Here is a 57,671-nt window from a genome sequence, read left to right on the forward strand (position 1 = left end):
TCAGTGATCAAATGCTGATCCGCTAGTGTTATGTTTGGAGGCGCATCTCTGCGCCTCCATTGCAAATCCCGATGAGCTTACTCAGGTAAGTGATTCGGGTGCGCGAGTGCCGCTAACACCGCTGTCGTGCCAAGGACGAAGGGTAATTAGAAACGGTAACCCGCGCCAAACATAAACACCCATGGATCAAGACGAGTGCTAATACTCTGCTCTACCCCACCCGCTTTGAATTTCACGTCTGACTCGATATTCATCCACCAGACGGACATATTTAGCATCCAGTTTTCACTGACCATGTAGTCCATACCGGCTTGACCGGCAATACCCCATGAATCTTTCACGCTCAGGTCGGTTAGACCCGCAGCAGTACCGGTGCTGTTGAATTTTTCATCAAAGAAAGTGGTGTAGTTTAAGCCTATACCGAGATATGGGCGCAGTTTGTCTTGCTTGTCGCGGAAATAGTATTGCGCCATTAAGGTTGGCGGTAATTGCTTAACTTCGGCAATATCACCGGTTGGCCCGAGGCCTATTTTATGACGAAACGGCGTGGCGGCCAGCAATTCTACCCCGATATTATCCGTAATCAGATAACTGAAGGTCAGACCCAGTTGGGTATTATTATCCGCCTTGAAGGAACCATAACCTAATACGTCATCAGAGCCGGTATTTGGCCTGACAGTTGCTGTCCCTGCCCGGAAAATATAATCGCCTGCTTGATGCGCGCTTGCCGCAGTTGGTGCCAGAGCTGCTACAGCTAACAATGCCAAAGTGATTTTTTTCATTATCCATTCCATTTGTAGGTATATTCGCGAACAGAATATACCTACAAATGATTATTTATGATCCACTCGAGATCACATCTTTTGCAACAACTTAAATAAATCCTATTTTATGTAGGGTTATTTAATTCCTTAATTATATTGAAATTGATCTGGATCATAAAAGCCATTTTGGCGAAAATCGTGCTGCCCTTGATGGATGAAAAATGGAACTGCGGGGGATGCTGCTATGCTTGGATGTTGTCTGTGTGAAATCGTAATCGCCAGCAATTTGAGCGCTCAGGCGAAGGCGATAGCCATAATCCATCCTGCGATCGCGCCCGCGCGCACTATGGGTTGCCACCGTTACCTATTGATAACGTCAAGGTAATTAGATTAGAAGAAATCAGTCGTCGGCCAATCTCAGTGTCCCATCACGCGCCATAACAAGGTATAATCATTAGCTAAGCACTATTTTTTCGACCCCAAGGAGTTTTCATGCCTATCACGGCTAACACTTTATACCGTGACAGTTTTAACTTTTTACGTAATCAGCTGCCAGCGATCCTGTTACTGGCCCTACTGACTGCGTTCATTACCGTCATGTTAAATCAGGCTTTTATCCCTGATACTGAACAACTGAATCTGTTAAATACCACGGAAAGCGATATTACCTCATCGGCAACTGTCAGCATCAGTGAGATAGTCTCGCAAATGACACCTGAGCAGCAGATGGTACTGCTTAAGGTCTCTGCAGCGGCAACCTTCTCCGCATTAGTCGGTAACGTACTATTAGTGGGTGGAATGTTAACGCTAATCTCGATGGTCTCTCAGGGCCGACGGGTGAGTGCACTACAGGCGATTGGGATTTCTGTCCCTATTCTGCCTCGCTTACTGCTGCTGATGTTTATCGGCACCTTGTTGATTCAGCTAGGGTTGACGATGTTTATCGTGCCCGGTGTGGTTATTGCCGTCGCGCTGTCGTTGTCGCCGGTGATTGTAACCACTGAAAAGATGGGTGTTTTTGCCGCAATCAAAGCCAGCACTAAATTGGCCTTCGCCAATGTCCGGTTGATTGTCCCGGCCATGATGTTGTGGATAGCAGCCAAATTGATTTTGCTGTATCTGGTAAGCCACCTAACGGCTCTGCCAACCCCTATTGCGACAGTTGTTTTAAGTGCACTGAGCAATCTGGTCTCTGCACTGTTACTGGTCTATCTGTTCCGCTTATATATGTTGTTGCGGCCAACAGATGTTACCGCGTAAATATCGCTACAGATAAAGTGACAAAAGGAGGTTGTTGACAAACCTATTTTGTCACTCCGCAACAGGCGGGGCGACTGCACCGATGGGCGCTCCGACGGCTCACGCCGTTACGACCCATTCGGCACATTTCCCCGCTTATCAACTTTGTCAGCAGTCTGCAAAAGGGCCATTACGGCCCTTTTTTACGGTTTAACCCCTGTTAACACGCCCCTGGCTCAACCGGCTAACTGATTTCAGGCTCTGGATCAGCTGCTGATTCGTGCTTCTCGGCGACCCGCTGTTTACTCTGAATGAGCTTCAGTGCCAGATAGAGATCCGGCACCAAAATCAGGTCATCGTCATGACTTTTCAGCCGATTAATACGGAACCAGCGGGTCAGTTCGGTGCGTCGCCCCGCCAATATCAACTTAATATTGCGCTGTTTCAGATCACGTTTAAGCTCATCGATCGCCGCCAGAACACTGATGTCGGCATAGGTGAAACTGGCCACCGCATCAATGACCACCCAATCCGCCGGATGAGGGGTGCTATCGACCAAATTTAGAATACGCCGCTTAAAATAGGCCACGTTAAAATAGGTCAGTGGTGAGTTAAAACGATAAATCATCACCCCAGGCACAGGTTTAATGCCATTTCCGCTGCGCATTGAATGAATCATACCATCGGCATTCACCCCTAATAGCTGCTCTGTCGGGCGGAATACGGTGCGTAAGAATTGTAATAAACCCAATAATACCGCTAAACCGATGCCACTAATTACCCCGACCAATACCACACTGACAAAGGTAAAAATCGCCAGATAGAAAGCCTGGGTATTACGTTTCCGCAACTGCCATAAACTGCGAAATCCCAGTAGTGACCAGGCGGCATAAATCAGCACGACACCCAGTGCCGCGATGGGAATAAATTGCAGTGGGCGGGTTAAAAACAGCAGCACCATCGCAATGACCAGCGCGGCAATAATCGACACCAGTTGGCTCTTACCATTATTAGCATCATTCACCGCAGTGCGGGTACTGGCACCACTGATAGCAAAACCTTGGGATAACGCGGAGACAATATTGCTAATACCCAAGGCGCGCAGTTCTACATCCGCATCCACCTCATAGCCATTTTTGGCGGCAAAGCTGCGGGCAGTCAGCATCATGCTAACAAAACTGACCACCGCAAGGTTCAGGGCCGGAATAACCATGTCGCGCAACAAACCCGGTTGGAAATCAGGCCAATGTACCATCGGCAGTCCGCCGTCAAATCCACCGACCACCGCGACGCCAAATTGCGCCATATTGGCAGCCCAGGAGACGAAGGTCGCGATAACAATCGCCAGCAACGGCGCAGGCCAGTTGGGTCGTAACCATTTGACGCCATACAGCACCACAAAAGTCAGCAGCGAAATGGCGACCGTGGGCAGATGACTGTTATACAAATTATGGGGGAGCGCCAAAACCCGCTCAATCAGTTGTGGCGGGCGGGTCATAAAACCAAAGACCTTACCCAACTGATCGACAATAATGGTAATCGCCACACCATTTAGTAAGCCGGTCAGGATGGGGCGCGATAATAGATCAGCCAATGCCCCCAGCTTGAAGCGGCTGGCCACCAGACACCATGTCCCCATCATTAGTGTCATCATGATGGTTAACTGCCAGTGAACCTCGCTGCTCCCTGCCGCCAGAGGGGCCACTACGGCGGCTATCACCGCACAAGTCGCGGCATCTGGCCCAACAATCAATTGCCGTGATGAACCAAAAAATGCGTACGCAATCATCGGCAAAATACATGAATATAAGCCGACAGCGGCACTGACACCGGTCAATTCGGCATAGGCAATGGCAATAGGAAGTGCCACTGCCGCCACGGATAACCCCGCCCTGAGATCGGGTTTGAGCCAGTCACGTTCATAAGCCATTAATTGGGTCAAACCTGGCATCCATTGCCGAAGTGATTTTCTCTGCATATTGACTCCATCAACCCTTAACCCAATATTTATTACTTATCATGCTGGGTAAATGCATCACTAGCAATATGCGGACAATAACTGTTACTTGTTTATCGTAAGTTTCTGCAAATTCCGCTGGCAGAGCGCGCATTCCGGCAGATAATTAAGGATAATAGCGTTTTACCGCTAGTACCCTCACCTCACTGAATCCGGTATAGTCGGGCGGTGTACAAATGATGGATTGATTCATGAAGCAACTTTTAGATTTTCTCCCATTGGTCGTATTTTTCGTTTTCTACAAGATGTATGACATTTTTGTCGCCTCAGGGGCATTGATTGTCGCAACACTATTGGCGCTGGCCTTTACCTGGCTAAAATTCCGCAAGGTAGAGAAGATGACGCTAATCACCGCCGCAATGGTGTTGGTATTTGGCACCTTGACGCTGGCATTCCACAGCGACCTATTCATTAAATGGAAAGTGACGGTGCTGTATGCGCTGTTTGCCGTCGCCTTGTTGGTAAGCCAATGGTTTATGAACAAACCATTGATTCAGCGGATGCTCGGTAAAGAGCTGACACTGCCTGATGCGGTCTGGTCAACACTCAATATGGCATGGGCACTCTTCTTCCTGGCCTGTGGCCTGCTGAACATCTATGTGGCGTTCTGGTTACCACAAGATATCTGGGTGAACTTTAAAGTGTTTGGCTTAACCGCGCTGACTCTGGTATTCACCCTTATCAGTGGCGTTTATATCTATCGGCATATGCCGGAAGAGCAGAAAAAGTCATAATTTCAAATAACAAATAGCTAAAGTCATTGGCGTTGCCGGGGGTAAATAGTCTCGCCGCGCCAATGACTCAGGTTAACAAGCAGGCAGAGATGACTCAGGAACAACTATCACCTCGCGGTGAGCAATCATTACCTAACGGTGAATTAGTACTTCGCACCCTTGCTATGCCCGCAGATACCAATGCCAATGGCGATATCTTCGGTGGCTGGTTAATGTCGCAAATGGACATTGGTGGTGCCATTCAGGCCAAAGAGATAGCACATGGCCGCGTTGTCACAGTAAGAGTTGATGGCATGACTTTCCTCAAACCGGTCGCGGTGGGTGATGTGGTCTGTTGCTATGCGCGCTGTATTAAAACCGGCCGTAGCTCCATTACTATCAATATTGAAGTCTGGGTGAAAAAGGTCTCTTCCGAGCCAATTGGTCAGCGCTATCGCGCCACAGAAGCGGTGTTTACCTATGTGGCCGTGGATGATGCAGGTAAAGCCCGTGGGCTGCCTGATGGCCGAGGGAATTTTGAGGTTGGCGCCACCCAATAGCGGCAAAGCAAAGAGTAGTGATGTCAGAAGGGTCGCCCTAACAGCGACCCTTCTGCTTTTATAACCGAGTATACCTGATGACCGAATATGGCTGGTGACCGAGTATCTTGTGGTCGGTTAATCCATCTCCATATTGCCACCAATCTTAAAGACGATGGTGGTGACATAATCTTTGGCAGCAACCGCTTCAAAGCGCCATTTGCGCATCACTTGCTTCACTTCGCGCTCAAAGGTATTACGCGGAGTGGCTTCCAGAATACGCACATTGGTGACACGGCCATCTGAGTCAATGTCATACTGGACTTTCACCTGCCCTTCGACCCCTAACGCCAGCGCTCTTGCTGGATAGGTGGGCTTCGCCTTGCTCAATGCTTTTGGCCCGGCGGTGGTAGAGGCCCCCGGTGCTGCGGCTTTCGGGGCCGATTTTACCGGTGCATTATTAGCCACCAAAGCTGGCTCATCCGACTTAAATGGCTGGTCGTCCGGCGGTGCTTCTGTTCTCTTCACTTCCGGCTTTTTAACCTCTTTTTTCACCGGTTTTGGCTTAGGTTTCGGTTTTGGTTTTACCGGTTCAGGAATGGGCACCGGAACAGGTTCTGGCAGCACTTCAGGTTCAGGTGGTGCTTCTTCAACCGGTTCAGGTTCAGGCTCGGCCTGTGGCTCTGCCGCCGCAGGTTGGGGTGCAGCAAAGGCAGCAATATTGACCATAGTCACCGCAATGGGTGCATCCTCTATTTCCGGCTGTACACTCATTTGATCTACCGAAACATAGAGTAATGCCGCAACCACACTGCCATGTAACCCGACTGAAAATGCGATAGGCCACGTAAGCCGTCGACCCAGGAAAAATTTATTTAGCTGCATAATAATTGAGTATCCTCTAATGCAGCTAAGTTTAAATGCAAATAGCAATCATATTCAATACGCAACAGCAAACAATCTTACCCCTAAACCTTAAATGGTGCTTTAAACGACGATAGCAACGAAATAACACTTTCTGTTTACCGTCAGTTATCATTTTATTTCATCATTAACCCTCGCGGTACTCACCTGCCCGTCGGCAATATCACCCATTTAGCACTTGATTGAATTTATCGATTGAACATGCTGTTATGGAGCGCTAAATAGCTGGCTGGGATGCCCCTATCGCCAACCCCATTGAAAGCTGGCGTATAACGAGTATATAAATTTGAAAGGTGAAACATGCTGTATGTAATCTTTGCCACTGATCTCCCTGATTCACTTGAGAAGCGTTTATCCGTGCGCCCTGCTCATTTAGCGCGTTTACAGGCATTACAGGATCAAGGGCGTCTACTGACTGCCGGCCCTAATCCGGCCATCGACAGCGCCGACCCCGGTGCTGCTGGATTCACCGGTTCTACCGTGATAGCCGAGTTTGCCTCACAACACGAGGCCGAAACCTGGGCCGAGCAAGAACCTTATGTCGCCGCAGGGGTTTACCAATCGGTGATAGTCAAACCCTATAAGCGCGTATTCTGAGTCATCCTCGTCTCTAAGGGCCGCTAACTCCCCAGCGGCCCTATCCCGCCAGGCGATTACATCTCTTTAATCATCTTTACTTATCATTACTGAGAATCAGTGTCTAATCTGATATCACTTTTTGTAGCGTGACCTTGAGTCATTTTGTTAAATACGGAGATGAAGACTATGCAGTGTCCAGTATGCAAAGATACCCAACTGGTGATGTCTGAACGTAAAAGTATTGAGATTGATTATTGCCCAAACTGTCGGGGTGTCTGGCTAGATCGTGGGGAACTCGATAAAATCATCGAAAAATCAGTTGAGAGCACACCAGCTCCGGCGGCTGCCGCCCCTTACGCCGATAACAGTGACCGCGATCATCACGGCTATTCAAAATCCAAGCCCTACAAGAAGAGAAGTTTTCTGTCAGATCTGTTTGACTAACCTCTCACCGACATCATAGATGCTGCATTAATCAGTACGCCTGAACCCAGGCGTACTTTTATCATTGCGCCTTATTGATACCTGCGCCTGCCCCTATCAAAGCGCTAAACTTTGTAGTGCTTCAACCAGTGCTCTTCGCAGGCATCAACGGCTTTATCCAGCATGTGCGCCGGTGATTTTAATATCATATGATCTTTTCTTACCCAGACAGGATAAGTGTGCTTGCCAGCAGCAATGACTTGTTCAGCATAAATAGCGGCGTGGTAGATCAGCTCAGACTCTTCACAATAAATTTCGTACTTATAAAGCGCGGTGCTGACTTTCAAATCCCCGAAGAATACGGTTTTAGCTAATTTATATTGAGACATGAACGATAAGCCTTTGCTGTAATAGGGATGATATCATCCGCCGAACCGCGTTATATAACTGTGATATTCGCAGCAAAAGCCCCCTAAGCTCATGTCCTATGAGCAAAAATTCAGATTTACTCTAGTGGTAACCGATGAACATCACTCAGCGGCAATGAATTAAATAAGTAACCTTGCATTGCATCAACGCCGATATCGGCTAATTGGATAAACTGCTGGCGAGTCTCTACCCCCTCGACTATCACGCACTGGCAATGATCACGCAGTCGCGTGACAAGATTTTCGAACGTGACACTCCCCGCCCATTGCCAATAAAATTGCTTATCCACTTTAACGCACTCAAAGAAGCCACTGGAGACCGCCGCCAGGTGAGAATTACCACTGCCAAAATCGTCTAACCATAATGCGTATCGTTCAGCCAACTTACTTAATAGTGTATTCTTCGGCCCCTCACTGAGATTGGGAAAACTCTCCATTATCTCTAGCCGGATAAAGGGCATCGATCCTAACAACGAGATGATCTGCTTGTCGTCCAGCACAGCCTGTGCCATATCAAAATCTATATTTATCGAGAGTATTATTTGGTGATCAATAAACCATCGCTGGTGAATGGTGACCGCGAATAATTGGTCACATAACAATTTAGTCTTCATCTGAGCATTAAGTTGATGCAGAAAACGCTCAGTATAAATGGGCGATTTAAAAGAGGTTGTCGTAAACCGACTCAATAACTCAACAGCAAATAACTTACCATTTTGCCTGTAAACAGGCTCACAGATAAAAGAGCAATCGACTGCAATGTCTAGCCTGCTATCCACAGTAAAATCCTTTTATTTAATCAGGATAGCAGTATTGATCAATTGATAAAATTGATCAATTTTTTATTATTGATCACTAAAATCGATGAAAAGTGCTAACCAAAAAAACAGAAATTAAAATCAACCCATTGATAGATAGGAAATATTACTTAAACACGACGATTAACAAACTTATAATTGCATAATTATATATTTTACTGAGGGGAATGGCCGCTTCGAACAACCAAACAGTAACACCCCTGAAACTGAACGATCAGAACGAAGCGGCCTAATATAGAGAGTAGCGCGATGTCATTCTTATGTGAAATAAACTGATAATCTACTATGTTGCACCATTTATTATTAATAGCGACATAGGAATTGTCGTATTTTTCTAATTTAGGATAGGTGTGTTTTTTCTGCGAAAAAGTTCGCCATTTAAAGTGGAAAATATCATCACTGAATCCAAAGCTGGCAACGTTCTATTTACAAGAACAGCTAAAGTGACCTGACAATGAAAAAGACTATAGGGTCAACCGGGGGGCGAAAAGCGATTAAGCCTCTGGTGTTTATCCTGAATAAAACAAAAACAGCCTCATAAAGAGACTGTTTTTATTACCACCTCAGCGCATCACCACTCATAAGCAACCGTGAACAATAGCGACCTGCGATGCTGGTGTTCATTGCGCTGTCTAATGCTGTAGATATGACGATAACGCCGTGATTGCCCTTCAAGCCAGCGACTTCTTCGACGCTGATTTTGCCGCAGCATACGCCAGCGACCCACCTCATTTTTACTCCGTCTCATGAAACAACTCTTCCATAGCTGAGAACTGGGCTATTATAAACCTTTCATCTCCTCAGCCAAGTCGCTGTTGGGTGAAATCCTCTATTTAGCGTAAATGGCCTATTTCTCTTCACCTGGATAGCCCCATAGGTGGTCTAAAAATAGCCAAATGCACCGCTCAATTATTTTATTACCCATTGCAAGTCCTTTAGGTTAAAAGATTTTATCCAGCAATATCTCTGCTTAAAGGTTTCGCCTTTGCCATACTGTGCGTACACTCTTTATTGACCGTTTGTGAACAGGACTTCCGCCCTCATGACAACATTTTATACCGTGATCAGCTGGCTCTCAGTTTTTGGCTATTGGTTGCTCATTGCCGGGGTAACCTTGCGTATTCTCATGAAGCGCAGAACCGTTCCTTCGGCCATGGCATGGCTGCTTGTTATCTATATTCTGCCGTTGGTCGGAATAATCGCATACCTCTCGTTTGGGGAGCTTCATCTTGGTAAACGCCGTGCCGAACGAGCGAAAGCAATGTGGCCCTCTACCGCGCGTTGGCTGAGTGAACTGAAGGACTGCCAACACATTTTTGCCACTTCCAATAGCGAAGTCGCCACGCCACTATTTCAACTCTGCGAGCGCCGCCAGGGCATCAGTGGCGTTAAAGGCAATCAACTACAGCTATTGACCACCACTGATGACACCTTAAAAGCGCTGGTACGTGACATTGAATTAGCCCGCCACAACATAGAGATGGTGTTTTATATCTGGCAACCCGGCGGCCTGGTTGATCAGGTTGCCGAATCCTTAATGTCCGCAGCCCGCCGTGGGGTCCATTGCCGATTGATGCTCGACTCTGCCGGTAGCCAGCAATTCTTCCGCACCCCATATCCCGCCATGATGCGCAATGCCGGGATTGAGGTGGTCGAAGCGCTCAAAGTGAATGTATTTCGTGTCTTTCTGCGCCGCATGGATTTACGCCAGCATCGCAAAATCGTCCTGATTGATAACTATGTGGCCTATACCGGCAGCATGAATATGGTTGATCCACGCTTCTTCAAGCAAGATGCCGGGGTGGGCCAGTGGATTGACATGATGGCGCGGATGGAAGGCCCGGTGGCAACCACCATGGGCATCGTGTATGCCTGTGACTGGGAGATTGAGACCGGTAAACGTATTTTGCCGCCCCCACCGGATAACCCGATTATGCCGTTTGAAGAGGAGAGCGGCCATACCATTCAGGTTATCGCCTCCGGCCCCGGCTTCCCTGAAGAGATGATTCATCAGGCACTGTTAACGGCCGTGTATGCGGCTCGCGAACAGTTAATCATGACCACCCCCTATTTTGTGCCGAGCGATGACTTGCTGCATGCTATCTGTACCGCCGCACAGCGTGGTGTCGATGTCAGTATTATCGTGCCGCGAGAAAATGACTCGATGATGGTCCGCTGGGCAAGCAGAGCTTTCTTTTCGGAATTACTGGATGCTGGGGTCAAAATTTACCAGTTTGAAGGCGGACTGTTGCACAGCAAGAGTGTGCTGGTCGATGGTCAACTGAGCCTGGTGGGAACCGTCAATTTGGATATGCGCAGCTTATGGCTGAACTTTGAAGTCACACTGGTCATTGACGATGACGGCTTTGGTGCTGATTTAGCGCAAGTGCAAGACGACTATATTGCCCGCTCGGTGTTATTAGATGGCGAGCTGTGGAATAAGCGCCCTCTCTGGCACCGTGTCACTGAGCGACTATTCTACTTCTTCAGCCCACTATTATAAAACGTCAAGCCGTTCATGGCGGCTTAATGAAGATGCTCTGAGTTATCGCCGTCAAACCGCATAATAATTGTAAAAGCGGCCTTGGGAGTGTTTTAATGAGCGCAATCTGCCAATGATAAATGGGAAGCTGCACATGGACCAGAATGCACCAGAGCCAAGCTCAATGGATCTTAATAACCGCCTGACTGAAGATGAAACACTGGAACAGGCCTACGATATTTTTCTCGAGCTGGCGGGTGATAATCTCGACCCAGCTGATATTTTATTGTTTAACCTTCAGTTTGAAGAGCGCGGCGGCGCCGAGCTGTTTGACCCCGCAGAAGATTGGCAGGAACATGTCGATTTTGATTTGAACCCTGACTTTTTCGCCGAAGTGGTTATTGGGCTGGCGGACAGTGATGGCGAAGAGATTAACGATATCTTTGCCCGTGTTCTCTTATGCCGCGAAAAAGACCATAAGCTGTGCCATATTTTGTGGAAAGAGTAATCACACCAGCACAATGGTTGCTCTATTGAGTCATAGGTTTTTATAGCGTCAGCATGTTATAAAACCATAAGTTTATAAAGTCATAAAGAGTAAAAAACTCCCCGTCATCTATTTGGCGGGGAGTTTTTTTTTATTGGGTAATGACAGCCGGCATCACCCCTTTATAGCGGATCAACTTTCAGACAAGAGACTGCATGACGGAAACTACCTTCCAGCAATGGGCGGGTTTTCGCACATTCTGGCCCGGCAATGGGGCAGCGAGTCCGAAACACACAACCCGATGGCGGGTTAATCGGCGAAGGCAACTCCCCCTCCAGCAACTGAATAACTTTCGCCCTCTCCTTATCTGGATCAGGAATGGGCACTGCCGACATCAGCGCCTTGGTATAAGGGTGCTGCGGATTATGATACACCTCATCATAAGTGCCCAACTCAACAGCATGACCGAGATACATCACCAAAACGCGATCAGAGATATGTTTTACCACCGCCAAATCATGGGCAATAAAAATCAGTGATAATCCCATTTCGCGCTGCAATTGCTGCAACAAGTTCACCACTTGCGCCTGAATTGACACATCCAGCGCAGAGACCGGCTCATCACAAATCACCAGCTTCGGCTCAAGAATCAACGCGCGGGCAATACCAATACGTTGACACTGACCCCCAGAAAACTCATGGGGATAGCGGTTGATTAAGTTTGGCAACAAGCCAACCTTCAGCATCATCGTTTTGACTTTATCTTTGACCTCTTGGCGCGGCATTTTGGGATGGTAAGTCCGCAGTGGCTCAGCAATGATTTCGCCAATCGTCATGCGCGGATTCAGTGATGCCAATGGGTCTTGGAATATCATCTGAATATCACTGCGGATGTCGCGCCACTCGGTCGCATTCATGTTAAGTAAATCTTTACCTAACCATGCCACACTGCCGCCAGTTGCTTTCACCAAGCCAATAATGGCGCGCGCAAAAGTCGATTTACCACAACCTGACTCACCCACCACACCGAGAGTTTCACCTTCATACAGACGCAGTGTCACGCCATCAACGGCTTTCAATGTTTTTGCGGGTTGCCAGAACCACTGCTTACCGTCCTGAATATCAAAATGAACTTTCAGGTCGGCCACCTCCAACAAAACTCTCTTCTCTGTCATGGCACTCATACCAACTCCCCTACTGGCTTGTAGCAGGCGCGTAAACGGCCTTCACCAAAATGCTCCAATGCGGGTGCCGTAGCGCAGCGATCCATGGCATATTGGCAACGGGGCTGGAACGGACACCCTTTCGGCAAGCGCAGTAAATTCGGCGGATTACCCGGTATCGTCATCAAAGCATCGCCTTCGGCATCCAGACGAGGAACCGCATTCAGCAGACCAATAGAATAAGGGTGGCTTGGGTGATAAAACAGATCGCGGGCCTGACCATACTCCATCGTTCGCCCTGCATACATCACCAAAACTTTATTACAGATACCGGCAACCACCCCCAAATCATGGGTGATCATGATGATCGCGGTATTGAACTCACGCTTTAGTTCATTCAGCAAAGTCATGATTTGAGCCTGAACTGTAACGTCCAGTGCGGTGGTAGGTTCATCAGCAATCAATAACTTAGGCCGACACAGCAGCGCCATCGCAATCATCACCCGCTGGCGCATACCGCCAGAGAATTCATGTGGATACATGCGCATACGTTTACGTGCTTCCGGCATTTTTACCGCATCCAACATGCGGATTGACTCCTCGAACGCTTCACTTTTACTCATCTTTTTATGCAGTTGCAGCACTTCCATTAGCTGCTCCCCCACCCGCATATAAGGATTCAGTGAGGTCATTGGGTCCTGGAAAATCATCGAGATCTCTTCGGCCCGCAAACGGTTCAACTGTTTCTCTGGCAGATTTAAGATCTCCCGGCCATTAAACTTCGCCGAGCCGCCTATCCGGCCATTACTGGCGAGCAGCCCCATCAAGGCAAAAGCTGTTTGCGATTTGCCAGAACCGGATTCGCCCACAATGCCTAATGTTTCCCCGGCACGTAGATCAAAATTGAGTGCATTGACGGCAGTCACATCACCATCCGGGGTACCAAAGGTCACGGTGAGATCTTTTACATCCAACAGAACTTTTTGTTCCAACAACGCAGATTGCTGAACAGCAGAGTGATTATCAATAGTCGTCATGGTGCTACTCCTCAGCGATCTTTCGGGTCGAGGGCATCACGCAAGCCATCGCCGATAAAGTTAAAACAGAACAGAGTCACGACCAGAAATCCGGCAGGAAACATCAGTAACCATGGGGAGACCTCCATTGAGTTGGCACCATCACTCAACAATGCCCCCCAACTACTGAGTGGCTCTTGTGTGCCTAAACCGAGGAAACTCAGGAAAGATTCAAACAAAATCATGCTGGGAACCAGCAAAGAAGCATACACCACCACCACGCCCAAAACGTTCGGGACGATATGACGCAAGACGATATTACGCGTGGAAACACCCCCCACTAGTGCCGCTTCAATAAACTCCTTCCGCTTCAGGCTTAATGTCTGCCCACGAACAATACGCGCCATATCTAGCCAGGAGACCATACCGATCGCCACGAATATCAGTAGAATATTCTGACCGAAGAAGGTCACCAGCAGAATAACGAAAAACATAAACGGAAATGAGTTCAGGATCTCCAGCAAGCGCATCATCAGGGAGTCAACTTTCCCCCCCAAATAGCCCGATAACGATCCATATAGTGTGCCGACAACCACAGCAACCAGTGCCGCAGCCACCCCCACCATCAATGAGATTCGACCACCAATAGCGACACGAACCAGCAGATCACGGCCAGAGGAGTCGGTGCCGAAATAGTGCCCGGACTCAAGATCAGGAGCCGCTGACATCATGCCCCAGTCAGTATCCGAATAGCTAAACTGCGCTAACAGCGGGGCAAAAATCACAAACAGAGTAATCAACATCAGGATCACCAAACTGGTGATCGCCGCGCGGTTATGAATAAAGCGGCGGCGGGCATCCTGCCAAAGGCTGCGCCCTTCCACTTCCAGCTTTTCACTGAAAACTTCCAGAGCTTCGCTATTTTTCTTGCTCAACATAATTGGCGTGCTCCAGTGCTAGTAACGGATTTTCGGATCGATAACGGCATAGAGCACATCCACGATCGCATTGAATAAAATGGTTAAAGCGCCGACCAAAATGGTCAAACTCAAGACCAGAGAGTAATCGCGGTTTAACGCTCCGTTAACAAACAGCTGGCCTATCCCCGGCAAACCGAAAATAGTTTCAATCACCATTGAACCGGTAATAATGCCAACAAACGCAGGCCCCATATAGGATAAAACGGGCAGCAGTGCCGGTTTTAGCGCATGGCGTAAAACGATAGTGCGCAGCGGTAAACCTTTCGCGCGCGCGGTGCGAATAAAGTTGGAGTGAAGCACCTCAATCATTGAACCACGGGTAATACGCGCAATACTGGCAATATAGGCCAATGACAACGCCACCATTGGTAAAATAATATACTGCGGCGCTCCGCCGTTCCAACCACCGCCCGGTAGCCATTTCAATATAATGGCAAAAACCAGAACTAATAGCGGTGCCACCACAAAACTCGGGATCACCACTCCCGTCATGGCAAACCCCATGACGGTATAGTCCCACTTGGTATTTTGGTTTAACGCCGCAATCACGCCAGCACTAACACCCAATACGACGGCGAGCAAGAATGCAGCAAATCCGAGTTTAGCTGAAACAGGAAACGAGGCGGAAACCAACTCGTTCACCGTGTAGTCTTTATATTTAAATGAAGGCCCGAGATCACCTTGTGCCAGTTGACCCAAATAATTGAAATATTGCTTATAAACAGGGTCGTTGAGGTGATATTTCGCCTCAATATTAGCCATCACTTCGGGTGGAAGATTACGCTCACCGGTAAATGGACTACCAGGGGCGAGACGCATCATAAAGAATGAGATGGTTATCAAAATGAATAGTGTCGGAATCGCTTCCAGACAGCGGCGTAGAATAAATTTTAACATTGCCTGTACCTTTAGCCTCTTACTGCAAATACCATCAAGCAATCAGGGCAGCACGCCAGTTAAGCGGCTGCCCCAAAGATATTAATGCTTGATAATATAAAGATCTTTAACGTGCATATTATCCAGCGGATCTTTACCGGTATAACCACCGACATAAGGTTTCACTAAACGGGCATTCACGTAATAGAACAGTGGCACAATAGCAGAATCTTTATCCAGCAATACCTCTGCTTGTTGGTACAAACCAGCACGCTCTTTTTCAGATTTAACTTTCAGCGTATCTTGTATCAGCTTATCAAACGCCGGGCTTTTATAATGCACAGTATTATTACTGCTGTCAGAGAGCATCATGTTCAGGAATGAAGAGGGTTCATTGTAGTCAGCACACCAGCCGGCACGGGCAACATCGAAAGTCCCTTGATGGCGAGTATCGAGGAAGGTTTTCCACTCCTGATTTTCCAATTTAACCTCAACACCCAGATTTTTCTTCCAGATCGATGCCGCAGCAATCGCCAGCTTCTTATGCAGGTCAGAGGTGTTATATAACAGGTTGAATGTCAATGGCTTATCTTTAGTGTAACCCGCTTCTGCCAGCAACTTCTTCGCCACTTCATTACGTTTTTCTTGTGTCCAGCTAAACCACTCTGGTGGCGTCAGTTCAGCACCACTGGTGTACGGCGGGGTGAAGCCATAAGCCGGTAAATCACCCTGATTTTTCACTTTGTTCACGATGATATCGCGATCCATACCCAGCTTCAGCGCTTCACGAACACGAGCATCGGTGAATGGTGCTTTTTGGTTATTGATTTCGTAGTAATAGGTGCACAGGTAGGGGTCAACATGAACTTCTTGTGGGATCTCTTTTTTCAGTTTCTGGAATAACTCGATCGGCATATTATTATAAGTCATGTCGATTTCACCGCTGCGATAGCGGTTAACGTCAGTCACTTCAGAAGAGATCGGCAGGTAAGTCACTTGATTAATCACTGTTTTCGCGTTGTCCCAATAAGTGGGGCTGCGCTCTAACACGATACGTTCGTTAACGACCCAGTCTTTCAGCTTATAGGCACCATTACCAACAAAGTTCTGTGGCTGAGTCCACTTCTCACCAAACTTCTCTACCACCGTTTTATTAACCGGAGACATAGATGGGTGAGCTAACAGTTTATCCAAATAAGGCACTGGCTCGGTCAGCGTGACTTCCAGAGTATGGTCATCCAACGCTTTTACACCCAAAGTATCAGGTGATTTTTTGCCGGTAATAATATCGTCGATATTCGCGATATGCGCATATTGAACATAGCTTGCATAAGGAGAAACCGTTTTAGGGTCCGCCAGGCGCTGCCAGCTATAAACAAAATCCTGTGCCGTTACAGGGTCACCATTTGACCATTTTGCATCTTTACGAAGATGGAAAGTCCAGACTTTAAAGTCTTTATTATCCCAGCTCTCTGCCGCACCCGGCAGGATCTTGCCGTTAGGATCATTAATCACCAACCCTTCCAACAAATCGCGTGAGATATTTGATTCTGGTACACCTTCAATTTTATGTGGGTCCAGTGACTGAGGTTCAGAACCATTATTACGGACTAAAACTTGTTTCTCCGCCAGTTGTACGCCAGCTGGCACATTAGCTGCAAAGGTATTGCCTACAGCCATCATACCCAAGGCAGCAACAATGCCTGCGGCCAGGAGACTTTTCTTCGTGATGTTGGTCATGCTTATATCCACTCCAGTTTTTATTATTGCATCGCCCAGTGACCGGGCAAGCTTCACCTTTAAAAGGTATTTTTAATTTACATCGTCCGGGGAACGAATCCGGCAATGTAACACCCCATATGTATTAGCATCAGGTTGAAAAGCATACTGTGCTATACATCCCTATTACTTGGCCTATCGGCCTATAGCCTTCTACTTTTATAGCCGTCATTATCCCAGTGAGTGGCAACAGCCGGAATAATATGGCCATTGGCATCATTACTCACCAGCCCCTCTAATAGATTCAGAGTAATATTAGTTTCAGGGTTACCTTCAACCTTATGCGGATCTAAAGAAGCCACTTCAGTACCATTATTAATGGTAATGCTCTGATCTATCGCTAATGTCTCACTGCCAGGAACGACTGCCGCGATTGATAGCGCTGAAAATGACAAACCCAGAATAGTGCTCATTATAGCCAGTGGTCGCTGCTTAAGCTTTATTTGCATTTCTAACCGCCCTTTTATGAGATTTGTGATGTTTTTCTCAAGGTTTGCATTAATCTGCCGCCCACAACGACTAGCAATAACTATTCCAGAAATCAAAATTACGGTTCAGTTTCGTTGAAAAAATAAGAAATGTCTCATCAGTGAGTTGACCGAAAACTAACAGATGCCGAAATCTGACGCCAATAATTTTTACAGAAATGTTAAGCAATTCTCTTTTCTACTGAATGACTAACGATAGTAGCTATCTGTATTTGCATGCTTACAAAACACTAATGAACTGTTTTTATTAACTTTAATTGATTTCCACTTTAGCTTTATGGCGAAAAAGAAGTCATAAATCTGGCTAAAGACACATAAAGTTAACATTTTCACTGTAGCCAGAATAAACCCCTACTCATGAGGGTGTAATCACTAATAACATCTAGCTAAATTCAGCACAAGCCCTACAGAATGATGTGAGCATTTTAACAACAAATAGCGTGGTAATTTTAATCGGCAGGATGGTTTGGCATTGATTAAAGATGAATAAATAGGTCTTAAGCTAAATTATTTATGCAGAACAGCTATTACTGCAACATTAGGGTGCAATAGAGTAAGCTTCATACACTATTTGCACCAAAATAATGCTTAACCATTTGAATATCATGATGACATAACGACAAAAGACCACCGGTAATATAACCAGGTGGCCTCTCGACTATCAGAAATTGGGATGGGATGAATAGCGATGGAGAATTAAAGTAGCCCAGGGAAAAGCGCCTTGATTCCGGTGACAATAAATTCGATACCTAATGCCATCAGCAGTAACCCCATAATACGGGTTATAACGTTGATACCGGTCTGCCCTAACAATCGCACCAATAGTGGTGCGGCACGGAATAAGAGCCAGCAACAAAACGCAAATAGAGCAACAGCAACGGTTAATCCCAGTAAGTTCTGCCAACTGTGGTAGCGAGAACTCCAGACAATCGTTGAGCTGATCGCCCCCGGCCCGGCCATCAATGGCAATGCCAGTGGCACGACACCAATACTTTCGCGAACCGCCGTCTCTGTTTTTTCCTGCTTGTTCTGCTTATCCTCACCGAGTTTGCCGCTGATCATCGACATCGCAATGCTGACAACCAGAATGCCACCGGCAATACGGAATGAGTCAATAGAAATACCAAATATCTTCAGGATGGCATCACCCAAAAACAGGGAGATCCACAAGATAATGGCGACCGAAAGGTTAGCGGTCAGGTTGGTTTTATCCCGCCCGGCAGCCGCCTGATAACTGGTCATACTGATAAATACCGGCAAAATACCTACCGGGTTAACCAGGGCAAATAAGCCAACAAAAAACTTGATGTAACCTGAAAGGTCCAACAGTGATTGACTCACACATCACTCCGCGAAATTGCTGATAAATACATCACAGATTACAGGTCATTATAACTAATGCCCCAAGACAACACCGCTTACGGCTTAAGGATAGAAAATTTGCAACGTAAAAAATATCACCATTTACAGACGCCAGCCGGCATAACTCCACGACTTGATCGTAGTTCTTTCCACTAGAAATAACCCTTAGGACAACACCACAGCAGATATCCGCGCTAATGTAATAGAATTAGCCACAGGAATCCATGGAATAAACCAGCATTTATATATGAAGAGTTCCCGCTATTTAAAATGATGATTATTGTTAATTTTCTGTGGTATTAGTGATGTTTTAACGTCATTAAGTGTCAATTTATAAGCGCAAATGATAATTACTCTCAACAAATAATAGCTGAATGGTGTCAGCTTGACGATTTTGTGATTTAAATCACGAAAAACATACCTAAGAATAGTTAAGCTCTGGTCAGTGGTAGAGAAGAACATCACTAAGAAATAGGGTAAAAGGTTGAAAGTAGCATTTTATCCCTAGCTTTATTCCTAGTGAAGAAAAAGCTCTTTCAGTAAATTAGCGGTAAGAATGAGAAAGTAGGGTATAAAAACTATCTCTATTTGTTCATACAGCATGCTAGAGCCTGTCTATACTAGCTGCTTCAACAGCTCATTTACTAAAAGAGTTTAACATTATCAGGAGAGCATTATGGCTGTAACGAATGTCGCTGAACTTAACGAGCTAGTAGCACGCGTCAAGAAAGCCCAGCGCGAGTATGCCAACTTCACTCAAGAGCAGGTTGATAAAATCTTCCGCGCCGCAGCCCTGGCTGCAGCAGATGCCCGTATTCCCTTAGCCAAACTGGCGGTAGAAGAGTCAGGTATGGGTATTGTGGAAGATAAAGTGATCAAAAACCACTTTGCTTCTGAATACATTTACAATGCCTACAAAGATGAAAAGACCTGTGGCATTCTGGAAGAAGATAAAACCTTTGGTACTATCACTATCGCTGAGCCAATCGGCTTAATCTGCGGTATCGTACCAACGACTAACCCAACCTCTACCGCCATCTTCAAAGCATTGATTAGCCTGAAGACTCGTAACGGTATCGTGTTCTCTCCACATCCACGTGCTAAAGACGCAACCAATAAAGCCGCAGATATCGTGCTTCAAGCCGCAATCGCCGCAGGTGCGCCAGCAGATATTATTGGTTGGATTGATGCGCCGACGGTTGAGCTATCTAACCAACTGATGCACCACCCAGACATTAACTTGATTCTGGCAACCGGTGGCCCAGGCATGGTTAAAGCCGCTTACAGCTCTGGTAAGCCAGCTATCGGTGTAGGTGCCGGTAACACCCCGGTTGTTGTTGACGAAACAGCTGATATCAAACGTGTTGTTGCATCAATTCTGATGTCTAAAACCTTTGATAACGGTGTGATTTGTGCGTCAGAACAGTCGATCATTGTTGTTGATTCAGTTTATGACGCGGTTCGCGAACGTTTCGCCTCCCACGGCGGCTACCTGTTACAAGGTAAAGAGCTGAAAGCGGTTCAGGATATCATCCTGAAAAATGGCGGCCTGAACGCAGCCATCGTTGGTCAGCCAGCGACTAAAATTGCTGAAATGGCTGGCATTAAAGTGCCAAGCAACACCAAAATTCTTATCGGTGAAGTTAAAGTTGTTGATGAATCAGAGCCATTCGCTCACGAAAAACTGTCGCCTACTTTGGCAATGTATCGTGCGAAGAGCTTCGAAGACGCTGTTGAAAAAGCAGAAAAACTGGTGGAAATGGGCGGTATCGGCCATACATCATGCCTGTACACCGACCAGGATAACCAGCCTGCACGCGTTAAGTATTTTGGCGATAAAATGAAGACCGCCCGAATTCTGATCAACACCCCTGCCTCACATGGTGGTATCGGTGACCTGTATAACTTCAAAGTAGCGCCATCACTGACGCTGGGTTGCGGTTCTTGGGGTGGTAACTCCATCTCTGAAAACGTCGGTCCGAAACACTTGATCAACAAGAAAACTGTGGCTAAGCGAGCAGAAAACATGTTGTGGCATAAACTCCCGAAATCTATTTACTTCCGCCGTGGCTCCCTGCCTATCGCGTTGGAAGAAGTGGCAACTGACGGTGCAAAACGTGCCTTCATCGTGACTGACCGCTACCTGTTCAACAACGGTTACGCCGATCAAATCACCAGCGTACTGAAATCTCACGGAATCGAAACTGAAGTCTTCTTCGAAGTGGAAGCGGATCCTACCCTGAGTATCGTGCGTAAAGGTGCAGAGCAGATGAACTCCTTCAAACCAGACGTGATTATCGCGCTGGGTGGTGGTTCACCGATGGATGCCGCAAAAATCATGTGGGTGATGTACGAACACCCTGAAACCCACTTCGAAGAGCTGGCATTACGCTTTATGGACATCCGTAAACGTATTTACAAGTTCCCGAAAATGGGCGTGAAAGCGAAAATGATCGCGGTCACAACCACATCAGGTACCGGTTCAGAAGTGACACCATTTGCGGTAGTTACCGACGATGCAACTGGCCAGAAATATCCATTGGCTGACTATGCATTGACTCCAGATATGGCAATCGTTGATGCCAACCTGGTTATGAATATGCCTAAGTCTCTGTGTGCCTTCGGTGGTCTGGATGCTGTTACCCATGCGCTGGAAGCTTATGTCTCTGTATTGGCTAACGAATATTCTGACGGTCAGGCCCTGCAAGCGCTGAAACTGCTGAAAGAGTTCCTGCCAGCCAGCTACCATGAAGGGGCAAAAAATCCGGTTGCTCGTGAACGTGTTCACAACGCCGCGACCATTGCCGGTATCGCTTTTGCCAACGCCTTCTTGGGTGTCTGCCACTCAATGGCCCATAAACTGGGTTCTGAGTTCCACATCCCACACGGTTTGGCAAACGCCATGTTGATCTCTAACGTTATCCGCTACAACGCGAATGACAACCCAACTAAGCAGACTGCTTTCAGCCAGTATGACCGCCCACAAGCACGTCGTCGCTATGCTGAAATTGCAGATCATCTGGGTCTGAGTGCACCGGGCGACCGTACTGCACAGAAAATTCAGAAACTGCTGGCCTGGTTAGATGAGATCAAAGCTGATTTAGGTATCCCTGCTTCAATCCGTGAAGCTGGTGTCCAAGAGGCTGATTTCTTAGCGAAAGTAGACAAACTGTCTGAAGATGCATTTGATGATCAGTGTACCGGTGCTAACCCACGTTACCCACTGATCTCTGAGCTGAAACAGATTCTGATGGATACTTACTACGGTCGCGAATTTAGCGAAGAGCTTGATGGTGAAGAGGTTGCTGTTGCAGCAGCTCCAGCACCTAAAGCAGAGAAAAAAGCTAAGAAGTAATACTCTTAATGTGCAAACCCCATTTTCGGATGGGGTCAATCACTAAAGAAATAACCCCCACTAGCAATCGTCTATTGGGGGTTTCTTTTTATCATCACACTTCGCCCTATTCTCTATCCCCAAGGGGCCACCACGGCGACTTGCCCCTCCCCTTTAGTCTCAGCCATAAATGAATAATCAATCCCGCTACACTCTCTAGCCCCACGCCCATTAGGCATGACAATGTTACCCACATTCGCCAATAGAGGGTGCTCAAGAAGAACTGACGTGACCCAATAATTGGCGTACCTCTAGGTTGCAATATCAGGATGGCACATTGGGTAAAATAGAGAGATAAACATCACTGTAAATGTTCTAACTAAGGATAGGGTGTAAAGCCGATGCTTTTAACCCAACACAACGTATTTAACAGCGCTGTATTGGGCGGTGTGGCATGAACGCATTAGAAGGCAAGTTACCCCACGACATACAACAAAAATCCCGTGAGACACCCTTTAGCGCATAATTAGCGCTTAAGGATAATGTTAAAGGCAAGCAGCTTTAATCGCCTCTTTATAGTGACGTCGGCAGACCGAGACATAGCTCTCATTGCCGCCAATAACAACCTGTTCGCCATCATGTACCGCTCTTCCCTGCTCATCCAGGCGCAATACCATGTTTGCTTTGCGGCCACAGTGACAAATCGTTTTTAACTCAACTAATTTATCAGCCCACGACAACAAATATTTGCTACCGGGAAATAGCTCGCCGAGAAAATCGGTGCGCAAGCCGTAACAGAGAACAGGGATATGCAATTCATCTACCACCTGACACAACTCTTGAACTTGCTCTTTAGTCAAAAATTGGCACTCATCCAGTAAAATGCAGTGAACCGATTTTTCCTGATGCGCTGTAGTGATAATGGATAATAGCGATGTGTCGTTATTATAGAGCAGAGCCTGCGAAGATAGACCAATACGAGAACTGACGGTCCCAACACCAAAGCGGCTATCTATCTCCGCCGTAAACACTAAGGTACGCATACCCCGCTCTTGGTAGTTATAAGAAGACTGCAACAGCGCGGTGGATTTCCCTGCATTCATCGCAGAGTAATAGAAATAAAGTTGAGCCATGGGCCCGTAACTCCAGTAGTATAATAAATAGTCATAGTGACGGCGTACAGATAGTCTATCATAAATTCACTCTTTACGTGGCGCAGACCATCGCTCTATATTACTGTTTTCTCTATTAAGTAATGATTGGATTAATGAAATTGATAGCACCTTCATTTGAAACTTCTCGCTATTATTAGGTACATTACATGACCAACTTCACAATATTGATACAGCGAGAACATACTGTTTGAACATTAACCAGATTAGAGAGAGAAAAGCCGCCGGGTTGGATATCCACTCCGCACGATTGGTTCATTAATGATACAAGTAATGTGCTGTCATGATTAATTCGTAAAATAGCGATAACAAATATTCTCAGAATCTGACAAATCCAAGACGGCACCCTTTTTTTCCTTACTGAATCTTTCGTAGCGCCTATATCAATATCCTGATTCTCTGTGTGCTCCGTTATTGTGCATACCAACATGGATAGAAGGCTATTTTTGCTTTATTGATATAAAGCAAACTTATAACTTAGTGAGAAAATCATGTTCTCGTGTAGGGTCATTAGCGAGCAAAATGAACTTTTACGTTAAAAAAACACGGCGAATAACAAGACTCCATCGCTTATTAGTAGCAAGCAGCAACTTTTCGCTAATAAAATACGTAAATTCGAGGATGCTAATCAAATTGGCTATTGCAGAAATTAAAATAGCACTCTATTATTATCCAGACGCCCCCCCACCAATTATAATTTGAGACCAGGACAATGAGCGAAGCGTTAAAGATTCTTAACAACATCCGTACTCTACGTGCACAAGCACGCGAATGCACTCTTGAAACTTTAGAAGAAATGCTGGAGAAACTTGAAGTGGTCGTTAACGAACGCCGCGAAGAAGATTCTCAAGTACAAGCTGAAATTGAAGAACGCGAACGTAAATTGAGCCAATACCGTGAAATGCTTATTGCTGACGGTATTGACCCAAATGAACTGCTGCAAACTATGAGTGCAACTAAAGCTACTACTAAAGCAAAGCGTGCTGCACGCCCAGCTAAATATAAGTATGTAGACGAAAATGGCGAAACGAAAACCTGGACAGGCCAAGGCCGTACTCCAGCAGTGATTAAGAAAGCCATTGAAGAAGAAGGCAAATCATTGGATGATTTCCTGCTGTAATAGTATTCGTTAATTTACTATTGCGATAAAAATACCCTCCTATAATACGGGGGGTATTTTTTTATCCGTCTCAAGTATCTCACCAATCATAGTTGAAGCCCCTACCGCAATTTCGATGAATTAACGTACAACCGGCAAGTCACAGTTGAGCTAAACATATCCACTTCGATAAATAACCTTCTGTTATCACTCTGTTTGTAACACCATAAGAATACTCTGTTAATTTATTGCATTGCAATAATTCATATAGCTAAAGTAACTGAACCTTTTCATAATTTTACAATATGGAAGAGTATTTAACTCAAACTGCGAACTGAGTTCACCCGGATGAGGGTTGAGTACAAAAAGGAAACACATTTGATTTTGTACCCAACACATAATCATTTTTTACGCTTATTTCACGCGATTAATCGACAAACCACGACCGATGCCATAATAAGTAAACCCTCGGCTATTTAAGCGATCTGGATCGTACAAATTACGCCCATCGAAAATAACTGGTTGTTTTAATCGAGACTTGACCACGTCAAAATCAGGCGCTCTAAAATTCTGCCACTCCGTGCAAATAATCAAAGCATCAGCTCCCTGTAGTGCCGACTCTTTTGTACCCATTAATTTTAGGTCATCTCTTGCACCATAAATGCGCTGAGCTTCATCCATTGCTTCTGGGTCATAAGCTTGAATAATCGCCCCGGCCTGCCATAGTGCCTCCATTAAAACCCGACTTGGAGCCTCACGCATATCATCTGTATTGGGTTTGAATGCCAATCCCCAAAGAGCAAAGGTTTTACCGGCAAGTTGTGAATCAAAATGATGCTGAATAAAATCTGTCAGTTTATACTTTTGTTCGTTATTGATTTGCTCCACAGCCCGCAATAACTGGGGCTGATAATCGCAACTTTCTGCTGTCCGAATTAATGCCTGGATATCTTTTGGGAAGCAGGAACCACCATAGCCACAACCCGAATAAATGAAATGGTAGCCAATGCGTGAATCAGACCCAATACCTTGCCGTACTTTTTCGACATCAGCACCAACTCGCTCCGCTATATTAGCGATCTCATTCATAAAACTGATTTTTGTTGCCAGCATACCATTTGCTGCATATTTGGTCAGTTCCGCGCTGCGCACATCCATAATTAGCAATCGGTCATGATTGCGGTTGAATGGCTCGTATAACTCGCTAATTAAATCAATCACACCATTATCATTCGTATCAATACCAATAACGATACGCTCAGGTCGTTTGCAGTCTGCAACAGCAGCCCCTTCTTTTAAAAACTCAGGGTTTGAAACCACATTGAAGGCTATTTCCAGGCCCCGCTGCTGTAGAACAGCTTTTATCCTTTGTTGCACCTTATCCGCAGTACCCACAGGGACTGTAGATTTATCAATGATGACTTTAGGGCTATCCATATATTTAGCAATGGTGCTAGCAACTTCCAGTACATATTTAAGGTCAGCGGCCCCATCCTCATCAGGGGGAGTACCCACGGCAATAAATTGAATACAGCTATGTGCAACACCGGCTTCTGCATCTGTTGAGAATCGAAGTCTGCCCTCCTCATAATTTTCTTTTACCAAAGGTGCCAGACCGGGTTCAAAAATAGAGATACGGCCTTTTTGTAGGTCAGCAACCTTTTTTGCATCGACATCGATGCAGAGAACATCATGGCCAACTTCAGCAAGTACTGCGGCCTGGACGAGTCCTACATAGCCAATACCAAAAACCGTTACTTTCATTCGTTCAATCCTTCAGTTTCAACAAAATAAGGAACCTACAGCCAACCATTATCAGGAACTAACCTTAAGTTAGCCTGAGGCGGCACGACCTTATTGCAGCGAATAATAAAATCTGATTAAAAATTCTCAGACATAAGTAAGGAGAAAAGTATATCAATCGATATTTCGCGCATCTCGCACATACTCATTGATTGATACAAATTAGGCCTATTTCAAAAGTCCGTTATAGAACCATTTATATTCGCTGGGAAAATGAGGTAAATAAAAGAGAGGGATACATTAATTATATGAACTAATTATTGTGCTACTTATACAAGAGATGAATTACTCATCGGCTGAAAGCATCAACCTTAAACGACTCCCGCCGCCCCAAACTTGACATTGCCACGCGTCACAACGCTGACTAATTTGATTTAAGTGAGCCGTTTTTAACGTACCTAATGGCACCCCATTACTGAGTTGAACCTGGTTTTTCCCTGCGCTAACATTGGCATGTAAACCCGCCGAGACCAAAATTAAATTCTGATACTCCACATGATAATAGCCAACGAGCAAGGGAAATTGCCCATCCAGATGGGTACGCCTTAATAGTTGATTAACCTGTTTGAGTAGAGATGACATTTGCGGCAAACGCTGTTGTTGATGTGCCAAATGCTCTTGTAAGATCCCGTTAAATAGTACGCGCAGTAGTAGTGCCGCTAAAACACCGTTATCTCCCGCACGGGTAACATCCAGACAATAAAAAGCCAAATCTTTATCTGATAATGCGGCGATATCAAGTACAAGTCCCGGTTGTTCAACCATGGTTAATTGCCGATAATTTATTCGACAATGCGCAATAGTCTGCTGTGCTGGTGGTTGTAATTGTTTTAATAACTGAGCAGCATCATGAGGATTTTTGCGTAGTGCTTCCCAGTCTTGAATAAGTTCTGTCTCTTCAATGGCATGTGAGGTAAATAGCGCAGGATAAAGACAGGCTAACACCACCTCACGCAAGCGATTCAGATCAACTATCGGCTTCAATAAGACGTCTTTTACCCCGAGGCGTAAGACTTTTGCGATATCCGTCATTTTATCGGTAGCTGATATAACGAGAACCGGGATTTTAACCCCTTGAATGAGTAAGCGTTCAACAAACTCAATCCCCCCCATTTGGGGCATAGCGAGATCACAAAGTATCAAGTCTGGAGACTCGATTTTAAGCTGTTCTAACGCCTCCAGTCCGTTTGCCGCCTGATGAACCACAGCGCCAAGTGAGCTAAGGAATTCTGCGATGACAGTACGAAAGACTGTTTCATCCTCGACAACTAAAATATTTTTACCTACTAGTGGTTTTTCCATGCACTGCTTCTCTTGCTAACCTTATACGTAATAGTGGCTCAAAATGATTGATTGTGCTTGTCAGAAACTGTCATGCGCTACCAGACTTTATTGACGCTAGTTTGCCGTTTCGTTGCTACCTAATTAAATGACGCAGTTGCTCAAATCTCTTCTCAGTGGCCAGTTTGCCAGCAGTAATAGCTTCATCTGCACGATGGAAATCCAGCATAGATATCTGTGGGCAATAAGGCTGGATCAACACATCAGGAGGATCGCCTGCCATGCGATTACGCTTCAACCTATTCTCCAGTACCTGTATTGATGTAGACATTATTTCCAGGGCGCTGGGAACTCTATTAGTCACACTGAGTGAAATATTGGCTATTCGTGCCTTCAGGCGTCGATGCCAATTTTCAGACATATCAGACGGTCTGTTTTCAAGGGAGGTTTGCGAAGAGAACAGATCTTGCTGAACAAGATGTGCATCATGTTGCAAATCAACGGCAATAACGACATCAGCCCCCATTGCTCTGGCCAGGGAAACAGGAACAGGATTAACGACAGCACCATCGACCAACCAATAACCATCGAACCAAACAGGGGAAAATAACCCAGGCATACTGCATGACGCCCTGATAGCCTGCTTAATATCCCCTTCTGTAAACCATAATTCGCGGCCTGTGGTTAAATTGGTGACCACCGAACCAAAAGGCAACTGACACTCGGCTATCTCCTGCACTTCTATTATGCTATTTACCGCGTTAAAAACCCGCTCTCCGCGCAACAATCCGCCACGGCGCCAGGACAAATCCATTAAGCGGATCACATCCCAGTAGTTAAATGAACGAACCCAGCGCTCCATCTCATTCAAGTGATCGCTGGCATAAGCTGCGCCAACCAGCGAGCCAACCGAACAACCCGCGACAACATCAACTTTTACACCCATCTCTTTCAGCACGTTTATAACACCAATATGTGCCCACCCTTTTGCAGCGCCAGCTCCCAGTGCCAGTCCAACCTTGATTTCTCTCATTTTATTTCGTCCATTTAATCGGTTTGGCACTGTATTCATCATCTGAACAAACCAGGTAAAGGGGATATCACCGACACAATCACTTAGCTCTTAAATTAGTGGGCAACAGTTTACCTGTCACTCAGAAGGAAAACGTATATTCCTCAATCTGAGTGATAGCCTGACTTAAAAAACTATAGTGAATATTTATCGTTCTGGTAAATTGCTACAAATAGTTTACATTTCATGACTAAAATATAGCGTAAAGAGCGAAGGATATACGGTGAATGTTGAAATATGCCAAACCGATCTGTTTAATCCTGAGCTTATTGCACTCATTTCTCAATTAGATGCGTACCAAAAGGCACTCTACCCAGTTGACAGTAATCATACTGAACCGATTGAGAGTATGCGTCTGATAAAACAGTTGCTTATTATGGTGAAGTTTTTGGCGGTGAGTCACTAGCTGATAGGATTATGAACGACTATTCAGTCAAGATTAACTGATTTTGTGGGGGGCATGATTGTGCTAATTAGCGATACAGAATAGCAATTATAATGGCGACAATTCAGGATAGATGCCTGAGATTAATCTCAATAAAAAGCTATGCGTAGCTGTAATAATATGAAATTCGATAAATAGAGAGTCTCATATTTATCGAATTTCACTGTTAGTCCTTGATGACTATAGCCTCTTTAACGCTATATCGAACCACCCAGGACATTAGAACACGTTACAGAATATTAATAAAACTATTATCCGTTGATAGTACCAAATGAAACACTCATTTTTTCAAACATTGCGATAACTTTATTGATCAATTTCATGGGTTGCTCCTGTAAATATCATTATTTTTATGTGATATACATCACAGTTATTAAGTTACGCCATAATGAAACGCCGGTCAACTATTTTTGTGACTTGAATCACAAAACTTCACCTCACCAAACACCTCCACTAAATGATCAACTTTGAACCTCAACTCGTGATTAGGTAAGATGAGCTGATATCTACTCAGCTTTTGCCACCCCCTATCTGTCGCTGACTGATGTTCAGCAGATATCGTGGCATGATGAATTGTTTCGGAGAAATTTTGTCAGAACAGTGTCCGTGCGGTAGTACCATTGAATATCAAAAATGCTGTGAACCTTATATCTTGGGTACTCAGATTGTGGCTAAACCTGCAATATTGATGCGCTCCCGTTATAGTGCCTATGTCAAAAAGGATGTGGATTACCTGATTAAAACCTGGCATCCAGATTGCGGCGCACAGGATTGGCGGGCGGGGATAATTCAAAGCTTTACCCAAACTTCATGGTGCGGGTTAACCGTCATCGCCGAAATGGCGGGTAGCCATGATGATGAAGCTTTTGTCGAGTTTATTGCCCATTTTACTGATGAAAATAGGGTACAGGTAAGCGCGATGCATGAACGTTCTCGCTTCCTTCGAATAAAAGAACACTGGTACTATATCGACGGAGTACGACCTTCCGTGGGTAGAAATGATCAATGCCCTTGCGGTTCAGGGAAAAAATATAAGAAGTGCTGCGGACTTTCACAATAATATTGCTTTTAAGCTTCGCAACATCAAAAACTAAACTTACATCACATCAAGTATTGCTAAGACAGGATTTACCACCTTATGCCACACCAGAATGTACAGAAGAAAGTGTTACGCACAATTTGCCCTGACGCCAAAGGCTTAATCGCAAAAATCACCAATATTTGTTATAAACATCAGTTGAATATTGTACAGAATAACGAATTCGTTGATCATTTGACGGGGCGTTTCTTCATGCGTACAGAGCTAGAGGGTATTTTTAACGATACCACTCTGCTGGCAGATTTGGACGATGCCTTACCTGAAGGCACTAACCGTGAATTGCACGCCGCCGGGCGACGTCGGATTGTTATTATGGTAACCAAAGAGGCACATTGCCTCGGCGACTTATTAATGAAGAGCGCCTATGGTGGTCTGGATGTCGAAATTGCGGCGGTGATCGGCAACCATGATGCACTACAGGTTTTGGTAGAACGCTTTGATATTCCTTTCCATCTGATAAGCCATGAAGGTTTGACTCGAGATCAACATGATCAACGCTTAATTGAGCAAATTGAGCAGTACCAACCAGACTATGTTGTCTTAGCTAAATATATGCGTGTTCTGACGCCTGCCTTTGTTCAACGCTTCCCTTACCAGATTATTAATATTCACCACTCATTCTTGCCCGCATTTATCGGCGCTCGCCCATACCATCAAGCATATGAGCGCGGTGTGAAAATCATTGGTGCTACTGCCCACTATGTCAACGATAGCTTGGATGAAGGCCCAATCATCATGCAGGATGTCATTCATGTTGACCACTCATATACCGCTGAAGATATGATGCGTGCTGGGCGCGATGTTGAAAAGAATGTTCTTAGCCGCGCCCTATATCGTGTTCTAGCACAACGTGTTTTTGTTTACGGTAACCGCACCGTTATTCTGTAAGCACGCAAGAAATCGATCTTTTTTGCCCATATAATCATCGGCGAGGACAAAAAAGCATCGAACAAATTATTTTTTTCATTTCAAGTCTTTACAGGGGCGCTTCATTTGATATGATGCGCCCCGCTTACCAAGAGAGCTTTGTTAAGTTGTTAGGCCAGTGGTGGGGTTCCCGAGCGGCCAAAGGGAGCAGACTGTAAATCTGCCGTCATCGACTTCGAAGGTTCGAATCCTTCCCCCACCACCATTTTGACCTTAAGTATTCAGATGATTTAGAAACTGAAATCACACTGTACATTAAGGGGAAGGTAAGAACCTTCGACAAGGTTCGCGCCGAACGCAGTGAGACAACGACGCAAAGCGGCGACCTAACAGGTGAGGAACGAAGTGACGAATAATCCTTCCCCCACCACCATTATTTTTCGATTAATGCGTAAGTAATAGATTCAATCACGGCCAAGTATCTTAGCTATATAACCACGAAATCAGTGGTGGGGTTCCCGAGCGGCCAAAGGGAGCAGACTGTAAATCTGCCGTCATCGACTTCGAAGGTTCGAATCCTTCCCCCACCACCATCTCTCCAGATATCCCTGACCTCCAGCAAAAAAACAGATCAAAAATAGCACCCATCGGGGAAGGTAAGAACCTTCGACAAGGTTAGCGCCGAGCGCAGCGAGACAACAACGCATCGCGTTGGCCCGAAGGGCGAGGAACGAAGTGACGAGTAATCCTTCCCCCACCACCATCTCTCCAGATATCCCTGACCTCCAGCAAAAAAACAGATCAAAAATAGCACCCATCGGGGAAGGTAAGAACCTTCGACAAGGTTAGCGCCGAGCGCAGCGAGACAACAACGCATCGCGTTGGCCCGAAGGGCGAGGAACGAAGTGACGAGTAATCCTTCCCCCACCACCATCTCTCCAGATATCCCTGACCTCCAGCAAAAAAACAGATCAAAAATAGCACCCATCGGGGAAGGTAAGAACCTTCGACAAGGTTAGCGCCGAGCGCAGCGAGACAACAACGCATCGCGTTGGCCCGAAGGGCGAGGAACGAAGTGACGAGTAATCCTTCCCCCACCACCATCTCTCCAGATATCCCTGACCTCCAGCAAAAAAACAGATCAAAAATAGCACCCATCGGGGAAGGTAAGAACCTTCGACAAGGTTAGCGCCGAGCGCAGCGAGACAACAACGCATCGCGTTGGCCCGAAGGGCGAGGAACGAAGTGACGAGTAATCCTTCCCCCACCACCATCTCTCCTGATATCTCTGACCTCCAGCAAAAAAACAGATCAAAAATAGCACCCATCAGGGAAGGTAAGAACCTTCGACAAGGTTCGCGCCGAGCGCAGCTATACAGCGCCCACCACTATTTCTCATATAAATCCTTAGTTTTCAGACAGGCAATCAAGTAAAAAAGTGTACTGCCAGGAAAGATAAGAACCTTTAAAAAGGTTGTGCCGCAGACAACGAGATAACTATTATGAAAAGACATATCTAGACTAGGGTATGGATGTAATCTATTAGTCTATTTAATACACTTGAATGTGAGCGTGACTTATAGAAATATAATTTACTCTCATGATTAAAACTCGATAAACTTATAAAATCCAGTTTCGAGTTGCCATCAAAGTCATCCATAACTGAATCTGTAATGCATATATACTTACCTGAATAGATAAAGTTCAGGCAGCAGAGCAAATTATCCACTTGCCTAACACCCACCTTACCATGTTGTTTTTTAACACTTTCCTCAAGGTTTTTGACGAAATTGCTTCTGTATAATACTGGGTTACATAACCAAATATTATGATGAAGGACACTTAAAACATCCTGGCTTTCATTAATGACATCTTTGCGGCCATAAATACCAAAACCACTATTTGGTACTTCATTTAGCAGCATAAATTTATCGCTAGGAATGATTTCTGATGACAGGATAAGTGAGTTTCCATCATAATCTCCAATATCATCAATATTTTCATAATAGAATTTAATTACATTGGCTTGAATGTTATTTTTTTCAGCTACTTTGCATAACTTTGTTAGACTCTCATTTTTACCCCAGTCGTAGTAAATATTGATGACATTGGAGACATGTCCGGTCAGGTGCTTTTTAGTAATCTCTTTTTCTTGCTGATACAAATCTTTTAGATCGTTATATAAAACCTCACCATCTCTAGTTAGACTCATACCAAATTTTTCTCGTTTAAATAATTTTTTCCCTATTATATATTCAAAATCCTTTATTGATTTGGCCACCGGCGGTGTCGTTCTGTTCATCACCCTAGCAGCCTTACTTAGTGAGCCATTTTCAACTACTGCCATAAAGGCCTCTAGCTTTCTAGATAGAAACATAATTTACTAATCCTTTGAGTCAAAATTTACATAAAAAGCAGCAGGCATATTTTGATGCTTGCTATTATCTGTAGATATTATTAAGAATTTGATAACTTAAGAATATGAATTATATTTTAAATAATTGACATATAAATCATCATAGCATAGGAACCAATAACTTTAAGTCACCTTTAATCATTACCACTAAGGATATCCTGGCGCATTAACACCTTGACATTACCAATAGTTCTAACAGACGAGACATCGTAGATCCATGATTTCTAATAACTATCTTTTATTCCTCACGTTACAAAATCAATTAACGCCCATACACTGGATAATAAAAAAATCATAGGAACTGCTTAATCCTTATTGACAACGTCAAATATCAGTTGCGAGGGTAACCAACCAAATTAATTAGTTTTTGACTACCTCCGCCAAGAGAATACATTTAATCTATAAGTCGATACTCTCATGATAAATAAATCAATAAACAAGTTGCATGAGTTATTTACTAGGAACAATATTTATAATAACTCACTCAGTGTTGAATGTTTTTTGATATGACGTGATTATTCGAAAGTAGGAGAAAATAGAACAACAGTTTAGTTTTAAATCACCAAACAATAGCCACCCCATAAATTAGCTGATGGTTTCAACCTATTTTTTAAAACTTGGATTTCGTAATAGTGTTTCCATATCTAAAAATGACAATATAACATTATCCACTTTCTTCTATTCTCTATTCATGGATTACATTTTTATCCTGTATCTGCTAATATTCGAGGCCATTTCTTAGCAAATCAACGGTGCTGACCATGAAGTTTGTCTCTTTTAACATCAATGGGCTACGTGCTAGACCACATCAACTCGCCGCAATAATTGAGCAGCATCAGCCGGATGTTATCGGCCTGCAGGAAACAAAAGTTCACGATGATATGTTTCCTCTTGAAGATGTCAGCCAGCACGGTTATCACGTTTTTTATCATGGGCAAAAAGGTCATTATGGTGTCGCACTATTAACCAAGGAAAAACCCTTGGCTGTGCGTCGTGGCTTCCCTACAGATGAAGAAGATGCTCAGCGCCGTATTATTATGGCTGACATTGCTACACCACAAGGCCCTTTAACCGTCATTAATGGTTATTTCCCTCAAGGGGAAAGTCGCGATCATCCAATAAAGTTTCCAGCAAAAGAGCGTTTCTACGCGGATTTACAGCAATATCTGGAACAACAGCATTCAGCCGACTCTCAGCTGCTGATTATGGGTGATATCAATATTAGCCCGACGGATCTGGATATTGGTATTGGTGAAGAGAATCGTAAGCGCTGGCTACGTACCGGTAAATGTTCATTCCTGCCGGAAGAGCGTGCGTGGTTGGCGCAGTTACAAAACTGGGGGTTGGTTGATACATTTCGTGCCGCTAACCCAGAATGTAATGATCAGTTTTCGTGGTTTGATTACCGCTCGCGGGGCTTTGATGAAAATAGAGGTCTGCGTATTGATCTGTTACTGGCAAGTCATCCATTAGCTGCCCGCTGTATCGCCACAGGAATTGATTACGAGATCCGTGGAATGGAGAAGCCATCAGATCACGCCCCTGTCTGGTCTGAATTTGCACTCTAATATTGTGGTTCGCTTAATGACAGGGTTATTTGTTTATCCCTGAGTGCTACGGATGTGGGTAAATAAAAATGATCGATGTCGTCGCCGCAATTATTGAACGCAATGGTAAAGTTTTGCTAGCTCAGCGAAACTCATCCAGTGATCAAGCGGGCTTATGGGAGTTTCCCGGTGGAAAAGTTGAGGCTGGTGAAAACCAGCCTCAGGCTTTAATACGAGAGCTTGCCGAAGAGTTAAATATTGCGGCGACAGTGACAAGATATATCGCCACCAATCAGTGGGATTCAGGTAAAAATATTATCCGCTTACACGCCTGGCATATTGAAAACTTCAGTGGTGAACCCATACTGCATTGCCATTCAGCCCTTGTTTGGCTGTTGCCGCAACAGGCTTATCACTATCCTCTGGCACCCGCTGATATTCCGTTATTAGACGCTTTTATTGCTCAAAAACGCTAAATAACTACTCGGTTAACCCTATTATCGGGTTAATCTTTTCCATATCAGTGGATTGGTGCCAACCACACTGGCGTCACGTACACATTGCAAAACCTCACCTTCGATGCGCAATACCGCACCTTCTGAATAATTTTGGTTTTGGTAAACACAGCAGCGGGTGCAAGGATTATTGTTTGTATTGCGATTTGATGAGTTATTCCAAACCTCCGGTGGTAATGGAACAACAACATCAACATTGTTTCGATTAGCCATTGCCACACTGGAGATCAGCGAGGCAAAACCAATACAACCCAGCACTACCCATGTTCTCATGACTTATTCTCCTTGGCCTTGGTCGATGTTTTCTTACGTTTTTTTATCGCACCAGCGGGTGCGGCTGGCAACCCACGGAACACCTGAGATGATCGACTTTGATTCTGTTTTGCCTGACTGATTAAATCTTGCAATGTCGCCACCAGTGGTTGCATAAAATCCTGATAACGGCAGTTTTTTTCACTAATTTGTGTCAACGTTGATTCCCAATGCGCCGTCATATCTGGACGCGCGGCAATATCCGGCAGTGCGTGAATCAGCGCCCTTCCCGCTGGGCTGGCATGGATATAGCGGCCTTTCTTAAACAAAAAAGTCCGTTTGAAAAGTAGCTCAATAATCCCGGCGCGTGTCGCCTCCGTCCCCAAACCGTCAGTTGCCCGTAGCACTTTTTTCAGCTCTTTATCCTGCACAAAACGGGCGATACCCGTCATGGCAGAGAGTAAGCTAGCATCGGTAAATGGCCGCGGTGGCTGGGTTTGCCGCTCAACAACTTCACCACGCTCACACAGTAATTCTGCGCCTTTCGCCACTACAGGTAACGGTGCACCTTCGTTTTCCTCATCACGCTCTTTACTGCCGAGCAGAGTACGCCAGCCAGCCTCTGCCAAAAAACGGGCTTTAGCGACAAATTTCCCACCGGCAATATCCAGCTCAATGACACACTTTCTAAACTGTGCATCAGGGCAGAACTGCATCAGATATTGTTGTGCCACCAGTCGATAGACTCTACCCTCGTCGCTGGTCAGGTTCACTTTACTCGCCCGCGCAGTCGGGATAATGGCGTGGTGCGCATCAACTTTTTTATCATCCCAGCAACGATTACGACGATCACTCTCCATCACCTCCAACGGCAATAGATCTGCCTGATGAATGCTAATGGCATTAAGCACCGAATGACGCCCAGCGAAATGCTCCTCAGGTAGGTATCGGCAATCTGAGCGGGGATACGTAATCAATTTGTGCGTTTCATACAGTCGCTGACAAATATCCAGCACTTGTTGCGCGCTCAAGCCAAAGCGCTTGGCGGCTTCAATCTGCAAGGTCGAGAGTGAAAATGGCAACGGGGCGGTTTCTGATTCCCGTTTATCATTATAGGAGGTGACCAATGCGGGCTGGCCGGTGATGCGATTCACAACGTGCTCTGCCAGTGGGCGATGTAACAACCGCCCCTCGTCATCCTGATAGGATTCGCAGGAGTCACTCGGCTGCCACTGTGCAATAAAGCGCTCATCAGCAGGGGTGACGATATGAGCTTTGACCTCAAAAAAGTCTTTGGGGATGAAATCTTCAATCTCTTCATCACGACGCACCACCAGCCCCAATACTGGTGTTTGCACGCGGCCGACGGACAAAACACCGTCATAGCCCGCATTGCGCCCAAGAATAGTATAAGCTCGAGTCATATTGATGCCGTAGAGCCAGTCAGCTCTAGCCCGTGCCAGGGCGGAGACACACAGGGGAATAAATTCCCGGTTATAACGTAGGCGCTCCACCGCACGTTCAACCGCCTGCGGGTTTAAATCGTTAATCAGGCAACGGCGCACATTTTGCCGCTTCTCGGCAACCAAATCGAGGTAATCGAGGACTTCATCAACTAAAAGCTGCCCTTCGCGATCAGGGTCACCCGCGTGCACGACCTCATCAGCCTGCCGCAATAGCTCTTTGATAACATTCAACTGTTTACTGACTGACGGCCGTGGCTGTAGTCGCCATTTTTCAGGAATGATCGGTAAATCAGCCAGCGACCAACGGGCATAGCGGCTATCGTAAGCATCCGGTTGGGCCTGTTCCAGCAAGTGACCCACACACCAGGTCACCATTTGATCATTACCACAGGCAATGAATCCATCCCCCCGACGATGCGGCTTTGGCAAGATATCGGCAATCGCCCGCGCCAGGCTCGGTTTTTCGGCAATAAAAAGTCGCATCATTCACCGCGTAAATATGTTAAAGAGAAGGTCACGGTGTAATCTCAATCAGTGCCCGGCTACCATCCAGCGCGCTTAACTCGCCAATAGGGCTGAGTATCAAACCATGTTGGGCGGCAATGGCCTGCACCTCGGCTTCAGCTTCAGGCAACACCGCTAACAGCAAGCCGCCAGAGGTTTGCGGATCGCATAATAATTTTTTCTGTAAATCAGACATTTTGCTAATCAGATGACCATAGCTGTCGAAGTTACGTTCTGTCCCCCCCGGCACACACCCCTCGGCAATATACTCTTCCACGGCAGGCAGGCGTGGAATGGCGGAGAAATGCAGCGTGGCCTGAACCCCGGAACCTTGACAAATCTCACTCAAATGCCCCAGCAGACCGAAACCTGTCACATCTGTCATTGCCGTCACCCCGGGAATATGGGCGAAATCAGCGCCAGATTTATTCAGCTGACACATGGTTGCAGTTGCCAGCCCCTGATGTTCTGGCCGCAATTGACTTCTCTTTTCTGCCGTGGTCAGAATGCCGATACCTAACGGTTTGGTCAGAAATAGCTTACACCCCGCCCTGGCGGCACTGTTTTTCTTCACCTGTTCAGTGCTGACAATACCGGTGACCGCTAAACCGAAAATTGGCTCGGGTGCATCAATGGAGTGGCCGCCGGCCAGCGAAATACCCGCCTGCTGACAAACAGAACGCCCACCTTCGATCACCTGTTGTGCAACTTCTGGGGCTAATTTATCAATCGGCCAGCCCAAGATCGCAATGGCCATAATAGGTTTGCCGCCCATCGCATAGATATCACTGATGGCATTGGTGGCGGCTATTCGGCCAAAATCAAAGGGATCGTCAACGATCGGCATAAAAAAATCGGTAGTGCTGATAATACCCACGCCACTGCCAATATCATAAACCGCCGCATCGTCACGTGTTTCATTTCCCACCAGCAGACGGGGATCGAGAAATTTCTGTTGATCAGAATGCAAAATTTTATCCAACACTTTGGGCGAAATTTTGCAACCGCAACCCGCTCCGTGGCTGTATTGAGTAAGACGTATCGCTGGCGATGTCATAACACTCTCCCGTCTGGTGGTCAGTAATAAGCAGTTTAATCAATTAGTAAACTATTTAGTCCGGAATACTGCATATGGGGCAACTATCCAGGGTGCCTATGGTAGCGCCTATGGCGTGGCTTGGTAAGTAGAGAGCCGCTGTTGGGCAGATAGGTTGGTCACAAAGCAGGCGAAAACGCAGCTTGTCGTCGATAAAAACCACAAACTGCAAAAGATAACTGGGGAAAAACGTATAACAATCAGAAATGGCGGACAAAAGTGCTGTAATCAGGTGGTGTCACTTTCGTCGCAGATTTTAATAGTGGTGTGCCGAGATAGAGGAAACCAACAATTTCATCTTGTTCACGGCAGGCAAAACCCTGACGCACGACCGGATGGTGGGTCCAGGAGCCGGTACGCCAAATGCCATTGTAGCCTTGCGCTAAAGCCGCCATCTGCATAGCTTGTACCGCACAACCGGCAGAAACCACTTGCTCCCAGTTGGGCACTTTCGGGTTTTCAGTTACATGAGCAATCACCGTGATAATTAAAGGTGCGCGGAAAGGTGCCTGCTTCGCCTTTGCCAATACCGCCTCATCACCACCATCGTGTTCAACGGCTTTTTGTAACAATTGGCTAAAACGTTCCAAACCGTCATTTTCGATTAACACAAAGCGCCACGGTTGTAATGTTCCGTGATCCGGCGCACGCATAGCCGCATGGATAATATGGTCCAATGCCTCTCCTGCTGGGGCCGGGGTGGTTAAGCGAGACGCCGAGCGGCGGTTAAGTAAGAGTTCCAACGCATCCATCATTTTCTCCTGATAACGATTTTCATTTTCAGCACGGTAGCATAAGTTGTCGTTTTGTTACCAGTGTTGACCTATAGGCTAGGTTTCTCTGCGATTTAAAGCTGACTTTTGTACGTCAGGTCATTAGGATAGCCGTACTTGCACCGTTTTGTTGGAGATAACATGCACACTTTGTGGCGAATTTTTTCTGGCTTTTTCAAGTGGACCTGGCGTCTATTGAATTTTGTCAGAGAATTTATTCTTAATCTTTTTCTTATACTGTTAATTTTAATCGGTGTCGGTGTTTACCTACAGTTCCAAACTAAGCCGGTAGAGCCGGTAAAAGGTGCATTACTCGTTAATTTAAGTGGCGTGGTGGTTGATCAGCCGGCGGTGAATAATAAGTTGCGCCAGTGGGGCCGCGAGTTATTAGGGGCATCCAGTAATCGATTACAAGAAAACTCGCTGTTTGATGTGGTAGAAACCATTCGTCTCGCCAAAACCGACAATAATATTAATGGCATAGTGCTATCACTGAGCGACTTTACTGGCGCTGATCAGCCCTCGTTGCAATATATCGGTAAAGCGCTGCGAGAATTCCGTGACAGTGGCAAACCTATTTACGCAATTGGCGACAGCTATAATCAGAACCAATACTATTTAGCCAGCTTCGCCAATAAAATCTACCTGTCGCCACAAGGTGCCGTCGACCTGCATGGTTTTGCCAGCAATAATCTCTACTACAAATCGTTGCTAGAAAAACTCAAAGTCACCACTAATATCTTCCGGGTGGGTACCTTTAAATCTGCGGTTGAGCCGATGATTCGCGATGATATGTCACCGGCAGCCCGTGAAGCGGACAGCCGCTGGATTGGTGGATTATGGCAAAATTATCTCACCGCCGTTGCTGCGAATCGGCAATTAACCGCTGAGCAGCTCTTCCCCGGTGCTGCGGCTGTTATCAGTGGATTACAAGCTGCTGGTGGTTCAGCCGCTAAGTATGCACTGGACAACAAACTGGTTGATCAATTGGCTTCACGACCCGAGGTAGAAAGTGAGCTAATCAAAACCTTCGGTTGGGATAAAAAAAGCAACGACTTCAATTACATCAGTATTTATGACTATCAACCGGCACCGGCCCCACAGCAAGGCGAGCAGATAGCCGTTATCTTTGCTAATGGTGCCATCATGGATGGTCCACAGACGCCAGGAAACGTCGGTGGCGATGCATTGGCGGCACAAATTCGTCAGGCGCGTCTTGATCCGAAAATCAAAGCCGTTATCTTGCGTGTCAACAGCCCTGGAGGCAGCGTAAGCGCCTCTGAGCTGATTCGCTCTGAGTTATCAGCCTTACGTGCGGCTAATAAGCCATTGGTGGTGTCAATGGGTGGCATGGCCGCTTCCGGTGGCTACTGGATCTCAACCCCAGCTAACTATATCGTCGCCAGCCCAAGCACCCTCACGGGTTCGATTGGTATTTTCGGGGTGATTAATACCTTCCAGAATTCACTCGAAAGTATTGGTGTCCATACCGACGGTGTGGCGACTTCACCACTGGCTGATATCTCCATTACCAAAAACTTGCCGCCTGAGTTCTCGCAGATGATGCAAATCAATATCGAAAATGGCTATAAAACCTTTATTGATCTGGTCGCCACCTCTCGTCACAAAACAGTCGAGCAAGTGGATCAAATCGCCCAAGGCCATGTGTGGATTGGCTTTGATGCTAAAAGTAATGGCCTGGTGGATCAGTTAGGTGACTTTGATGATGCCGTGAAGAAAGTGGCCGAACTGGCGAAACTGAAAACGTGGCAGTTGAATTGGTTTATTGATGAACCTAGCCTAAGTGACTTAATTTTCGGCCAAATGAGTGCGTCAGTTCAGGCGATGCTGCCTACCGCTATTCAGGCATGGTTACCCGCGCCGCTATCTACCCTGGCACAAGCGGTGAAAGAGCAGCCGAGCTTGCTTAATACGCTAAATGACCCACAGAGCCGCTATGCGTTATGTCTCAGTTGCGGTGATGTTCGCTAGTAAAAGCATAAAATAACTTAGCCCGGCATCCGTCGGGCTTTTTTTCCTCGCCAGTCTCCCTATAATCCCTCCATCTCATTTAGTCTCTTTTCAGGTCCCATTGCTCATGCAGAAGAAATCTATTTATGTTGCCTATACGGGCGGTACTATTGGTATGCAACGCTCGGAAAACGGATACATTCCGGTGTCGGGTCATCTGCAACGCCAACTCGCCCTGATGCCTGAGTTCCATCGGCCTGAAATGCCCGATTTTACTATCCATGAATATGCGCCATTGATTGACTCCTCAGATATGACCCCTGAGGACTGGCAGCACATCGCCAATGATATTCAACAGAACTACGACTTATATGATGGTTTTGTTATTTTGCATGGCACCGATACCATGGCTTTTACCGCCTCGGCGCTCTCCTTCATGCTAGAAAATTTGTCCAAGCCGGTGATTGTCACCGGCTCCCAGATCCCCCTGGCGGAGCTGCGCTCTGATGGGCAAACCAACTTGCTCAATGCCCTCTATCTGGCGGCCAACCACCCGGTGAATGAGGTCAGTTTATTCTTTAATAACAAACTGTTTCGCGGCAATCGCACCACGAAAGCCCATGCTGATGGCTTTGATGCTTTCGCCTCGCCGAATCTCTCCGTTCTGCTCGAGGCAGGTATCCACATTCGGCGAATCGCATCAGTTGAATCACCACTCAATACCGGCCCATTAATCGTCCATAACATTACACCGCAACCCATTGGCGTGGTCACTATCTACCCCGGTATCTCTGGGGCTGTGGTGCGTAACTTCCTGTTGCAGCCAGTGAAAGCACTGATTTTGCGATCCTATGGCGTGGGAAATGCACCGCAAAAAGCGGAGTTACTGGATGAGTTAAAAAATGCCAGCGAGCGCGGCATTGTGGTGATCAATTTGACGCAATGCATCTCTGGTAGCGTCAATATGGAAGGTTATGCGACCGGCAATGCGTTGGCTCATGCCGGGGTGATCAGTGGCTTTGACATGACGGTTGAAGCGGCACTGACCAAGCTGCACTATTTGTTGAGCCAATCTCTATCCCCTGAAGACATTCGCCGGTTAATGCAACAAAACCTGCGTGGGGAATTAACCGACACTCAGTGATCCTGCGGAGCACCAATGAACACAGCCTTACTCTTAATTGATCTGCAAAATGACTTCTGCCCCGGCGGGGCACTGGCGGTGACCGAGGGCGATCGCGTGATTGCCGTTGCAAATCAGGCCATTAATGCTTGCCTGCAACAACAGATAGCCGTCATCGCCAGCCAGGATTGGCACCCTGCGGACCACCGTAGCTTTGCCATCAATTCGAATGCGGTGCCGGGTACTATCGGGGATCTGAATGGGCTGTCACAAGTCTGGTGGCCAGTACATTGTGTGCAGCATACGCCGGGAGCTGATTGGCATCCGCAATTGCAACAAAAGGCCATCACCGCCACCTTCCGCAAGGGGCAAGATCCTGACGTCGATAGCTATAGCGCTTTCTTTGACAATGGTCAGCGGAGTAAAACAGCGCTGGATGATTGGTTGCAGCAGCAAGGTATAGAGCGCTTGTATATTATGGGGCTAGCAACAGATTACTGCGTAAAATACAGCGTGCTAGATGCATTATCTTTAGGTTATCAAACCACAGTCATCAGTGACGGTTGCCGCGGCGTAAATTTACAACCGCAGGATAGCCAGCAAGCGTTTGATGTGATGAGCAAGGCGGGGGCTGACTTACAAACGCTGGCACAATTTGTGGCTGAAATTAATCCCACTCATGGATAACCGCTTGGCGGTATAAACATCAACGGAGCCAGATAGGCTCCATTGATTCGCACAGATATTACATTTGCCAATCAGCTTGCAGGCAGTGCCCTACTCTGGTTTCAGTTTAACCAATGTCGGCTGGCTGAATTGCTGCTTCAGCTCTTGCTTGGTTTTCATCACTATCTGGCCATCAGTGCCAATACTCATATGCTGCGCATCCTCGTTATGACGTGCTTGCCATAACATGACCATTTGCAGGCTGTTCTCTTTCTGCTTCGGTGTCAGCGCCACACCATCCGGCCATTTACCCAGCTCAACGGCCTGGGCTAAACGCTGGTAAATTTCCGGTGTCATCACTGAAATCAGGTCTTCAAGCTCCATCAGAGCATCCTTAGCTAAATGAATAATAAGCTGAATCGATTTTTCACACACCAAAATGCGGCATTAACGGCTATTTAGCCCGCGATTTGCTCGCCATTTTGATCGTCAACAAAATTAAGTGACGCCGAATTCACGCAATAGCGCTCACCGGTAGGCTGTGGCCCATCAGGGAAAACATGCCCTAAATGCGCGTCACAATTGCCACAACGAATCTCCACACGATGCATATTATGTGAATAATCATCAACATAGCGGATAGAGTCTGCATCAAGCGGCTGATAGAAACTCGGCCAGCCGCAACCAGAATCGAACTTTGATTCTGAGATAAAAAGTGGCTGGTGACAACAGAGACACTGGTAGACGCCATCGCGTTTGTTATGCAGCAATTTGCCGCTAAAAGGCGCTTCCGTCCCCCGTTGCTGGGTGACATGCCGCTGAATATCGGAGAGTTTCTCAATATTTTCTGTGGGGTTCAGTTCTTTAGCCATTTGTGCGATTCTCTGGCAGGGAATAAAGTCAACGAAAACAACGTCTAATAATAACAAAAAATTAACAACAAAGCATTTAAAATTGTCCTAAACTGTATGCCATCGAGGTGTTAACGGTGTAAATGTGATAAAAATCTCAAATATTATGGATTCTCACTTTAAACTGAATAATTCGCCCCAATATAAAAATGAGGCTAATCGTATCTGGAAACGCGCGATTAATGTTCAATCTACCTACCTTGGTTTGATTTGTAGCAATAATTGACACGATTCCGCTTGACGCTCGGTAAGGTTTTTGTAATTTTACAACCAACCTTTTATTCACTAACAAATAGCTGGTGGAATATATGACTATCAAAGTAGGTATCAACGGTTTTGGCCGTATCGGTCGCATTGTTTTCCGTGCTGCTCAAGAACGTTCTGACATCGAAATCGTTGCAATCAACGATCTGTTGGACGCTGACTACATGGCGTACATGCTGAAATACGACTCTACCCACGGTCGTTTCGACGGTACTGTAGAAGTAAAAGACGGCCATCTGGTTGTTAACGGTAAAACCATCCGTGTTACCGCAGAGAGAGATCCGGCTAACCTGAAGTGGAACGAAGTTAAGGTTGACGTTGTTGCTGAAGCAACTGGCCTGTTCCTGACCGACGAAACTGCACGTAAGCACATCGCTGCTGGTGCGAAGAAAGTTGTTCTGACCGGTCCTTCTAAAGACGACACCCCTATGTTTGTTATGGGCGTTAACCACAAGGCATACGCTGGCCAAGAGATCGTTTCTAACGCATCTTGCACCACAAACTGCCTGGCTCCACTGGCTAAAGTTATCAACGACAAGTTCGGTATCGTTGAAGCGCTGATGACCACGGTTCATGCAACTACCGCAACTCAGAAAACTGTTGATGGCCCGTCTCACAAAGACTGGCGCGGCGGCCGCGGCGCATCCCAGAACATCATCCCTTCATCTACCGGTGCTGCTAAAGCTGTGGGTAAAGTTATCCCAGAACTGAACGGCAAACTGACTGGTATGGCGTTCCGCGTTCCTACTCCTAACGTTTCTGTTGTTGACCTGACTGCACGTCTGGAAAAACCAGCTTCTTACAAAGAGATCTGTGCTGCAATCAAAGCAGCTTCAGAAGGCGAGCTGAAAGGCGTTCTGGGCTACACCGAAGACGACGTTGTTTCTACCGATTTCAACGGCGAAAAACTGACTTCAGTATTCGATGCTAAAGCAGGTATCGCGCTGAATGACAACTTTGTGAAACTGGTTTCTTGGTACGATAACGAAACTGGCTACTCAAACAAAGTTCTGGATCTGATCTCTCACATCTCCAAATAATTGGATTGATGTCGAGCTCTGCCAAAAGCCACCTTCGGGTGGCTTTTTTATTTTAGTTGCGCAATATCAATAATTTACCACAACGACGCCCTGCATTTGCTGCAAGATTTAAAGCCTGTGATATTATCGAGAGACTGAAGTTCAATGGATCTCAAGCTCCCTTTCCCATAAGGCCAAACGAATGAACGAGAAAGTATTCACCCTACCTGTTGTTGAACAAATTTCACCTTATATCAGCCAACGCCAGTTGGATGAATTGCCAATCGTGGTTGTTTCCCACCCGAAGGTGCGTGCGGCAGTGAGCTTGCAAGGCGCGCACTTATTGGCCTATCAACCTAGTGGTGAACAACCTGTTATTTGGTTGAGTAATAACACACCATTTAAGGATGGTATCGCTATTCGCGGTGGTGTGCCGATATGCTGGCCTTGGTTTGGCCCATCAGCACAACCGTCCCACGGCTTTGCACGTCTTCTGCCATGGACCCTCAGTGCCCATGATGAAAATGAGAATGGGGTAATTTTGACCTTCACCCTGGAAGACAGTGATGCTTCACGTCAATTCTGGCCCCATCCATTCACTTTGATTGCCCGCTTTAAGCTAGGTGAAGAGTGCGAAATGGAGTTGGAATCACACGGCGATTACCAGGCGGTTGCGGCGTTACATACTTACTTCCAGATTGGCGATATAAGCCAGATTAAGATCAGCGGCTTGGGTGATAGCTATCTCGATAAAGTGCTGAAAATTGCCGATGCGAAACAGCAAGGCGACTTAGTGTTTAATGGTCAAACTGACCGTATCTACACCCAGCCAGAGGCCTACAGCCTGATCAAAGATGCCGCGTTGAAACGCACCATTGAAGTACACCATCATCACCAAAGTGATGTGGTTGCCTGGAATCCAGGGGCTGAGTTGTCTAGCAGCATGGTGGATATGCCAAATGATGGCTATAAAACAATGGTTTGTGTGGAAACAGCGCGCGTGAATCAGCCTTTGGTCGCGACTACTGATGCCCCCGCACGTCTCGCCATGACCATTCGCAGCCGTAAAAATGGCTGATAGCACTATCCGCTATTAGAAACAGAAATGGGGCGCTATGCTGGCCCCATTTGAGGTTATTGACAAAGTACCGATTGCGGAGAGAACAGCTAGATCGTAAAGACGCCGTAAATCCCTCCCTGGAGGCTCGAGCCGCGCCATCCCTGGCGCGGACGCTTTACTCTTCTACCTGTCCTCTCCGTTCCTGATCGCACCATCGGGTTTGTCAGCAGTCTGATTTTTTATGACTCAAATATCATCTACGCTAAATTAGCGGAAGCTGTAGGTAACACCCGTCCACAACACGCCGCTGTATGAAGCATCAACCATTGGGCTATTTTTCACTTCATTAGCTAAACGCATATAACGGCCAGTAAAGAAAGCATTCCAATTTGGATTGATATTGTAGTTAGCTGATAGCTCCAGATACGGGGCCCAGCTGTCGCTTGGGTTGTATTGCGCTAAACCACTGCGGGCAGACTCCCTGCTGCTGACACCGTAATAGTAGCTGTTTTGATCGCCACTGCTCCAGCTCACACCCACGCCTGGCGTCAGTGTCCAGCTATCGACGCTATAACGGTAAAGATAGGCCAAATCACCGATAAAGCCACCACTGTTATCCAGTACATCACCCGAGAAGGCGGCACGCAAAGTACCCCAATCCTCAATATGGGAATATGACATACCGGCCATCATGGTGCTGCGACGTCTGTCCAACTGCTGCATCTGGTAATCATCACTGTCACCCGGTTTAAAGTGCAGCGGCAGGAAATAAGCATCGATTGATAGGCGGTTGCTACTATCATTCCACAGGTAATAGCCGGCAGCCAAGGTGCGGAAGTAAAAGTTATCACTCTCATAAGAGATGATCGGGACCGGATAGACGCGGTCATTCTTACCACGATAAGGGTCTGGACTCACTAAGGCAGAAGCCCCCAGAGACCATGTTCCCGCCATTGCCGTCGGCATACAAACAGCCGTAGCCGCTGCCAATACAGCCAATGTTTTTATTTGCTTCGCTTTTAGATAACTCTGTTTCACAGATTAAATCCCTTTGGTAAAAAATAATTAGTTAACTTAGTGTAAATCAATTGGTTGCCAGTGGCGAAATCTTTACACATCTGACTTAGACACTCATCTTATCTGTATAAGTTATCATCAATTATTGGACGGGTGATAACCAAAAATTTACGTCGCCTTAATCACAATAAAATAACGAGATATTCAAATAGATAAGTTCAATTAATCATATATAAAACACTGACAATGAAATAAAAAATAGCTTTAATTACCGAATAATGGTTATTTATTGTTCTATGGGTGGCAAATCGTCGGTTAAGGCTAACTTGACCTTTAGTGAAGACGCGACCATAACAATAAGGTAGTAGTTTCAAAATTTTAACCCAATAAAGCACTACTACTATTTTATGTTCCCAACCATTCAAACAGGACGGGCATCGCTATGAACATATTTGATCACTATCGCCAACGCTATGAGGCGGCCAAGGACGAAGAGTTCACACTGCAGGAGTTCCTCACCATCTGCCAGCAAGATCGCAGTGCTTATGCCAATGCGGCTGAGCGGCTGCTGATGGCTATTGGTGAGCCAGTCATGGTCGATACCGCACTAGAGTCCCGCATGTCTCGGCTATTTTCTAACCGGGTTATTGCCCGTTACCCTGCTTTTGAAGAGTTTTATGGCATGGAAGAGGCCATAGAACAGATAGTCTCCTATCTCAAACACGCCGCTCAAGGGCTGGAAGAGAAGAAACAGATCCTCTATTTACTCGGCCCTGTGGGTGGGGGTAAGTCATCACTGGCTGAACGCCTAAAAGCACTGATGCAGCGGGTGCCTATCTATATTTTAAGTGCCAATGGCGAGCGCAGCCCGGTCAATGACCACCCTTTGTGTTTGTTCAACCCGCAAGAAGATGCCGCGATTCTGGCCAAAGAGTACAGCATCCCGACCCGTTATCTCGGTACGATTATGTCGCCGTGGGCAGCCAAACGCCTGCACGATTTTGGCGGGGACATCACTAAATTTAAAGTGATCAAAGTCTGGCCTTCGATTCTTGAACAGATTGCGATAGCGAAGACTGAACCTGGCGATGAAAACAACCAGGATATCTCTGCGCTGGTGGGTAAAGTTGATATCCGTAAGTTGGAAAACCATGCGCAAAACGACCCCGATGCTTATGGTTATTCCGGTGCTTTATGCCGGGCTAACCAAGGGATTATGGAGTTCGTCGAGATGTTCAAAGCGCCAATTAAGGTGCTGCATCCCCTGCTGACAGCCACTCAGGAAGGGAACTATAACGGTACAGAGGGCATATCCGCCCTGCCATTCAGCGGCATTATTCTTGCCCACTCGAATGAGTCAGAGTGGGTCACCTTCCGCAATAACAAAAATAATGAGGCATTCCTTGACCGTGTCTATATCGTCAAGGTTCCTTATTGCCTGCGGGTATCAGAAGAGATCAAGATCTACGACAAACTGTTGAATCACAGTGAGTTAACCCATGCACCTTGCGCCCCTGGCACCCTGGAAACACTAGCACGTTTCTCGATTCTCTCCAGAATGAAGGAGCCGGAAAACTCCAGCATTTACTCCAAGATGCGGGTGTATGACGGTGAGAGTCTGAAAGATACCGACCCGAAAGCCAAGTCTTATCAGGAGTATCGGGACTACGCCGGGGTGGACGAAGGGATGAACGGTCTCTCTACCCGCTTCGCCTTTAAAATCCTCTCCCGAGTGTTTAACTTTGATCATGCTGAAGTCGCAGCCAACCCGGTACACCTCTTCTATGTACTGGAGCAACAGATCGAGCGTGAGCAGTTCCAGCAGGATGTGGCGGAGAAATACCTTGAGCACCTGAAAGGCTATTTGATCCCGAAATACGCCGAATTTATCGGCAAAGAGATCCAGACTGCTTATCTGGAGTCCTACTCTGAGTATGGTCAGAACATTTTTGACCGCTATGTTATCTATGCCGACTTCTGGATTCAGGATCAGGAGTATCGAGATCCAGACACCGGGCAACTGTTTGACCGTGAGGCGCTGAATGCTGAACTGGAGAAGATTGAAAAACCTGCGGGTATCAGCAACCCGAAAGATTTCCGCAATGAAATCGTCAACTTTGTGCTGCGCGCCAGAGCCAATAACAGTGGTCGCAATCCAAACTGGACCAGTTACGAGAAGCTGCGCACGGTGATTGAGAAGAAGATGTTCTCTAACACTGAAGAGTTATTGCCGGTTATCTCGTTTAATGCCAAAACTTCAACAGATGAGCAGAAAAAACATGATGACTTTGTCGATCGGATGATGGAGAAAGGTTATACCCGCAAGCAGGTTCGCTTGCTGTGTGAATGGTATCTGCGGGTTAGAAAATCGTCATAACCCGGTAGCAAGGCGGCAACTGAATGAGGCCCCAGGAGCTTAGCCAACTAAGTGACTGGGGTGAGTGCAGGCAGCCAACACAGCAACAGTGTGGAAAATGCAGGCGGAGTCGTTTGGGGGGTATATGGGCTACTTTATTGACAGACGACTTAACGGCAAAAACAAAAGCATGGTTAATCGCCAGCGCTTTTTGCGCCGCTATAAGTCGCAAATTAAACAGTCGATTTCCGATGCCATCAACAAAAGGTCGGTTACTGATATTGATAGTGGCGAGTCAGTCTCGATACCTATTGATGATATCAATGAGCCAATGTTCCATCAGGGGCGTGGCGGGTTGCGCCACCGGGTACATCCCGGCAATGACCATTTTGTCACTAATGATCGTATTGAGCGCCCGCAAGGTGGCGGCGGTGGCAGCGGAAGTGGTCAAGGGAGTGCGGGTCAGGACGGTGAAGGCGAGGATGAATTTGTCTTTCAGATCTCCAAAGATGAGTACCTTGACTTGCTGTTTGAAGATCTCGCCCTGCCTAACCTGAAGAAAAATCAGTATAAGCAGCTGACAGAATTTAAAACCCATCGCGCTGGCTACACCTCTAATGGGGTACCGGCCAATATCAGTGTGGTTCGCTCACTGCAAAACTCACTGGCCCGGCGCACCGCTATGACGGCCAGTAAGCGCCGCGAGCTACGGGAGTTGGAAGAGACACTCCATCTGTTGGAGAACTCTGAACCGGCGCAATTGCTGGAAGAGGAGCGCGTACGTAAAGCCATTGCTGAGTTAAAGCAGAAGATCGCTCGTGTGCCTTTTATTGATACTTTCGATTTACGCTATAAAAACTATGAAAAACGGCCTGAGCCGTCCAGTCAGGCGGTGATGTTCTGCCTGATGGATGTCTCCGGTTCGATGGATCAGGCGACCAAGGATATGGCAAAGCGGTTTTACATCCTGCTTTATCTGTTCCTGAGCCGAACCTATAAAAACGTCGATGTGGTCTATATCCGCCACCATACGCAAGCCAAAGAGGTGGATGAGCAAGAGTTTTTCTATTCGCAAGAGACCGGTGGGACTATCGTCTCCAGCGCACTGAAGCTGATGGATGAGGTGGTTCAGGAGCGTTACGATCCCGCACAGTGGAATATCTATGCCGCCCAGGCCTCTGATGGCGATAACTGGGCTGATGACTCACCGCTGTGTCATCAATTGCTGGCAAAACAGCTGCTGCCGATGGTGCGTTACTACAGCTACATTGAGATAACCCGCCGCGCTCACCAAACCCTGTGGCGTGAATATGAAGATTTACAGGCAAATTTTGAGAATTTCGCCATGCAGCATATCCGGGAGCCTGAAGATATCTACCCGGTATTCCGTGAGTTGTTCCATAAACAGACAGTTGATAACTAAGCTAACATGGCCGGAGACTCTTTTCTGATTCAGAATTTCTGATGCAGAAATGGTTTTCCGGCTTTTTGTTGCGCTAAAATTATCACTCCTCGTGATTCTTAGAGTTAACCCCATGAAATGGCATGATGGAGTACGGCAGCCGGGTGTTCTGGCAGCATTAACCGCTGCGGTGCTATTTGGTGCCGGCACCCCACTGGCAAAACAACTGCTCAATACCGTCAGCCCGTGGCTGCTGGCGGGCTTACTCTATCTTGGCTCGGGAGCAGGTTTAGCGCTCTATCGGCTGCTCACGCGCGCAGCTGCCGTTAACCTGCCGCGTAACGAATTGCTGTGGTTTATCGGCGCGATTACGGCGGGGGGTATTGTGGCGCCGGTGCTACTGATGCTTGGCCTCACCGCCATGCCAGCGTCGGGCGCATCCTTGCTGCTCAATGCCGAAGGGGTGTTCACCGCCCTGCTAGCCTGGTTCGCCTTCAAAGAGAATTTTGACCGCCGTATTGCGCTGGGCATGATGGTGATTGTGGCTGGCGCGGCCATTTTAAGCTGGCCGGGCGAGGCGCGTTTTACCGGCCTGTGGCCCACGCTGGCGATTCTGGGTGCCTGCTTTGCCTGGGGCATCGATAATAATCTGACCCGCAAAGTTTCACTGACGGATGCCACCTGGATTGCCGCCATCAAAGGTCTGGTGGCTGGTGCGGTGAATCTCAGCTTAGCTTTTGCGCTCGGCGCAACTTTACCACCACTGGCAAATCTGGCGGCTGCCCTGCTGGTCGGGTTCTTCGCCTATGGGGTGAGTCTGGCGCTGTTTGTGATTGGCTTGCGCCATCTCGGCACCGCACGCACGGGTGCCTATTTTTCTATTGCCCCCTTTTTAGGCGCAGTATTAGCCGTCATCATGGGTGACACTGTCACGCTACCATTGATCCTCGCGGGTCTACTGATGGCGATAGGTATTTGGCTGCATCTGACGGAACAGCATGAGCATCAACATATTCATGATGAGTTGGAACACGATCACGTGCATATCCATGACGAGCATCATCACCACTCACATGATTTCCCCATTGTCACTGGCGTGCCCCATCAACACCGCCATCAACACCGCCCAATCACCCACAGCCATCCCCATTTTCCCGATGCACACCACCGCCATAAACATTGATCGGCCCTAAAAATGGAGCCGTTATCAGCAGCATGTGGCGGCCGGCGGCACACCTTTATCGATCATCCAGTTGGCTAAAACGCAGCGCCAGATAGTCCAGCACACTGCGCACCGAGGGCAGCAGCCCGCGCCGTGATGGAAATACCGCATGAATAATCTCATGGCGTAGCGACCAGTCCGGTAATAGCCGAACTAGCGACCCCGCGGCCAATTGCTCGGCCACCATCATCACCGGCAGTTGTACCACCCCAACACCACGTTGTGCCGCACTGCGCAGAGTGGTCATATCAGCAGTGACCAGCCGTGGTTGGTGATAAATAGCAGCATGTGCCCCCTCTGGCCCATCTAAGCGCCAGATAAACTCCTGCTGGGGTTGCCCTAATCCGAGACTCGGCCAGCCACTCAGATCCGCAGGAGCCGTGACGGCGCCCTGTCGGGTGATCAATTCAGGGCTGGCCACCAGGCACTGACAGCGATTGCCCAACACCTTCAGCACCAGGTCACTATTTTGCAACGGCGGTGGCCGCACACGAATAGCAATATCGATAGCTTCCGCCACCAGATCCACCTGTCGATTGGTCGCTTCAAGATGGAGAGTCACCAAGGGGCAACTGGCCATAAAATCCGCCAACATGCTACTGACCGTGGTCTGCAACAGCGCCACAGGGCAGGTGATGCGCACCACCCCTCGCGGCTCGGCACGGGTTAAATCAATTGACTCCTGAGCTGCCCGCGCCTCTTCCAACATCGCCTTGCAGTGTTCGTAATAGGTGCGCCCGACCTCTGTCACGGCAAAGCGCCGCGTTGAGCGCTGGATGAGCCGCACCCCCAATCTATCCTCCAGCAGGGCTAATCGCCGACTGAGCTTTGATTTTGGTAAGCCCAGCACCCGCGCTGCGGCACTGAAACCACCGTGCTCGACGACCTCGGCGTAATAGTAGAGATCATTGAGATCTTGCATGCCTGCCTCGTGGTTATCTTGCTGTCATCACTATTATTGTTCCAATAATAGAACAGTGATGACTAATTTTGCTAGCTAGTGCATAGATTATCCCAAATATATACTTTCTCCAACTTGCAGCTGGTGCGTTGTACCGCAAGGCTGCTATACCCTATTCATGCTGTTGTAAGGAGATTAAGATGAAAAAAGTCCAAGGCATATATCGTGCTCCACGCCAACATTGGGTGGGTGATGGTTTCCCGGTGCGCTCACTGTTTTCCTATCAGAGCCATGGCAAACAGCTCAGCCCTTTCCTGCTGCTAGACTACGCCGGGCCGGCGGATTTCACGCCGACCACCCATCGCCGGGGTGTTGGTCAACATCCGCATCGCGGTTTTGAAACCGTCACTATTGTCTATCACGGGGAAGTTGAACATCGTGATTCAACCGGTAAAGGCGGCGTTATTGGCCCCGGTGATGTGCAATGGATGACGGCGGGTAGCGGAATTCTGCATGAAGAGTTTCATGCCAACACTTTCGCTCAACGTGGCGGGGCTTTCGAAATGGTGCAACTGTGGGTCAACTTGCCAGCCAAAGACAAAATGGCCGCGCCGGGCTATCAGGCCATTCGCAGTGAGAGCATTCCTCAGGTCGCGTTACCTGATGATGCCGGTAGTCTGCGCGTTATCGCCGGTGATTACGCCGGTGAACATGGCCCTGCACACACCTTCTCACCACTGAATGTTTGGGATATCCGGCTAAATCAGGGGAAAAGTGCTGAGTTCTCCCTGCCTGTAGGCTGGAACAGCGCCTTGATCGTGCTACGGGGCAGTGTGCTGGTTAATGGTGATGCCATTGCCCGTGATGCCGAAATGGTGCTGCTGGACGCGGCAGGCAGCGCCGTGACAATCGAGGCCAATAATGACGCCCTACTCCTGTTACTCAGTGGCGAACCTATTGATGAGCCTATTGTCGGTTACGGGCCATTTGTGATGAATACCCAGCAACAGATAAACCAAGCTATTGCTGACTTTAACAGTGGTCGCTTCGGTTCGATGGATAGCCCGTCATAATCTCGGCCTTTATTGCCATTACCTGATAACCATTTTGTCGGGTAATGGCACCTCCCTGCCAGTTAAAATAGAACTTACTCCATCCATTGGCTTAGTAATAAATAACTCACTTGCTGTCAGCTGCCAGTTGTAAATACTCCATTCACCGCTCCAATTGTCGACTAAACTTAATAACTAATCTTGCCCACCATCTGTTCTTTGCGTGCGGGAGCGAATAAATAAGAGTGCTGTATCTTTAATATTTTCATCACTATTTTTCGCTGAAAATTTGTCATTTATCCTATGTTCTTTATTAAAGAATAGTGGTATTCCATGACTACCAAGGTGATTTTATTGAAGTAATAGACTGCCAAGCGCTTATTTTGCATAGGAATTCCCCATGATGGCTAAGAAAAAAGCAGCATTGCAAGAGGCCACGCAGTCTGAATACAATGAAAATAGTGCGTTATTAACCGCACTGGATAGCTCATTAGCCATTATTGAATTTGACCTTTCCGACCGTATTATCGCGGTCAATCAAAACTATCTTGATTATTTTGGCTATCAACGTGAGGAGGTCATTGGTCAACATCATTTGATGTTTTGCCACTCAGACTACGCCACCAGCGAAGAGTATCAGAAGATTAAAAAGTGCTTACTGGCGGGGGAATCACTGGAAGGCAGCTTTAAGCGCTTGCACAAAGATGGTTCAACTATCTGGTTAGCGGCTATTTATCAGCCGGTCCCTGGCCCTGACGGCCCGGTGACTCACATGGTGAAAATCGCCAAAGACATCACTTTTTTAATTGAGCAGCAAGAGGCCACACAGGAGTGGGTGCAACTGTTAACCCAGTTAACGGATCGCAGTGACAGCGCCATGTTTATCACGGCAAATAGTGATCATGGGCAAGAGGCCATCTATATTAATCAAGGGTTTACCAAGCTTTTCGGTTACACGCCAGAGCAGGCGATGGGGCAAAATATGGTTGATTTGCTGCAGAGCGAACATCATGTGCAGCTGGCACTGATGGATGCCACCTCAGCCAATGCCCGCCAACAACTGCTGCCGCAAGAGCTTTTCTATGGCAAAGATCGTCAACCCCACTGGTGCTCCGCCGTCATCAACTCACTGGTGGATGAACAGGGGAAACCGAGCTTTAGCATCGGTGTACTCACTGATATCACCCTGACCAAAATGTATGAAGTGCTGCAATATCGGGTGCTGGAAGCCCTGGTCCGGGAGCGCCCCCTCGAAGAGGTGATGTCCTTACTGTGCCATGAAGTTGAGCGCATTGCCCCCGAAGTGACCGCCAGCATTTTACAAGCTAGCGGACAAAATTACCTTAGCCACCTCGCCGCCCCTAGCCTGCCCCTGATTTACACCGCCGCGCTCGCCTGCGTGCCCATTGGCCCGATAGCGGGTTCATGCGGGACGGCGGCATTTCGTAAGCAGGCGGTGGAAGTACAAGATATTGCAACTGATCCGCTATGGGAGAACTATCGCCATCTCATCCTGCCCCATGGGTTGCGGGCCTGTTGGTCAACCCCGATCCTATCCAGTCAGGGCGAGATTCTGGGCACCTTTGCTTTTTACTACAAAGAGGTACGCGGCCCCAGTGAGTTCCACTGTCAGTTGGTGAAGCTGATTGCCAACTTGTGCTCTCTGGCCATGGAGCGCGAGCAATCACGCAAGCAAATTCAGCATTTAGCCTTTTATGACTCACTGACCGGGTTGCCAAATCGCAGCCAGTTTCAGGTGTATGCTAAACAAGCCATCGCCATGGCCACTGAAATAGGTCACACACTGGCGGTATTAGTGATCAATCTGGATCGTTTCAAACAAGTGAATGACTCACTCGGTCAAGGGGCTGGCGATGAACTGCTCGCCTTAATCGCCCAGCGGCTGCGCAACGACCTGACCAAAAGTGACATTATTGGCCGCCTATCCGGTGATGAATATATTATTATTTTGGCCCCCTGCACCATGCAGCAAGCCACCCTAAAAGTTGAGAAAATTCTCAGCCAGCTGTCTCAACCTTGCCAAATAGCCAGCGTCAATATTATTCCCTCCGCCAGTATCGGGATCAGCCTATATCCCGAAAATGGTCTGGATATGGATACGCTGATGAACCATGCCAACATCGCCATGCATAAAGCCAAAAATATGGGGCGCGGGTATTTTAATTTCTTTAGCGCCGAGATGAATGATCTCAATCAGCAACGGCAAGATATGGAAGATGCCCTGCGCCATGCCTTTCATATCGGCTCCCTTGAGCTATTTTATCAGCCACAAGTGATGTTGAAAGATGGGCATCTGTATGGGGTGGAGGCCCTTAGCCGCTGGAACCACCCGATACTGGGCAGTATCCCCCCGCAGCGCTTTATTCCTATCGCCGAAGAGAGTGGTCTGATTAACGAACTGGCCCTATGGGCGATTGAGACCGCCTGCCAGCAGTTAGCCGACTGGCGCTTGCGAGGGATTGATATCCCCTCAGTTTCGGTGAATTTATCCCCCACCAACTTCCATAATCCGGGCCTACCGGAGATGATCCTCCACATCTTGCAGCATTACCACTTGCCGCCACAGGATCTGACCCTAGAGATCACCGAAGATATCTTGATCGAGAATAATCCGGCCATTTTCGCCACCATAGAGAAAATTCATCGCCTGGGCGTGCGGCTATCAATGGATGATTTCGGCACCGGCTACTCCAGCCTAAGTTACCTGCGCCGTTTGGATCTGGATGAAATAAAGCTGGATAAGAGTTTTGTCCATGATCTTGAATATGACGAGACCAGCCGCACCCTCAGTGAGGCGGTGATACGTATTGGCGAGAGCCTACAGCTGTCAGTGATTGTCGAAGGGGTGGAGAATGAGGCCCAGCGCAC

At 47.0% G+C, this 57,671-nt stretch carries 49 protein-coding genes, 2 tRNA genes, 5 other RNA genes and 1 pseudogene (2 of these 57 cut by a window edge); 31 read left to right on the top strand and 26 right to left on the bottom strand.

Features of this window, described 5'->3' with window-relative positions:
- Nucleotides 1-26, top strand: the end of a protein-coding gene (locus FFE93_RS10725; protein WP_032899181.1) for a BON domain-containing protein. The gene continues 289 nt to the left of window position 1, outside the view; only the last 26 of its 315 coding nucleotides appear in the window; the start codon falls outside the window, past its left edge; the stop codon is at nucleotides 24-26.
- 120 nt (nucleotides 27-146) lie between these two features.
- On the opposite strand, the gene ompW is transcribed toward FFE93_RS10725, so the two are convergent.
- Nucleotides 147-782, bottom strand: a complete 636-nt coding sequence (gene ompW, locus FFE93_RS10730) for an outer membrane protein OmpW (RefSeq protein WP_072083752.1) — start codon at nucleotides 780-782, stop codon at nucleotides 147-149.
- A 474-nt stretch (nucleotides 783-1,256) separates the two neighbouring features.
- Here ompW and FFE93_RS10740 point away from each other — a divergent pair, with 474 nt between their 5' ends.
- Nucleotides 1,257-2,024, top strand: a complete 768-nt coding sequence (locus tag FFE93_RS10740; RefSeq protein WP_005279985.1) for a YciC family protein — start codon at nucleotides 1,257-1,259, stop codon at nucleotides 2,022-2,024.
- A 223-nt stretch (nucleotides 2,025-2,247) separates the two neighbouring features.
- Here the strand turns inward: FFE93_RS10740 and FFE93_RS10745 are convergent, their stop codons facing one another.
- Complete coding sequence (locus tag FFE93_RS10745) at nucleotides 2,248-3,981, bottom strand: SulP family inorganic anion transporter (protein ID WP_032898555.1); 1,734 nt, start codon at nucleotides 3,979-3,981, stop codon at nucleotides 2,248-2,250.
- A 230-nt stretch (nucleotides 3,982-4,211) separates the two neighbouring features.
- On the opposite strand from FFE93_RS10745, the gene FFE93_RS10750 reads away from it, so the two are divergent.
- Nucleotides 4,212-4,754, top strand: a complete 543-nt coding sequence (locus tag FFE93_RS10750; RefSeq protein WP_032898558.1) for a septation protein A — start codon at nucleotides 4,212-4,214, stop codon at nucleotides 4,752-4,754.
- An 89-nt stretch (nucleotides 4,755-4,843) separates the two neighbouring features.
- Nucleotides 4,844-5,293 (top strand): acyl-CoA thioester hydrolase YciA, encoded by a 450-nt coding sequence (gene yciA, locus FFE93_RS10755; protein ID WP_049600565.1) that lies wholly within the window; start codon nucleotides 4,844-4,846, stop codon nucleotides 5,291-5,293.
- A 117-nt stretch (nucleotides 5,294-5,410) separates the two neighbouring features.
- On the opposite strand, the gene tonB is transcribed toward yciA, so the two are convergent.
- Entirely contained in the window at nucleotides 5,411-6,157 is a 747-nt protein-coding gene (gene tonB, locus FFE93_RS10760; protein ID WP_138775120.1) for a TonB system transport protein TonB, read from the bottom strand.
- Nucleotides 6,158-6,496: 339 nt separating this feature from the next.
- Here tonB and FFE93_RS10765 point away from each other — a divergent pair, with 339 nt between their 5' ends.
- Together FFE93_RS10765 and FFE93_RS10770 are read left to right on the top strand one after the other, a co-directional pair.
- Nucleotides 6,497-6,793 (top strand): YciI family protein, encoded by a 297-nt coding sequence (locus tag FFE93_RS10765; protein ID WP_138775121.1) that lies wholly within the window; start codon nucleotides 6,497-6,499, stop codon nucleotides 6,791-6,793.
- A 168-nt stretch (nucleotides 6,794-6,961) separates the two neighbouring features.
- On the top strand, nucleotides 6,962-7,219 hold the full coding sequence (locus tag FFE93_RS10770; RefSeq protein WP_138775122.1) for a zf-TFIIB domain-containing protein: 258 nt from the start codon (nucleotides 6,962-6,964) through the stop codon (nucleotides 7,217-7,219).
- 104 nt (nucleotides 7,220-7,323) lie between these two features.
- On the opposite strand, the gene FFE93_RS10775 is transcribed toward FFE93_RS10770, so the two are convergent.
- The 3 genes from FFE93_RS10775 to FFE93_RS10785 form a co-directional block, all read right to left on the bottom strand.
- Nucleotides 7,324-7,587 (bottom strand): hypothetical protein, encoded by a 264-nt coding sequence (locus tag FFE93_RS10775; RefSeq protein WP_004875183.1) that lies wholly within the window; start codon nucleotides 7,585-7,587, stop codon nucleotides 7,324-7,326.
- Nucleotides 7,588-7,703: 116 nt separating this feature from the next.
- Nucleotides 7,704-8,405, bottom strand: coding sequence for an EAL domain-containing protein (locus FFE93_RS10780; RefSeq protein ID WP_005277505.1), 702 nt, complete (start codon nucleotides 8,403-8,405; stop codon nucleotides 7,704-7,706).
- 610 nt (nucleotides 8,406-9,015) lie between these two features.
- Nucleotides 9,016-9,192 carry a YciY family protein gene (locus FFE93_RS10785; RefSeq protein WP_071984843.1) on the bottom strand — a complete coding sequence of 59 codons (177 nt, stop codon included), beginning with the start codon at nucleotides 9,190-9,192 and terminating at the stop codon, nucleotides 9,016-9,018.
- Between the two features lie 294 nt (nucleotides 9,193-9,486).
- Between FFE93_RS10785 and cls the strand changes: the two genes are divergently transcribed.
- Together cls and FFE93_RS10795 are read left to right on the top strand one after the other, a co-directional pair.
- Nucleotides 9,487-10,947 carry a cardiolipin synthase gene (gene cls, locus FFE93_RS10790; protein WP_005277507.1) on the top strand — a complete coding sequence of 487 codons (1,461 nt, stop codon included), beginning with the start codon at nucleotides 9,487-9,489 and terminating at the stop codon, nucleotides 10,945-10,947.
- Between the two features lie 163 nt (nucleotides 10,948-11,110).
- The gene (locus FFE93_RS10795) at nucleotides 11,111-11,434 is read left to right on the top strand and encodes an HI1450 family dsDNA-mimic protein (protein WP_032898566.1); all 324 of its coding nucleotides are present in this window, start codon (nucleotides 11,111-11,113) and stop codon (nucleotides 11,432-11,434) included.
- 161 nt (nucleotides 11,435-11,595) lie between these two features.
- Here FFE93_RS10795 and oppF read toward each other — a convergent pair whose 3' ends face one another.
- The 7 genes and pseudogenes from oppF to FFE93_RS10830 form a co-directional block, all read right to left on the bottom strand.
- Nucleotides 11,596-12,597: a murein tripeptide/oligopeptide ABC transporter ATP binding protein OppF gene (oppF, locus tag FFE93_RS10800; RefSeq protein ID WP_032898559.1), complete on the bottom strand. Its 1,002-nt coding sequence runs from the start codon at nucleotides 12,595-12,597 to the stop codon at nucleotides 11,596-11,598.
- Nucleotides 12,594-13,613: an ABC transporter ATP-binding protein gene (locus FFE93_RS10805; protein ID WP_049600515.1), complete on the bottom strand. Its 1,020-nt coding sequence runs from the start codon at nucleotides 13,611-13,613 to the stop codon at nucleotides 12,594-12,596. Before FFE93_RS10805 ends, oppF begins: the two co-directional genes overlap by 4 nt.
- An 11-nt stretch (nucleotides 13,614-13,624) precedes the next feature.
- Nucleotides 13,625-14,533 (bottom strand): oligopeptide ABC transporter permease OppC, encoded by a 909-nt coding sequence (gene oppC, locus FFE93_RS10810; RefSeq protein ID WP_049600517.1) that lies wholly within the window; start codon nucleotides 14,531-14,533, stop codon nucleotides 13,625-13,627.
- Nucleotides 14,534-14,548: 15 nt separating this feature from the next.
- Nucleotides 14,549-15,469 (bottom strand): oligopeptide ABC transporter permease OppB, encoded by a 921-nt coding sequence (gene oppB, locus FFE93_RS10815; protein WP_005277516.1) that lies wholly within the window; start codon nucleotides 15,467-15,469, stop codon nucleotides 14,549-14,551.
- Nucleotides 15,470-15,550: 81 nt separating this feature from the next.
- On the bottom strand, nucleotides 15,551-17,188 hold the full coding sequence (oppA, locus tag FFE93_RS10820) for an oligopeptide ABC transporter substrate-binding protein OppA (RefSeq protein WP_057647586.1): 1,638 nt from the start codon (nucleotides 17,186-17,188) through the stop codon (nucleotides 15,551-15,553).
- Between the two features lie 197 nt (nucleotides 17,189-17,385).
- A pseudogene (locus tag FFE93_RS10825) lies at nucleotides 17,386-17,676 on the bottom strand (oligopeptide ABC transporter substrate-binding protein OppA); the annotation flags it as partial.
- 735 nt (nucleotides 17,677-18,411) lie between these two features.
- Complete coding sequence (locus FFE93_RS10830) at nucleotides 18,412-19,056, bottom strand: YchE family NAAT transporter (protein ID WP_005277523.1); 645 nt, start codon at nucleotides 19,054-19,056, stop codon at nucleotides 18,412-18,414.
- 697 nt (nucleotides 19,057-19,753) lie between these two features.
- On the opposite strand from FFE93_RS10830, the gene adhE reads away from it, so the two are divergent.
- A complete protein-coding gene (adhE, locus tag FFE93_RS10840) occupies nucleotides 19,754-22,432 on the top strand; it encodes a bifunctional acetaldehyde-CoA/alcohol dehydrogenase (RefSeq protein WP_049600523.1) in 2,679 nt (892 codons plus the stop codon).
- A 524-nt stretch (nucleotides 22,433-22,956) separates the two neighbouring features.
- Here the strand turns inward: adhE and FFE93_RS10845 are convergent.
- Nucleotides 22,957-23,544 carry a thymidine kinase gene (locus FFE93_RS10845; protein ID WP_049600526.1) on the bottom strand — a complete coding sequence of 196 codons (588 nt, stop codon included), beginning with the start codon at nucleotides 23,542-23,544 and terminating at the stop codon, nucleotides 22,957-22,959.
- A 751-nt stretch (nucleotides 23,545-24,295) separates the two neighbouring features.
- Here FFE93_RS10845 and hns point away from each other — a divergent pair.
- Nucleotides 24,296-24,703 (top strand): histone-like nucleoid-structuring protein H-NS, encoded by a 408-nt coding sequence (gene hns, locus FFE93_RS10855; RefSeq protein ID WP_019210129.1) that lies wholly within the window; start codon nucleotides 24,296-24,298, stop codon nucleotides 24,701-24,703.
- Nucleotides 24,704-25,096: 393 nt separating this feature from the next.
- Here the strand turns inward: hns and FFE93_RS10860 are convergent, their stop codons facing one another.
- The 3 genes from FFE93_RS10860 to rssA all read right to left on the bottom strand — a co-directional run bounded on the left by FFE93_RS10860 (nucleotide 25,097) and on the right by rssA (nucleotide 28,799).
- Nucleotides 25,097-26,446 (bottom strand): UDP-glucose dehydrogenase family protein, encoded by a 1,350-nt coding sequence (locus tag FFE93_RS10860; protein ID WP_005277533.1) that lies wholly within the window; start codon nucleotides 26,444-26,446, stop codon nucleotides 25,097-25,099.
- 324 nt (nucleotides 26,447-26,770) lie between these two features.
- Nucleotides 26,771-27,787, bottom strand: a complete 1,017-nt coding sequence (gene rssB / locus FFE93_RS10865) for a two-component system response regulator RssB (protein ID WP_005277535.1) — start codon at nucleotides 27,785-27,787, stop codon at nucleotides 26,771-26,773.
- A 115-nt stretch (nucleotides 27,788-27,902) separates the two neighbouring features.
- Complete coding sequence (gene rssA / locus FFE93_RS10870) at nucleotides 27,903-28,799, bottom strand: patatin-like phospholipase RssA (RefSeq protein ID WP_032898562.1); 897 nt, start codon at nucleotides 28,797-28,799, stop codon at nucleotides 27,903-27,905.
- Nucleotides 28,800-29,872: 1,073 nt separating this feature from the next.
- Between rssA and FFE93_RS10880 the strand changes: the two genes are divergently transcribed.
- From FFE93_RS10880 to FFE93_RS10920, 9 genes are all read left to right on the top strand, one after another.
- Complete coding sequence (locus FFE93_RS10880; protein ID WP_032898569.1) at nucleotides 29,873-30,343, top strand: YchJ family protein; 471 nt, start codon at nucleotides 29,873-29,875, stop codon at nucleotides 30,341-30,343.
- Nucleotides 30,344-30,421: 78 nt separating this feature from the next.
- A complete protein-coding gene (purU, locus tag FFE93_RS10885) occupies nucleotides 30,422-31,270 on the top strand; it encodes a formyltetrahydrofolate deformylase (protein ID WP_054872084.1) in 849 nt (282 codons plus the stop codon).
- A gap of 159 nt (nucleotides 31,271-31,429) precedes the next feature.
- Nucleotides 31,430-31,514: transfer RNA gene (locus FFE93_RS10890), tRNA-Tyr, on the top strand.
- Nucleotides 31,515-31,555: 41 nt separating this feature from the next.
- Nucleotides 31,556-31,682: non-coding RNA, RtT sRNA (locus FFE93_RS10895), on the top strand.
- Between the two features lie 75 nt (nucleotides 31,683-31,757).
- Nucleotides 31,758-31,842 (top strand) — tRNA-Tyr (locus FFE93_RS10900).
- 43 nt (nucleotides 31,843-31,885) lie between these two features.
- A non-coding RNA gene (locus FFE93_RS10905) (RtT sRNA) lies at nucleotides 31,886-32,012 on the top strand.
- 43 nt (nucleotides 32,013-32,055) lie between these two features.
- A non-coding RNA gene (locus FFE93_RS10910) (RtT sRNA) lies at nucleotides 32,056-32,182 on the top strand.
- A 43-nt stretch (nucleotides 32,183-32,225) separates the two neighbouring features.
- Nucleotides 32,226-32,352: non-coding RNA, RtT sRNA (locus tag FFE93_RS10915), on the top strand.
- A gap of 43 nt (nucleotides 32,353-32,395) precedes the next feature.
- Nucleotides 32,396-32,522: non-coding RNA, RtT sRNA (locus tag FFE93_RS10920), on the top strand.
- A 243-nt stretch (nucleotides 32,523-32,765) separates the two neighbouring features.
- Here FFE93_RS10920 and FFE93_RS10925 read toward each other — a convergent pair.
- Nucleotides 32,766-33,626: a LysR family transcriptional regulator gene (locus FFE93_RS10925; RefSeq protein ID WP_032899004.1), complete on the bottom strand. Its 861-nt coding sequence runs from the start codon at nucleotides 33,624-33,626 to the stop codon at nucleotides 32,766-32,768.
- Between the two features lie 800 nt (nucleotides 33,627-34,426).
- On the opposite strand from FFE93_RS10925, the gene xthA reads away from it, so the two are divergent.
- Nucleotides 34,427-35,233 carry an exodeoxyribonuclease III gene (gene xthA, locus FFE93_RS10930; protein WP_032899005.1) on the top strand — a complete coding sequence of 269 codons (807 nt, stop codon included), beginning with the start codon at nucleotides 34,427-34,429 and terminating at the stop codon, nucleotides 35,231-35,233.
- 68 nt (nucleotides 35,234-35,301) lie between these two features.
- The gene (locus tag FFE93_RS10935) at nucleotides 35,302-35,688 is read left to right on the top strand and encodes a pyrimidine (deoxy)nucleoside triphosphate diphosphatase (RefSeq protein WP_005279292.1); all 387 of its coding nucleotides are present in this window, start codon (nucleotides 35,302-35,304) and stop codon (nucleotides 35,686-35,688) included.
- 21 nt (nucleotides 35,689-35,709) lie between these two features.
- On the opposite strand, the gene FFE93_RS10940 is transcribed toward FFE93_RS10935, so the two are convergent.
- From FFE93_RS10940 to FFE93_RS10960, 4 genes are all read right to left on the bottom strand, one after another.
- On the bottom strand, nucleotides 35,710-36,000 hold the full coding sequence (locus FFE93_RS10940) for a DUF1496 domain-containing protein (protein WP_032899008.1): 291 nt from the start codon (nucleotides 35,998-36,000) through the stop codon (nucleotides 35,710-35,712).
- Entirely contained in the window at nucleotides 35,997-37,928 is a 1,932-nt protein-coding gene (locus FFE93_RS10945) for a DNA topoisomerase III (protein ID WP_032899009.1), read from the bottom strand. Before FFE93_RS10945 ends, FFE93_RS10940 begins: the two co-directional genes overlap by 4 nt.
- A 31-nt stretch (nucleotides 37,929-37,959) precedes the next feature.
- Complete coding sequence (gene selD, locus FFE93_RS10950; RefSeq protein WP_049601669.1) at nucleotides 37,960-39,006, bottom strand: selenide, water dikinase SelD; 1,047 nt, start codon at nucleotides 39,004-39,006, stop codon at nucleotides 37,960-37,962.
- Between the two features lie 239 nt (nucleotides 39,007-39,245).
- A complete protein-coding gene (locus FFE93_RS10960; RefSeq protein WP_057647597.1) occupies nucleotides 39,246-39,797 on the bottom strand; it encodes an NAD(P)H nitroreductase in 552 nt (183 codons plus the stop codon).
- 162 nt (nucleotides 39,798-39,959) lie between these two features.
- Between FFE93_RS10960 and sppA the strand changes: the two genes are divergently transcribed.
- The 3 genes from sppA to pncA all read left to right on the top strand — a co-directional run bounded on the left by sppA (nucleotide 39,960) and on the right by pncA (nucleotide 43,599).
- Nucleotides 39,960-41,810 carry a signal peptide peptidase SppA gene (gene sppA, locus FFE93_RS10965; RefSeq protein WP_054872612.1) on the top strand — a complete coding sequence of 617 codons (1,851 nt, stop codon included), beginning with the start codon at nucleotides 39,960-39,962 and terminating at the stop codon, nucleotides 41,808-41,810.
- A 106-nt stretch (nucleotides 41,811-41,916) separates the two neighbouring features.
- Nucleotides 41,917-42,933 (top strand): asparaginase, encoded by a 1,017-nt coding sequence (gene ansA, locus FFE93_RS10970; protein WP_005279305.1) that lies wholly within the window; start codon nucleotides 41,917-41,919, stop codon nucleotides 42,931-42,933.
- A 15-nt stretch (nucleotides 42,934-42,948) separates the two neighbouring features.
- Nucleotides 42,949-43,599, top strand: coding sequence for a bifunctional nicotinamidase/pyrazinamidase (pncA, locus tag FFE93_RS10975; protein ID WP_138775124.1), 651 nt, complete (start codon nucleotides 42,949-42,951; stop codon nucleotides 43,597-43,599).
- 90 nt (nucleotides 43,600-43,689) lie between these two features.
- Here the strand turns inward: pncA and FFE93_RS10980 are convergent, their stop codons facing one another.
- Nucleotides 43,690-43,962, bottom strand: coding sequence for a YeaC family protein (locus FFE93_RS10980; RefSeq protein WP_032899014.1), 273 nt, complete (start codon nucleotides 43,960-43,962; stop codon nucleotides 43,690-43,692).
- A gap of 74 nt (nucleotides 43,963-44,036) precedes the next feature.
- Nucleotides 44,037-44,450: a peptide-methionine (R)-S-oxide reductase MsrB gene (gene msrB, locus FFE93_RS10985; protein ID WP_005279312.1), complete on the bottom strand. Its 414-nt coding sequence runs from the start codon at nucleotides 44,448-44,450 to the stop codon at nucleotides 44,037-44,039.
- Nucleotides 44,451-44,797: 347 nt separating this feature from the next.
- Here msrB and gapA point away from each other — a divergent pair, with 347 nt between their 5' ends.
- Nucleotides 44,798-45,793: a glyceraldehyde-3-phosphate dehydrogenase gene (gene gapA / locus FFE93_RS10990; protein ID WP_032899016.1), complete on the top strand. Its 996-nt coding sequence runs from the start codon at nucleotides 44,798-44,800 to the stop codon at nucleotides 45,791-45,793.
- A gap of 181 nt (nucleotides 45,794-45,974) precedes the next feature.
- Nucleotides 45,975-46,850 (top strand): D-hexose-6-phosphate mutarotase, encoded by an 876-nt coding sequence (locus tag FFE93_RS10995; protein WP_054872614.1) that lies wholly within the window; start codon nucleotides 45,975-45,977, stop codon nucleotides 46,848-46,850.
- Between the two features lie 249 nt (nucleotides 46,851-47,099).
- On the opposite strand, the gene FFE93_RS11005 is transcribed toward FFE93_RS10995, so the two are convergent.
- Entirely contained in the window at nucleotides 47,100-47,798 is a 699-nt protein-coding gene (locus tag FFE93_RS11005) for a MipA/OmpV family protein (RefSeq protein WP_226713460.1), read from the bottom strand.
- A gap of 493 nt (nucleotides 47,799-48,291) precedes the next feature.
- On the opposite strand from FFE93_RS11005, the gene yeaG reads away from it, so the two are divergent.
- From yeaG to FFE93_RS11025, 3 genes are all read left to right on the top strand, one after another.
- On the top strand, nucleotides 48,292-50,226 hold the full coding sequence (gene yeaG, locus FFE93_RS11015; RefSeq protein ID WP_005278618.1) for a protein kinase YeaG: 1,935 nt from the start codon (nucleotides 48,292-48,294) through the stop codon (nucleotides 50,224-50,226).
- 124 nt (nucleotides 50,227-50,350) lie between these two features.
- Nucleotides 50,351-51,628 (top strand): YeaH/YhbH family protein, encoded by a 1,278-nt coding sequence (locus FFE93_RS11020; protein WP_005278619.1) that lies wholly within the window; start codon nucleotides 50,351-50,353, stop codon nucleotides 51,626-51,628.
- A 112-nt stretch (nucleotides 51,629-51,740) separates the two neighbouring features.
- Nucleotides 51,741-52,790 (top strand): DMT family transporter, encoded by a 1,050-nt coding sequence (locus FFE93_RS11025; protein ID WP_138775125.1) that lies wholly within the window; start codon nucleotides 51,741-51,743, stop codon nucleotides 52,788-52,790.
- 55 nt (nucleotides 52,791-52,845) lie between these two features.
- Here the strand turns inward: FFE93_RS11025 and FFE93_RS11030 are convergent, their stop codons facing one another.
- A complete protein-coding gene (locus FFE93_RS11030; RefSeq protein ID WP_054872616.1) occupies nucleotides 52,846-53,751 on the bottom strand; it encodes a LysR family transcriptional regulator in 906 nt (301 codons plus the stop codon).
- 179 nt (nucleotides 53,752-53,930) lie between these two features.
- On the opposite strand from FFE93_RS11030, the gene FFE93_RS11035 reads away from it, so the two are divergent.
- Entirely contained in the window at nucleotides 53,931-54,803 is an 873-nt protein-coding gene (locus FFE93_RS11035) for a pirin family protein (RefSeq protein ID WP_054872617.1), read from the top strand.
- A gap of 379 nt (nucleotides 54,804-55,182) precedes the next feature.
- Nucleotides 55,183-57,671 carry the 5' portion of an EAL domain-containing protein gene (locus FFE93_RS11040; protein WP_049601691.1) on the top strand. The gene runs 106 nt beyond the window's last position, so the window shows 2,489 of its 2,595 coding nt (coding positions 1-2,489); the start codon lies at nucleotides 55,183-55,185; its stop codon lies beyond the right edge, outside the window.

The sequence above is a fragment of the Yersinia sp. KBS0713 genome, from assembly GCF_005937895.2.
GTDB lineage: Bacteria > Pseudomonadota > Gammaproteobacteria > Enterobacterales > Enterobacteriaceae > Yersinia > Yersinia bercovieri.

Excerpts from the sequence above, each read along its gene's own strand:
- ompW (WP_072083752.1), bottom strand. The coding sequence starts at position 782 with ATGAAAAAAATCACTTTGGCATTGTTAGCTGTAGCAGCTCTGGCACCA.
- FFE93_RS10740 (WP_005279985.1), top strand. The coding sequence starts at position 1,257 with ATGCCTATCACGGCTAACACTTTATACCGTGACAGTTTTAACTTTTTA.
- FFE93_RS10745 (WP_032898555.1), bottom strand. The coding sequence starts at position 3,981 with ATGCAGAGAAAATCACTTCGGCAATGGATGCCAGGTTTGACCCAATTA.
- FFE93_RS10750 (WP_032898558.1), top strand. The coding sequence starts at position 4,212 with ATGAAGCAACTTTTAGATTTTCTCCCATTGGTCGTATTTTTCGTTTTC.
- yciA (WP_049600565.1), top strand. The coding sequence starts at position 4,844 with ATGACTCAGGAACAACTATCACCTCGCGGTGAGCAATCATTACCTAAC.
- tonB (WP_138775120.1), bottom strand. The coding sequence starts at position 6,157 with ATGCAGCTAAATAAATTTTTCCTGGGTCGACGGCTTACGTGGCCTATC.
- FFE93_RS10765 (WP_138775121.1), top strand. The coding sequence starts at position 6,497 with ATGCTGTATGTAATCTTTGCCACTGATCTCCCTGATTCACTTGAGAAG.
- FFE93_RS10770 (WP_138775122.1), top strand. The coding sequence starts at position 6,962 with ATGCAGTGTCCAGTATGCAAAGATACCCAACTGGTGATGTCTGAACGT.
- FFE93_RS10775 (WP_004875183.1), bottom strand. The coding sequence starts at position 7,587 with ATGTCTCAATATAAATTAGCTAAAACCGTATTCTTCGGGGATTTGAAA.
- FFE93_RS10785 (WP_071984843.1), bottom strand. The coding sequence starts at position 9,192 with ATGAGACGGAGTAAAAATGAGGTGGGTCGCTGGCGTATGCTGCGGCAA.
- cls (WP_005277507.1), top strand. The coding sequence starts at position 9,487 with ATGACAACATTTTATACCGTGATCAGCTGGCTCTCAGTTTTTGGCTAT.
- FFE93_RS10795 (WP_032898566.1), top strand. The coding sequence starts at position 11,111 with ATGGATCTTAATAACCGCCTGACTGAAGATGAAACACTGGAACAGGCC.
- oppF (WP_032898559.1), bottom strand. The coding sequence starts at position 12,597 with ATGAGTGCCATGACAGAGAAGAGAGTTTTGTTGGAGGTGGCCGACCTG.
- FFE93_RS10805 (WP_049600515.1), bottom strand. The coding sequence starts at position 13,613 with ATGACGACTATTGATAATCACTCTGCTGTTCAGCAATCTGCGTTGTTG.
- oppB (WP_005277516.1), bottom strand. The coding sequence starts at position 15,469 with ATGTTAAAATTTATTCTACGCCGCTGTCTGGAAGCGATTCCGACACTA.
- oppA (WP_057647586.1), bottom strand. The coding sequence starts at position 17,188 with ATGACCAACATCACGAAGAAAAGTCTCCTGGCCGCAGGCATTGTTGCT.
- adhE (WP_049600523.1), top strand. The coding sequence starts at position 19,754 with ATGGCTGTAACGAATGTCGCTGAACTTAACGAGCTAGTAGCACGCGTC.
- FFE93_RS10845 (WP_049600526.1), bottom strand. The coding sequence starts at position 23,544 with ATGGCTCAACTTTATTTCTATTACTCTGCGATGAATGCAGGGAAATCC.
- hns (WP_019210129.1), top strand. The coding sequence starts at position 24,296 with ATGAGCGAAGCGTTAAAGATTCTTAACAACATCCGTACTCTACGTGCA.
- FFE93_RS10860 (WP_005277533.1), bottom strand. The coding sequence starts at position 26,446 with ATGAAAGTAACGGTTTTTGGTATTGGCTATGTAGGACTCGTCCAGGCC.
- rssB (WP_005277535.1), bottom strand. The coding sequence starts at position 27,787 with ATGGAAAAACCACTAGTAGGTAAAAATATTTTAGTTGTCGAGGATGAA.
- rssA (WP_032898562.1), bottom strand. The coding sequence starts at position 28,799 with ATGAGAGAAATCAAGGTTGGACTGGCACTGGGAGCTGGCGCTGCAAAA.
- purU (WP_054872084.1), top strand. The coding sequence starts at position 30,422 with ATGCCACACCAGAATGTACAGAAGAAAGTGTTACGCACAATTTGCCCT.
- FFE93_RS10925 (WP_032899004.1), bottom strand. The coding sequence starts at position 33,626 with ATGTTTCTATCTAGAAAGCTAGAGGCCTTTATGGCAGTAGTTGAAAAT.
- xthA (WP_032899005.1), top strand. The coding sequence starts at position 34,427 with ATGAAGTTTGTCTCTTTTAACATCAATGGGCTACGTGCTAGACCACAT.
- FFE93_RS10935 (WP_005279292.1), top strand. The coding sequence starts at position 35,302 with ATGATCGATGTCGTCGCCGCAATTATTGAACGCAATGGTAAAGTTTTG.
- FFE93_RS10940 (WP_032899008.1), bottom strand. The coding sequence starts at position 36,000 with ATGAGAACATGGGTAGTGCTGGGTTGTATTGGTTTTGCCTCGCTGATC.
- FFE93_RS10945 (WP_032899009.1), bottom strand. The coding sequence starts at position 37,928 with ATGCGACTTTTTATTGCCGAAAAACCGAGCCTGGCGCGGGCGATTGCC.
- selD (WP_049601669.1), bottom strand. The coding sequence starts at position 39,006 with ATGACATCGCCAGCGATACGTCTTACTCAATACAGCCACGGAGCGGGT.
- FFE93_RS10960 (WP_057647597.1), bottom strand. The coding sequence starts at position 39,797 with ATGGATGCGTTGGAACTCTTACTTAACCGCCGCTCGGCGTCTCGCTTA.
- sppA (WP_054872612.1), top strand. The coding sequence starts at position 39,960 with ATGCACACTTTGTGGCGAATTTTTTCTGGCTTTTTCAAGTGGACCTGG.
- ansA (WP_005279305.1), top strand. The coding sequence starts at position 41,917 with ATGCAGAAGAAATCTATTTATGTTGCCTATACGGGCGGTACTATTGGT.
- pncA (WP_138775124.1), top strand. The coding sequence starts at position 42,949 with ATGAACACAGCCTTACTCTTAATTGATCTGCAAAATGACTTCTGCCCC.
- FFE93_RS10980 (WP_032899014.1), bottom strand. The coding sequence starts at position 43,962 with ATGGAGCTTGAAGACCTGATTTCAGTGATGACACCGGAAATTTACCAG.
- msrB (WP_005279312.1), bottom strand. The coding sequence starts at position 44,450 with ATGGCTAAAGAACTGAACCCCACAGAAAATATTGAGAAACTCTCCGAT.
- gapA (WP_032899016.1), top strand. The coding sequence starts at position 44,798 with ATGACTATCAAAGTAGGTATCAACGGTTTTGGCCGTATCGGTCGCATT.
- FFE93_RS10995 (WP_054872614.1), top strand. The coding sequence starts at position 45,975 with ATGAACGAGAAAGTATTCACCCTACCTGTTGTTGAACAAATTTCACCT.
- FFE93_RS11005 (WP_226713460.1), bottom strand. The coding sequence starts at position 47,798 with ATGCCGACGGCAATGGCGGGAACATGGTCTCTGGGGGCTTCTGCCTTA.
- yeaG (WP_005278618.1), top strand. The coding sequence starts at position 48,292 with ATGAACATATTTGATCACTATCGCCAACGCTATGAGGCGGCCAAGGAC.
- FFE93_RS11020 (WP_005278619.1), top strand. The coding sequence starts at position 50,351 with ATGGGCTACTTTATTGACAGACGACTTAACGGCAAAAACAAAAGCATG.
- FFE93_RS11025 (WP_138775125.1), top strand. The coding sequence starts at position 51,741 with ATGAAATGGCATGATGGAGTACGGCAGCCGGGTGTTCTGGCAGCATTA.
- FFE93_RS11030 (WP_054872616.1), bottom strand. The coding sequence starts at position 53,751 with ATGCAAGATCTCAATGATCTCTACTATTACGCCGAGGTCGTCGAGCAC.
- FFE93_RS11035 (WP_054872617.1), top strand. The coding sequence starts at position 53,931 with ATGAAAAAAGTCCAAGGCATATATCGTGCTCCACGCCAACATTGGGTG.